Annotated in this window: 48 protein-coding genes, 3 tRNA genes and 1 pseudogene (2 of these 52 only partly in view); 26 read left to right on the top strand and 26 right to left on the bottom strand. The window is 62.4% G+C overall.

Features of this window, described 5'->3' with window-relative positions:
* Positions 1-135, top strand: the 3' portion of a protein-coding gene (locus tag AFIC_RS08880; protein WP_275245888.1) for an OmpW/AlkL family protein. The gene continues 408 nt to the left of window position 1, outside the view; the window shows 135 of its 543 coding nt (coding positions 409-543); its start codon lies beyond the left edge, outside the window; its stop codon occupies positions 133-135.
* A 127-nt stretch (positions 136-262) separates the two neighbouring features.
* Here AFIC_RS08880 and AFIC_RS08875 read toward each other — a convergent pair whose 3' ends face one another.
* Complete coding sequence (locus tag AFIC_RS08875; protein ID WP_275245887.1) at positions 263-1,300, bottom strand: cysteine synthase A; 1,038 nt, start codon at positions 1,298-1,300, stop codon at positions 263-265.
* Positions 1,301-1,404: 104 nt separating this feature from the next.
* On the bottom strand, positions 1,405-2,631 hold the full coding sequence (locus AFIC_RS08870; protein ID WP_275245886.1) for an SAM-dependent methyltransferase: 1,227 nt from the start codon (positions 2,629-2,631) through the stop codon (positions 1,405-1,407).
* Between the two features lie 454 nt (positions 2,632-3,085).
* Between AFIC_RS08870 and AFIC_RS08865 the strand changes: the two genes are divergently transcribed.
* The 5 genes from AFIC_RS08865 to AFIC_RS08845 are packed head-to-tail and all read left to right on the top strand — an operon-like array spanning position 3,086 to position 12,894.
* Complete coding sequence (locus AFIC_RS08865; RefSeq protein ID WP_275245885.1) at positions 3,086-4,582, top strand: efflux transporter outer membrane subunit; 1,497 nt, start codon at positions 3,086-3,088, stop codon at positions 4,580-4,582.
* Complete coding sequence (locus AFIC_RS08860) at positions 4,572-5,834, top strand: efflux RND transporter periplasmic adaptor subunit (protein ID WP_275245884.1); 1,263 nt, start codon at positions 4,572-4,574, stop codon at positions 5,832-5,834. Before AFIC_RS08865 ends, AFIC_RS08860 begins: the two co-directional genes overlap by 11 nt.
* A gap of 9 nt (positions 5,835-5,843) precedes the next feature.
* Positions 5,844-8,993 (top strand): efflux RND transporter permease subunit, encoded by a 3,150-nt coding sequence (locus AFIC_RS08855; protein ID WP_275245883.1) that lies wholly within the window; start codon positions 5,844-5,846, stop codon positions 8,991-8,993.
* On the top strand, positions 8,994-12,101 hold the full coding sequence (locus AFIC_RS08850; RefSeq protein WP_275245882.1) for an efflux RND transporter permease subunit: 3,108 nt from the start codon (positions 8,994-8,996) through the stop codon (positions 12,099-12,101). It abuts the gene before it with no gap.
* Positions 12,102-12,153: 52 nt separating this feature from the next.
* Complete coding sequence (locus tag AFIC_RS08845; protein WP_275245881.1) at positions 12,154-12,894, top strand: tRNA-uridine aminocarboxypropyltransferase; 741 nt, start codon at positions 12,154-12,156, stop codon at positions 12,892-12,894.
* Between the two features lie 49 nt (positions 12,895-12,943).
* On the opposite strand, the gene AFIC_RS08840 is transcribed toward AFIC_RS08845, so the two are convergent.
* The 3 genes from AFIC_RS08840 to AFIC_RS08830 form a co-directional block, all read right to left on the bottom strand.
* Positions 12,944-13,018: transfer RNA gene (locus tag AFIC_RS08840), tRNA-Asn, on the bottom strand.
* Positions 13,019-13,175: 157 nt separating this feature from the next.
* Positions 13,176-13,249: transfer RNA gene (locus AFIC_RS08835), tRNA-Cys, on the bottom strand.
* Between the two features lie 62 nt (positions 13,250-13,311).
* Positions 13,312-13,560, bottom strand: a complete 249-nt coding sequence (locus AFIC_RS08830; protein WP_275245880.1) for a chemotaxis protein — start codon at positions 13,558-13,560, stop codon at positions 13,312-13,314.
* Between the two features lie 173 nt (positions 13,561-13,733).
* Between AFIC_RS08830 and AFIC_RS08825 the strand changes: the two genes are divergently transcribed.
* The 4 genes from AFIC_RS08825 (at position 13,734) to AFIC_RS08810 (ending at position 19,830) form a co-directional block, all read left to right on the top strand.
* Complete coding sequence (locus tag AFIC_RS08825; protein ID WP_275245879.1) at positions 13,734-14,396, top strand: protein-L-isoaspartate O-methyltransferase family protein; 663 nt, start codon at positions 13,734-13,736, stop codon at positions 14,394-14,396.
* Between the two features lie 206 nt (positions 14,397-14,602).
* On the top strand, positions 14,603-16,012 hold the full coding sequence (locus AFIC_RS08820) for a TolC family outer membrane protein (RefSeq protein WP_275245878.1): 1,410 nt from the start codon (positions 14,603-14,605) through the stop codon (positions 16,010-16,012).
* A 155-nt stretch (positions 16,013-16,167) separates the two neighbouring features.
* Positions 16,168-16,818 carry a PopZ family protein gene (locus AFIC_RS08815; protein ID WP_275245877.1) on the top strand — a complete coding sequence of 217 codons (651 nt, stop codon included), beginning with the start codon at positions 16,168-16,170 and terminating at the stop codon, positions 16,816-16,818.
* A 141-nt stretch (positions 16,819-16,959) separates the two neighbouring features.
* Positions 16,960-19,830, top strand: coding sequence for a valine--tRNA ligase (locus AFIC_RS08810; protein ID WP_275245876.1), 2,871 nt, complete (start codon positions 16,960-16,962; stop codon positions 19,828-19,830).
* Here AFIC_RS08810 and AFIC_RS08805 read toward each other — a convergent pair.
* Positions 19,827-20,426: a DNA-3-methyladenine glycosylase gene (locus AFIC_RS08805; protein WP_275248675.1), complete on the bottom strand. Its 600-nt coding sequence runs from the start codon at positions 20,424-20,426 to the stop codon at positions 19,827-19,829. The two genes, AFIC_RS08810 and AFIC_RS08805, sit on opposite strands and share 4 nt — an antisense overlap.
* Before the next feature lie 158 nt (positions 20,427-20,584).
* On the opposite strand from AFIC_RS08805, the gene lipA reads away from it, so the two are divergent.
* On the top strand, positions 20,585-21,553 hold the full coding sequence (gene lipA, locus AFIC_RS08800) for a lipoyl synthase (protein ID WP_275245875.1): 969 nt from the start codon (positions 20,585-20,587) through the stop codon (positions 21,551-21,553).
* On the top strand, positions 21,553-22,020 hold the full coding sequence (locus tag AFIC_RS08795; RefSeq protein ID WP_420833316.1) for a type II toxin-antitoxin system RatA family toxin: 468 nt from the start codon (positions 21,553-21,555) through the stop codon (positions 22,018-22,020). Before lipA ends, AFIC_RS08795 begins: the two co-directional genes overlap by 1 nt.
* Positions 22,021-22,102: 82 nt before the next feature.
* Here the strand turns inward: AFIC_RS08795 and AFIC_RS15830 are convergent.
* Together AFIC_RS15830 and AFIC_RS08785 are read right to left on the bottom strand one after the other, a co-directional pair.
* Positions 22,103-22,471: pseudogene (locus tag AFIC_RS15830) on the bottom strand (CinA family protein); the annotation flags it as partial.
* 55 nt (positions 22,472-22,526) lie between these two features.
* Positions 22,527-23,726, bottom strand: coding sequence for a bifunctional 2-C-methyl-D-erythritol 4-phosphate cytidylyltransferase/2-C-methyl-D-erythritol 2,4-cyclodiphosphate synthase (locus AFIC_RS08785; RefSeq protein ID WP_275245873.1), 1,200 nt, complete (start codon positions 23,724-23,726; stop codon positions 22,527-22,529).
* A 302-nt stretch (positions 23,727-24,028) separates the two neighbouring features.
* Between AFIC_RS08785 and dusB the strand changes: the two genes are divergently transcribed.
* The 8 genes from dusB (at position 24,029) to hflX (ending at position 34,064) form a co-directional block, all read left to right on the top strand.
* A complete protein-coding gene (dusB, locus tag AFIC_RS08780) occupies positions 24,029-24,982 on the top strand; it encodes a tRNA dihydrouridine synthase DusB (protein WP_338063157.1) in 954 nt (317 codons plus the stop codon).
* Entirely contained in the window at positions 24,979-26,136 is a 1,158-nt protein-coding gene (locus tag AFIC_RS08775) for a two-component system sensor histidine kinase NtrB (RefSeq protein WP_275245871.1), read from the top strand. Before dusB ends, AFIC_RS08775 begins: the two co-directional genes overlap by 4 nt.
* A 9-nt stretch (positions 26,137-26,145) precedes the next feature.
* Positions 26,146-27,591 carry a nitrogen regulation protein NR(I) gene (ntrC, locus tag AFIC_RS08770; RefSeq protein WP_275245870.1) on the top strand — a complete coding sequence of 482 codons (1,446 nt, stop codon included), beginning with the start codon at positions 26,146-26,148 and terminating at the stop codon, positions 27,589-27,591.
* Between the two features lie 151 nt (positions 27,592-27,742).
* Entirely contained in the window at positions 27,743-30,022 is a 2,280-nt protein-coding gene (locus AFIC_RS08765) for a sensor histidine kinase NtrY-like (RefSeq protein ID WP_275245869.1), read from the top strand.
* Entirely contained in the window at positions 30,012-31,382 is a 1,371-nt protein-coding gene (gene ntrX / locus AFIC_RS08760) for a nitrogen assimilation response regulator NtrX (RefSeq protein ID WP_275245868.1), read from the top strand. Before AFIC_RS08765 ends, ntrX begins: the two co-directional genes overlap by 11 nt.
* A 3-nt stretch (positions 31,383-31,385) precedes the next feature.
* Positions 31,386-32,243 (top strand): D-amino-acid transaminase, encoded by an 858-nt coding sequence (locus tag AFIC_RS08755; protein ID WP_275245867.1) that lies wholly within the window; start codon positions 31,386-31,388, stop codon positions 32,241-32,243.
* Positions 32,244-32,414: 171 nt separating this feature from the next.
* Positions 32,415-32,663 carry an RNA chaperone Hfq gene (gene hfq, locus AFIC_RS08750; RefSeq protein ID WP_009339450.1) on the top strand — a complete coding sequence of 83 codons (249 nt, stop codon included), beginning with the start codon at positions 32,415-32,417 and terminating at the stop codon, positions 32,661-32,663.
* Between the two features lie 9 nt (positions 32,664-32,672).
* Entirely contained in the window at positions 32,673-34,064 is a 1,392-nt protein-coding gene (hflX, locus tag AFIC_RS08745; protein WP_275245866.1) for a GTPase HflX, read from the top strand.
* Positions 34,065-34,066: 2 nt separating this feature from the next.
* On the opposite strand, the gene mazG is transcribed toward hflX, so the two are convergent.
* Positions 34,067-34,906: a nucleoside triphosphate pyrophosphohydrolase gene (mazG, locus tag AFIC_RS08740; RefSeq protein ID WP_275245865.1), complete on the bottom strand. Its 840-nt coding sequence runs from the start codon at positions 34,904-34,906 to the stop codon at positions 34,067-34,069.
* A gap of 111 nt (positions 34,907-35,017) precedes the next feature.
* Here mazG and queC point away from each other — a divergent pair, with 111 nt between their 5' ends.
* Complete coding sequence (gene queC, locus AFIC_RS08735; RefSeq protein ID WP_275245864.1) at positions 35,018-35,749, top strand: 7-cyano-7-deazaguanine synthase QueC; 732 nt, start codon at positions 35,018-35,020, stop codon at positions 35,747-35,749.
* A gap of 38 nt (positions 35,750-35,787) precedes the next feature.
* Entirely contained in the window at positions 35,788-36,267 is a 480-nt protein-coding gene (locus AFIC_RS08730) for a cupredoxin domain-containing protein (protein WP_420833388.1), read from the top strand.
* Positions 36,268-36,414: 147 nt separating this feature from the next.
* On the opposite strand, the gene AFIC_RS08725 is transcribed toward AFIC_RS08730, so the two are convergent.
* The 7 genes from AFIC_RS08725 to AFIC_RS08695 all read right to left on the bottom strand — a co-directional run bounded on the left by AFIC_RS08725 (position 36,415) and on the right by AFIC_RS08695 (position 43,536).
* Positions 36,415-37,215 carry an MBL fold metallo-hydrolase gene (locus AFIC_RS08725; RefSeq protein ID WP_275245863.1) on the bottom strand — a complete coding sequence of 267 codons (801 nt, stop codon included), beginning with the start codon at positions 37,213-37,215 and terminating at the stop codon, positions 36,415-36,417.
* Positions 37,212-38,006, bottom strand: coding sequence for a TatD family hydrolase (locus AFIC_RS08720; protein ID WP_275245862.1), 795 nt, complete (start codon positions 38,004-38,006; stop codon positions 37,212-37,214). Before AFIC_RS08720 ends, AFIC_RS08725 begins: the two co-directional genes overlap by 4 nt.
* Entirely contained in the window at positions 38,006-39,577 is a 1,572-nt protein-coding gene (gene metG / locus AFIC_RS08715) for a methionine--tRNA ligase (protein WP_275245861.1), read from the bottom strand. The genes AFIC_RS08720 and metG overlap by 1 nt, the downstream gene beginning before the upstream one ends.
* A 46-nt stretch (positions 39,578-39,623) precedes the next feature.
* A complete protein-coding gene (locus tag AFIC_RS08710) occupies positions 39,624-40,667 on the bottom strand; it encodes a DNA polymerase III subunit delta' (RefSeq protein WP_275245860.1) in 1,044 nt (347 codons plus the stop codon).
* Positions 40,664-41,362 (bottom strand): dTMP kinase, encoded by a 699-nt coding sequence (tmk, locus tag AFIC_RS08705; RefSeq protein WP_275245859.1) that lies wholly within the window; start codon positions 41,360-41,362, stop codon positions 40,664-40,666. The genes AFIC_RS08710 and tmk overlap by 4 nt, the downstream gene beginning before the upstream one ends.
* Positions 41,363-41,365: 3 nt before the next feature.
* Positions 41,366-42,592: a D-alanyl-D-alanine carboxypeptidase family protein gene (locus AFIC_RS08700; protein ID WP_275245858.1), complete on the bottom strand. Its 1,227-nt coding sequence runs from the start codon at positions 42,590-42,592 to the stop codon at positions 41,366-41,368.
* Positions 42,593-42,711: 119 nt separating this feature from the next.
* A complete protein-coding gene (locus AFIC_RS08695) occupies positions 42,712-43,536 on the bottom strand; it encodes a septal ring lytic transglycosylase RlpA family protein (protein ID WP_275245857.1) in 825 nt (274 codons plus the stop codon).
* Between the two features lie 217 nt (positions 43,537-43,753).
* On the opposite strand from AFIC_RS08695, the gene AFIC_RS08690 reads away from it, so the two are divergent.
* The 3 genes from AFIC_RS08690 to AFIC_RS08680 all read left to right on the top strand — a co-directional run bounded on the left by AFIC_RS08690 (position 43,754) and on the right by AFIC_RS08680 (position 45,264).
* Positions 43,754-44,284, top strand: a complete 531-nt coding sequence (locus AFIC_RS08690) for a DUF2478 domain-containing protein (RefSeq protein WP_275245856.1) — start codon at positions 43,754-43,756, stop codon at positions 44,282-44,284.
* A 65-nt stretch (positions 44,285-44,349) separates the two neighbouring features.
* Positions 44,350-44,439 (top strand) — tRNA-Ser (locus AFIC_RS08685).
* A gap of 153 nt (positions 44,440-44,592) precedes the next feature.
* Positions 44,593-45,264, top strand: coding sequence for a CPBP family intramembrane glutamic endopeptidase (locus AFIC_RS08680; RefSeq protein WP_275245855.1), 672 nt, complete (start codon positions 44,593-44,595; stop codon positions 45,262-45,264).
* Positions 45,265-45,300: 36 nt separating this feature from the next.
* Here AFIC_RS08680 and AFIC_RS08675 read toward each other — a convergent pair whose 3' ends face one another.
* From AFIC_RS08675 to AFIC_RS08650, 6 genes are all read right to left on the bottom strand, one after another.
* Complete coding sequence (locus AFIC_RS08675; protein ID WP_275245854.1) at positions 45,301-46,395, bottom strand: ABC transporter ATP-binding protein; 1,095 nt, start codon at positions 46,393-46,395, stop codon at positions 45,301-45,303.
* A gap of 9 nt (positions 46,396-46,404) precedes the next feature.
* A complete protein-coding gene (locus AFIC_RS08670; protein ID WP_275245853.1) occupies positions 46,405-48,147 on the bottom strand; it encodes an ABC transporter permease in 1,743 nt (580 codons plus the stop codon).
* A gap of 13 nt (positions 48,148-48,160) precedes the next feature.
* Complete coding sequence (locus tag AFIC_RS08665; RefSeq protein WP_275245852.1) at positions 48,161-49,498, bottom strand: ABC transporter substrate-binding protein; 1,338 nt, start codon at positions 49,496-49,498, stop codon at positions 48,161-48,163.
* 170 nt (positions 49,499-49,668) lie between these two features.
* The gene (locus AFIC_RS08660) at positions 49,669-52,830 is read right to left on the bottom strand and encodes a multidrug efflux RND transporter permease subunit (protein WP_275245851.1); all 3,162 of its coding nucleotides are present in this window, start codon (positions 52,828-52,830) and stop codon (positions 49,669-49,671) included.
* Between the two features lie 6 nt (positions 52,831-52,836).
* Positions 52,837-54,009: an efflux RND transporter periplasmic adaptor subunit gene (locus AFIC_RS08655; RefSeq protein ID WP_275245850.1), complete on the bottom strand. Its 1,173-nt coding sequence runs from the start codon at positions 54,007-54,009 to the stop codon at positions 52,837-52,839.
* Positions 53,999-54,283, bottom strand: coding sequence for a hypothetical protein (locus AFIC_RS08650; RefSeq protein WP_275245849.1), 285 nt, complete (start codon positions 54,281-54,283; stop codon positions 53,999-54,001). The genes AFIC_RS08655 and AFIC_RS08650 overlap by 11 nt, the downstream gene beginning before the upstream one ends.
* Before the next feature lie 121 nt (positions 54,284-54,404).
* Between AFIC_RS08650 and AFIC_RS08645 the strand changes: the two genes are divergently transcribed.
* Positions 54,405-55,298 (top strand): cation diffusion facilitator family transporter, encoded by an 894-nt coding sequence (locus tag AFIC_RS08645; protein ID WP_275245848.1) that lies wholly within the window; start codon positions 54,405-54,407, stop codon positions 55,296-55,298.
* 11 nt (positions 55,299-55,309) lie between these two features.
* On the opposite strand, the gene AFIC_RS08640 is transcribed toward AFIC_RS08645, so the two are convergent.
* The 4 genes from AFIC_RS08640 to AFIC_RS08625 form a co-directional block, all read right to left on the bottom strand.
* Positions 55,310-55,795 carry a hypothetical protein gene (locus tag AFIC_RS08640; protein WP_420833387.1) on the bottom strand — a complete coding sequence of 162 codons (486 nt, stop codon included), beginning with the start codon at positions 55,793-55,795 and terminating at the stop codon, positions 55,310-55,312.
* Positions 55,796-55,826: 31 nt separating this feature from the next.
* Positions 55,827-56,693 (bottom strand): DUF6537 domain-containing protein, encoded by an 867-nt coding sequence (locus AFIC_RS08635; protein WP_275245846.1) that lies wholly within the window; start codon positions 56,691-56,693, stop codon positions 55,827-55,829.
* Positions 56,690-57,355 carry a Crp/Fnr family transcriptional regulator gene (locus tag AFIC_RS08630; RefSeq protein ID WP_275245845.1) on the bottom strand — a complete coding sequence of 222 codons (666 nt, stop codon included), beginning with the start codon at positions 57,353-57,355 and terminating at the stop codon, positions 56,690-56,692. Before AFIC_RS08630 ends, AFIC_RS08635 begins: the two co-directional genes overlap by 4 nt.
* Before the next feature lie 94 nt (positions 57,356-57,449).
* A protein-coding gene (locus tag AFIC_RS08625) for an MBL fold metallo-hydrolase (RefSeq protein WP_275245844.1) crosses the window boundary here: on the bottom strand, positions 57,450-57,671 show its 3' end. Its footprint extends 603 nt past the window's final position; the window shows 222 of its 825 coding nt (coding positions 604-825); its start codon lies beyond the right edge, outside the window; it ends in the stop codon at positions 57,450-57,452.

Raw genomic sequence — 57,671 nt, 5'->3', positions numbered from 1 at the left:
CGCCACTGGGGTCTCAATCTCGATCTCAAATACGTCGATATGCAGCCGAACGTGAGCTTCAACAATGGCGCCATCACCGGAAAGGTGAAGATCAATCCGTGGATCGTCGGCACGGGCGTGACTTACAAGTTCTGAGCGTTGCTGCGATCGGTGCGTGCTGCCCGGGCGGGCGAGCGTGCCGGAAGCCGCAAACGGATGGCCGGACTTGTGCCGGCCATCCTATTCTAACCGCGCCTTGCGAAAATCGTCGCGCGGAAGGAGCTTAAACCTTCTCGTAGGGGACGCTAATGCTGGTTTTGCGCTCCAGCCATTCCGGCACCGGCAGATGCTTCGCGCGCATGAAGTCCGGATTGAACAGCTTGGACTGATAGCGCGTGCCGTAGTCGCACAGCACCGTCACGATCGTGTGGCCCGGCCCCATTTCCTTCGCCATGCGGATCGCGCCGGCGACGTTGATGCCTGAAGATCCGCCAAGGCACAGACCCTCATGCTCCAGCAGATCGAACACGACCGGCACGGCTTCCTCGTCGGGGATCTGATAGGCACGATCGACCGGCGCACCTTCGAGGTTCGCGGTGATGCGGCTTTGTCCGATGCCCTCGGTGATCGAGGAGCCTTCGGCCTTGAGCACGCCCGTGGTGTAATAGCTGTAGAGCGACGCGCCCATCGGATCGGCGATACCGATCTGTATCTTTGAATTCTTCGCCTTCAGCCCGATGCCAACGCCCGCGAGCGTGCCGCCGCTGCCGACAGAGCAGACGAAGCCATCGACCTTGCCGCCCGTCTGTTCCCAGATTTCCGGAGCGGTGGTGTCGATGTGCGCCTGCCGGTTGGCGACATTGTCGAACTGGTTGGCCCACACAGCGCCGTTCGGCTCGGACTTCGCGACCTGCTCGGCAAGGCGGCCGGACAGGCGGACGTAATTGTTCGGATTGGAATAGGGCGCGGCCGGCACCTCGACGAGCTGTGCGCCGCACAGCCGCAGCATGTCCTTCTTTTCCTGACTCTGCGTCTCGGGGATCACGATGATGGTGCGAAAGCCGAGCGCGTTGGCGACGAGTGCTATTCCGATGCCGGTGTTGCCCGCGGTGCCTTCGACGATCACGCCGCCGGGCTTCAGCGTGCCGCGCGCGATGGCGTCCCGGATAATGAAAAGCGCCGCGCGATCCTTGACCGACTGGCCGGGATTCATGAATTCGGCCTTGCCGAGAATGTTGCACCCGGTCTCTTCCGAGGCGTGCTTGAGCTTGATGAGCGGCGTGTTGCCGATGGCCTCGATAACGTCTTGACGAATTTGCATGGGACCGCAACGGGAGGAATGAGGATGCGGTCAACCTAGTCGCCGCCATGCGGCTCGACAAGCCTGCGGATGGACAGGCTGCGTTGCGCGGTTAATGTTTGCCGCTACTCCTTCGCAAGGACAACCTGCCGCACGTCGATGTTGCCCGACAGAAAGCCAGCCTCGCAGTAGGCGAGATAATATTCCCACAGCCGCCGGAATCGCTCGTCGAAACCGAGCGGAATCAGCTTCGGCCACGCGGCGCGAAAATTGTCGCGCCAGGTCGCAAGCGTCCGGGCATAGTCCTCGCCAAAAATCCGCTCGCGGATCACGGGTACCCCGAACTTCTCGCCGAACCGTTTCAGAACGCCGGGCGAGGGCAGCATGCCGCCCGGAAACACGTATCGCTGGATGAAATCGACCTCTGTACGGTAAGTCTGGAAGAACTGGTCCTGTATCGTGATCGCCTGAATGCCGATCAGGCCACCCGGCTTCAGCCGGTCGCGCAATTGCGAGAAATACTGCGGCCAGAACTGCTCGCCGACCGCCTCGATCATTTCGATCGAGACGATACGGTCGTACGATCCGCGCTCGTCGCGGTAATCCTGAAAACGGATATCCACTCTATCGCCAAGTCCGGCTCTGGCGATCCGCGCCCGGGCGAAATCGCGCTGTTCGGCACTGATCGTCAGGCCGACGACTTTCGCACCGCAATGCGCGGCGGCATATTCGGCGAAACCGCCCCAGCCGCAGCCGATTTCAAGCAACTCGTGGCCGGGTTGCAGGTCGATAGCTTCGGCCAACCGCCGGTATTTGTTCTGCTGCGCGGCGGTGAGGTCCCTTGTGTCCGGCTCGAACAGCGCGGACGAGTAGGTCATGGTCGGATCGAGCCATGCCGAATAGAACTCATTGCCGATATCGTAGTGAGCGAAGATGTTGCGCTTCGCCTGCCGCCTTGTGTTGCGGTTGAGCCAGTGGCGGACGTGCTGGAGGAAGCGGGTCACGGGGCGGTCGGATAACATCGCGCCGCTCAGATCGTGGTTGACGCAGAACACGTAGAGAAACTGCGTCAGGTTCGGCGTGTCCCATTCCCGCCGTAAATAGCTTTCGGCGATGCCGATGTCTCCGGCGCGCAGGAAGCGCCAGCCGAACCTGTAGTCGTTGATCGTCATGGCGGCCGACGGACCGTCCTCGATTCCGCCGCAGCGCAAAATACGTCCGTCGGGCAGGGTGATGTCGAGGGAGCCACGTCTGAGCCGGGCTGCGAAGCCGAGCGCGAGGCGTGCCATGCGGGGGATGCCTTGAAGAAGCGTGTCGATATTGGCGGGTGTGAGAGCCGTCGGTTCAGACACTGCATGGTTCATTTTATCCCGCGTCCTCCATCTCGAAACATGGATGTCGTGGCGGGAACCACTGCGGTCAGGAGCGAAGCATCTGAACACGCAGACGATCCCGGCGATCAATTCATCGCGAAATCAGCCTCGCTCCTTTGGGCGGCGGACGCAAGAGGCTCCCGGCGATTCGGGCGGACCTCGGCGGTAGGAGCGTAGTTGCAGCCCTGCGTTTTGCGGGCCGTTCACGAGGATGAACAGAGGCAAGATTTCCGGCCTGTAATCTTCGGCGGCACAAAGGGCTGAATCGCGTGGGCTATCAGTCACAATCCAATGAAATCTTGCGAGAATCTACAAATTCCAGGGTCCCTGTAAGAGACCTCCACGCCGTTTCCGGGCATAACGTGAATCGAACCAATGGCCGTCCCACAATCTGGATTTGGCATCGGTTCGGCCACGATGGCCATGGCAGAGGATGCGACAACTGGCGCCGGGTTTCAGAGTTCTGGGTTGGGGCGATGCGCTGTCGGCGCACGCGCTGCGGGCCTGCGCGATTTTCACGGCGGCGCTGCTTCTGCCCGGCTGCATCCTGAAGCAGGACCTGCCGGACCCCGCGTTCGATATTCCCGCCGCGTATCAGAAGGACACGACGCCCCGGAAACAGGATGCGCCGCCAGCGCTCGACTGGTGGCGCGGCTTCCGCTCACCGGAACTGACCGCGCTGATGGAGGAGACCCAGCGGGTCAACCTCGACATCGCGGCCGCGACCGCGCGCATCCTTCAGGCCGACGCACTGGCACGGACAGCGGGTGCTGCGTTGCTGCCGACGCTCGACGCCAACGCATCCGCCACGCGCTCCAAATCTTCGTCAGGCTTTCTCAACAACGGCACCGCCGCCTCGCGCGGCACGATCAACACCTATTCGACCTCGCTCAGCGCGAGCTACGAAGTCGATTTGTGGGCCAAGAACCGCGACGCGCTGCTCGCAGCCGAAAAAACAGCCGACGCCAACCGTTTCGATCGCGACACCGTGGCGCTCACATCGATGGTGAGCGTGGCCAACGCCTATTTCCAGGTGCTCGCCGCGCAGGGCCGGATCGCCACCGCGCAGCGCAATATCGCCAGCGCCCAGCGCATCTACGATGCGATCAAGGCCCGTGTCGATGCGGGCACGGGTTCCGACCTCGATCTTGCGCAGCAGGAAAGCCTGCTCGCCAACCAGCGAGCGTCCGTGCCGCCGCTGCGCCAGACGCTGACGCAGAACATCAACATTCTGGCGACGCTGGTGGCGCGGCCGCCCGAACGTGTTCACATCAGTGGCGGCTCGCTCGCCCGCATTTCGGCGCCGCGCGTCACGCCCGGATTACCATCGGAACTTCTCACCCAGCGCCCCGACATCCGCCGTCAGGAAGCGCAGCTTGCCTCCGCGACCGCCAATGTCGGCAGCGCGCGGGCGCAGTTCTTTCCGAGCATCCAGTTGACCGGGCAGGGCGGCTACCAAAGCTCCGCGCTCTCGGCCCTGTTCATGCCGCAATCGGCCTTCTTCAGTCTTGCGGCGGGCCTGACGCAGCCGATCTTCGATGCGGGCCGCATCCAGGCCAATTTCGATCTGACCAAGGCACAGCAGGACGAGTTGTTGCAGACCTATCGCAAGACGGTGATCTCGGCGTTCTCCGATGTCGACACCGCGCTCGACGCCATCAAGCAGACCGCTAACCGCCTGCGGCTACAGCGTATCGTCGTAAAATCGTCCCGGCGGGCGTTTGAACTGTCGGAAAAACAATTGCAGGCGGGCACCGCCGATATCGTCACCGTGTTAAACACGCAGCAGACTCTGTTCACCGCGGAGGACACCTTGCAGCAGGCGCAACTGGCGTGGCTGCAAGCCTATGTCAGCCTGTTTTCAGCCCTCGGGGGCGGATGGGAGCCAAAGACAGTGTTGAGCACAATGGAGCCCGCGCATGCTCTTTAAGCCAGGCGAGGACGGCAAGGTGGGCGAAGGCGTGGCGCGGATCGCCGCCGGTGCACGGCGGCGCACGGTATCGCTGTTCATCGGCCTCGTGATCGTGGCCGGACTCGGCTGGCTCGCCTGGTCGTATTTTTTCAGCGGAAGCAATGTAGCGCGCACGCGGCCGGATATGGCCGTGCCGGTGTTGGCCGCGACACCGAAGGTCGAGGACGTGCCGGTCTATCTCGATGGCGTCGGCCAGGTGCGGGCGCTCAACACCGTGACGGTACGCGCACAGGTGGACGGCAAGCTGCTGAAGGTGAATTTCGTCGAAGGTCAGGACGTCAAGGCGGGCGACGTGCTCGCCGAGATCGATCCCGTGATCTATCAGGCGCAATACGATCAGGCCGTCGCCAAAAAGGCGCAGGACGAAGCGCAGCTTGCCAATGCGCGGATCGATTTGAAGCGTTACGAGCAACTCGCTGCTTCAAAGGCCGGTTCCGCGCAGCAGGCCGATACGCAAAAGGCGACGGTCGCCCAACTCGAGGCGGTGGTGCGCTCCGATCAGGCCGCCATCGACAACGCGCAGGCGACGCTTGGCTATACCAAGATCGTCGCGCCGCTGTCGGGCCGCACAGGTCTGCGTCAGGTCGATCCGGGCAACATCGTCCATGCCTCCGACACCACGGGCGTCGTGGTGCTGACGCAGTTGCAGCCGATCGCGGTGCAGTTCAGCCTGCCGCAGCAGGAGATCAACCGCGTCAACGCGGCGTCCGCGAAGGGCACGCTCGCCGTCGATGTGTTCGGCAATGACGGGCGCACCGTCGCCGATACCGGCACGATGCGCACCATCGACAATCAGGTCGATCCGGCCACCGGCACGGTGAAAGTGAAGGCCGAATTCCCGAACCCGAACCACCAGCTCTGGCCGGGACAGTTCGTCAACGTCCGCCTCAAGGTCGAGGTCCTGCCGAAGGCGCTGACGGTGCCGACAGCGGCCGTGCAGCGCGGACCGTCGGGCACGTTCAGCTATGTGATCGGTGAGAACAACATCGTCACCGCCAAGGCTGTCACCGTGACCCAGCAGGACGAAACCACGGCCGTCATCGCCAGCGGCCTGACGCCGGCCGACAAGGTGGTCACGACCGGCTTCGCCAACCTCTCGGACGGCTCGAAGGTGGCGATCGGCACCAACGACAACACGCCGACGCAGGATCTTGCGCCGCGTAAACGGGAACAAAAGGGCGGGCAGGGCGGCGGACGGCGTTCGCGATAAAGGGTGGAAATGAGCGTTTCCGAACCATTCATCCGCAGGCCGATTGCAACCTCGCTGCTCGGGCTCGCGCTCCTGATCGGCGGCGCGCTCGGCTACTGGTCGCTTCCGGTGTCCTCGCTGCCGCAGGTCGATTTTCCGACCGTGCAGGTGACGACGCAACTGCCGGGCGCGAGCCCCGATGTCGCCGCCTCGCTGATTACCGCGCCGCTTGAACGCCAGCTCGGGCAAATTCCCTCGCTGTCGTCGATGACCTCGACGAGTTCGTTCGGCGTCAGCCAGATCTCGCTGCAATTCGATCTCAACCGCGACATCGACGGCGCGACGCAGGACGTTCAGGCCGCGATCAATGCCGCCAACGGCGTGCTGCCGAAAAACCTGCCGTATCCGCCGACCTACGCCAAGGTCAATCCGGCGGACGCGCCGGTGATGACGCTGGCGCTGACTTCCGACACCATTTCGGTGCGCGCGATGAGCGACCTTGCGGATTCGCTGATGGCGCAACGGCTCGCGCAGATCAGCGGCGTCGGGCGCGTCTCCGTGCTTGGGGGGCTGAAGCCCGCCGTGCGGGTGCAGGCCGATCTTGCGCGCCTCGCCGCCTACGGTCTCGGCATGGAGGATTTGCGCACCGCCATCGTGGGCGCGAACGTCTCAGGCCCGAAAGGCTCGCTCGACGGCAAGCAGCAATCCTACACCATCGCCGCCAACGATCAGTTGAGTACCGCGGATCAGTACCGCGACGTTGTTATCGCCTATCGCAACAATGCGCCGGTGACCGTCGGCGACGTGTCACAGCTCATCGACGGGCTGGAGAACGACAAGACCGGCGGCTGGTACAAGAACAAGCCCGCCGTCATCATCGAAATCCAGCGCCAGCCCGGCGCCAACGTCATCGACGTGGTGCAGCAGATCCGCGCGGAGATTCCGAAACTCCAGCAAGCGATCCCCGCTGGCGTGAACCTCACCATCGTCAGCGATCGCACCGTGACCATTCGCGCCTCGGTCCATGACGTGCAGTTCACGCTCATCCTCAGCGTCATTCTGGTGACGCTGGTAGTGTTGCTGTTCCTGCGCTCGATCCGCGCGACCATCATCGCGGGCGTGGCGCTGCCGCTGTCGCTGATCACCAGTTTCGGCATCATGTGGTTCGCGGGCTTCAGCCTCGATAATTTATCCTTGATGGCGCTGACGATCGGCACGGGGTTCGTGGTCGACGACGCTATCGTGATGATCGAGAACATCGTCCGACACATGGAAGGCGGCGAGACCGCGATGGAAGCGGCGCTGCGCGGCGCGCGCGAGATCGGATTCACCGTGATCTCGCTCACCGTGTCGCTGATCGCGGTGTTCATACCGCTCCTGTTCATGTCGGGCCTTGTGGGACGCATGTTCCGCGAGTTCGCGCTGACGCTGACGATCGCGGTCGTCACCTCCGCCATCGTCTCGCTGACGCTGACGCCGATGATGTGTTCGCGGCTATTGAAGCGCCACGGCGAGGAATGGGAAATTCCTGGACTGCGCGCCATCAGCGACTTCATTGACCGCACGGTGGAATTCTATCACCGCACCTTGCTGGTCGTGCTGCGGCACCAGCGGCTGACGCTGGTCGTAACGCTGCTGACCGTGGTGGCGACGACGGTGCTCTACATGATCGCGCCGAAGGGCTTTCTGCCGCTTCAGGACACCGCGTCCATCGTCGCGGTGACCGAGGCTGGGCAGGACGTCTCCTTTGCCGAGATGCAGAACCGGCAGACGGCGGTCGCCAAGATTATTGAGGCAGATGCCGATGTAACCGGGCTCGTTTCCACCATCGGCGCGGGATCGGTGAATCCGACGCCCAATGTCGGGCGCATCACCATCAACCTGAAGCCGCGCGACGAGCGCAAGGCCGATGTCTCGGGCGTTATCGAGCGGCTGAAACAGCGTGTCGCCTCGATCCCCGGCATTTCCGTCTATTTCCAGCCGGTGCAGGACATCCAGATCAGCACCAAATCGAGCCGGTCACAGTATCAGTACACGCTGACCGGCACCGACCGCGACGAAGTCGTGAAATGGTCGAATGCGCTGGTGCAGGAGATGCGCCGGAATTCGCTGTTCCGTGATGTGTCGTCGGAGGCGCAGGAGGGCGGCCTGCGCGCGGCGCTCAGCGTGGACCGCCAGCGCGCGGGGCAGCTCGGCGTCTCGTTGCAGGCTGTCAACGATACGCTGAACGACGCTTTCAGCCAGCGGCAGATTTCAACCATCTACGGCCAGGCCAACCAATATCGCGTGGTGCTGGAGGCGATGCCGGAGGATCAGCGCGATCCGAATATCCTGTCGAAGCTGTATGTGCCGGGGGCTGCGAGCACGACCGGCGCGGGCACCTCGCAGGTGCCGATCTCGGCGGTCGCGACCCTGACGCGAACCACAGCACCGCTGTCGATCTCGCATCAGGCGCAGTTCCCCGCCGTGTCGCTGAGTTTCAACCTCGCCCCCGGCGAGGCGCTCGGCGATGCCGTCAACGCCCTGCACAAAATCGAGAAGCAGATCGGCATGCCGGGCAACATCACCGGCCTCTATTCGGGAGACGCGGCGGAATTCTCGCGTTCGCTCTCGGGCCAGCCCTGGCTGATCCTCGCCGCCATCGTCACGATCTATATCGTGCTCGGCGTTTTGTACGAGAGCTACATCCACCCGATCACCATTCTCTCGACGCTGCCGTCGGCCGGCGTCGGCGCCATCCTTGCGTTGATTCTCACCGGACAGGATCTGTCCGTGATCGGCCTGATCGGCATCATCCTGCTGATGGGCATCGTCAAGAAGAATGCGATCATGATGATCGACTTCGCGCTGGAGGCGGAGCGGCATGAAGGGCGCACGCCATATGACGCCATCGTTCAGGCCTGCCTGCTGCGTTTCCGCCCGATCATGATGACCACGCTGGCCGCCTTGTTCGGCGCGTTGCCGCTGGCGCTCGAAACCGGCACCGGCTCGGAACTGCGCTTTCCGCTCGGCGTGTCGATCATCGGCGGTCTGATCGTCAGCCAGATCCTTACGCTCTATACGACGCCGGTGATCTATCTCGCGCTCGACCGCATCAACCGGCGTCTCGAAAGCGCCGTGCCGCCTGCGGACAATTATCCGTCGCCTCCGGTTGCCGGCGCGACGGAAGGCATGCAGTAAATGTCGATCTCGGAACCCTTCATCCGCAGGCCGGTCGGCACCACGCTGCTGGCAATCGGGTTGTTCCTTGTCGGCGCGGTCGCCTATGTGAACCTCCCGGTCGCGAGCATTCCCAACGTGGACTTTCCGATGATCCGCGTGTCGGCCTCGCGGCCCGGCGCCGATCCCTCGGTGATGGCCGCAACCGTTGCCGCACCTCTGGAGCGCAAGCTCGGCGAAATCGCGGGCGTCGATCAGATTACCTCGTCGAGTTCGCTCGGCTCGACCAGCATCCAGATGCAGTTCGCCATTGGACGCAGCATCGACAAGGCCGCGCGTGACGTGCAGGCGGCGATCAACGCTTCGCTGGCGGATCTGCCGACCGACTTGCCTTCGCTGCCGAATTTCCGCAAGGCGAACACGGCGGGGATGCCGGTCTTCATTATCGCGCTGACATCCAAGACAATGTCGTCAAGCGCGATCTATGACATCGCAGACACGGTCGTGGCGCAAAGGATTGCACAGGTCCAGGGCGTGGGCGAGGTGACCGTGAGCGGCGCCGACCAGCCCGCGGTCCGGGTGCAGATGAATCCCGTGCTGCTCGCCAATGCCGGGATCTCCACCGACAGCGTGCGCACCGCCATCGTCAACGCCAACGCCTTCGGCCCGATCGGGATGTTCAACGGTCATCGGCAGGGCGAAACGCTCGGCCTCAATCCGCAGATGCGCACCGCGGCGGAACTGAAGAACATCGTTATCAAATCCTCGAACGGAAATTTCATCCGTCTGTCGGATGTCGCCAACGTCGTCGATGCGACGCGCTCCAGCCGCTCGATCGCATGGTTTAACAAGCAGCCCGCGGTGCTGTTGCAGATCACCAAGCAGAGCGACGCCAACGTGATCGAGACGGTGGACCGGATCAGGGCGCTGCTACCGCAACTCAAGCAATGGATTCCGGCGGGCGTCGAAATCTCGACGCTGACCGACCGCACCGGCACCATCCGCGCCAGCGTCGATGACATGCAATGGACGCTGGGCGCGACCGCGATCCTGGTGATGGCGGTGGTCTTCATCTTCCTGCGCCGCATGGTGCCGACGATAGCGGCCGGCATCTCGGTGCCGCTGGCGCTGGCAGGCACCTGCGCCGGAATGTGGGCGGCAGGATTTTCGATCGACAACCTGTCGCTGATGGCGCTCGCGATTTCGATCGGCTTCGTCGTCGACGACGCCATCGTCATGATCGAGAACATGTACCGCAATCTGGAGCAGGGCATGTCGCCCCCGCGCGCGGCGCTGGAAGGCGCCAAGCAGATCGGGTTCACGGTGCTGTCGATCAGCCTGTCGCTGGTCGCCGCCTTCACGCCATTGATCTTCATGGACGGCATCGTCGGGCGGCTGTTGCGTGAATTCTCATTGACGCTGGTGTTCGCCATCGCCGTCTCGACCGTGGTGTCGCTGACGGTGACGCCGATGATCTGCGCGCAGTACATCAAACACGCGCACTCCGAAAAGGAAACCCGCTTCGACAGGATCGTCGAGGGCTTCCTGTCGCGGATATTGGTGTTCTACGAGCGCACCCTGAAGGTCGTGCTGCGGGTACCGGTCGTGACGATCGTGGTGTTCTTCGCCACCATCGCGCTGACCGTCGTGCTGTTCGCAAAACTGCCGAAGGGTTATTTCCCGACCGACGACAGCGGTTTCATTTTCGGATCGACGCGGGCGTCCGCCGACATCTCGTTCCAGGCGATGCTCGGCCTGCAACAGCGCGTCGCCGATACCGTGATGGCCGATCCGGCCGTCGCCAGCATCGGCTCGACGCTCGGAGGCAGCTCGTTCGCGGGCGGCTCGAACCGCGGCACGATGTTCATCTCATTAAAATCACCGGAGGAGCGGGGCGGCCTCAGCACCTCGCTGGTGATCGACAGGCTGCGCCGCGAACTCGGGAAAATTCCGGGAATCCGGCTGTTCATGGTCGCCGCGCAGGATATCCGCGCGGGCGGGCGGCAGAGCGATTCCAACTACCAGTACACACTCTCCAGTGCCGATCTCGATCTGCTGCAAAAATGGGGACCGCTGATCGCCAAGCGAATGGAGACGGTGGAGGGCATCACCGACATCTCCAGCGATTCCGATCCGGGCGGGCTACAACTCAACCTCAAGATCGACCGCAAGATGGCGGCGAGCGTCGGCGCGGACATTCAGGACATCGACAACGCGCTGAACAACGCTTTCGCCCAACGGCAGATTTCCTATATCTACACCCAGCGCAACCAGTACCAGATCGTACTGGAGGTCGATCCGCATTTTCAGGATGACCCGGCCGACCTCGCGCATATCTATGTCGCGGGCGCCAACAACACGCAGATTCCGCTATCGGCGCTTGTTCATTACAGCCGCGGCCTCGCACCGCTCGCCGTGCGCCATACGGGTTCGTTCCCCTCGACCACGGTCTCGTTCAATACGCTGCCCAATGTGCCGCTGGAAACCGCAACGGCAAACATTCGTCAGGCTATCGCGGAACTGCATATGCCGGAGGGCATTCGCGGCACCTTCGAGGGCAACGCCGCCGATAGCCAGAAGACCGCCAGCCATCAGCCGCTTTTGATTCTCGGCGCGCTGGTTGCGGTCTATATCGTGCTCGGCGTGCTGTATGAGAGCCTTGCGCACCCGCTCACGATTATCTCGACGCTGCCGCCCGCGGGGCTGGGCGCGCTGCTGGCGCTGCTTATCACCGGGCTGCCGCTTACCGTGATCGCCTTTGTCGGCATCATTCTCCTGATCGGCATCGTCAAGAAGAACGGCATCATGATCGTGGATTTCGCGCTGGAAGGCGAACGGCAGCACGGCATGAATTCGCATGACGCGATTTTTGCAGCAAGCCTCGCGCGATTCCGTCCCATCATCATGACGACGATGGCGGCCTTGCTCGCCGCCGTGCCGCTCGTGGTCGCGACCGGCCCCGGCACCGAACTGCGGCGGCCGCTCGGCGTCACCATCATCGGCGGCCTGATCGTATCGCAGATCCTCACGCTCTATACGACGCCCGTGATCTATCTTCTGATCGACCGCGCGCGCCTGTGGGTGCGCGGCAAATTCTCTCCCGGCCCAAGCGCGGTGCCGGCGGAATAGGGCCTCTGCCGGGGCAAGTTGCTGCATGGAAGCAGGGCGCGTATAGCGAGGCATGTCCGAGATCATCACGACACCGCCCACCGAAGACATTCCCGAATGCCCCGAGTGCGGCAAGCCGCAGCCGCTGTGCATTTGCGACAGCCTCGCGCCTGTCGAGAACACCGTTGAAGTCCTGATCCTGCAACACCCGCAGGAACAGGACCGCCTGCTCGGGACCGCGCGCCTGACGGCGCTCCAGTTGACCAACGCAACGCTGAAGATCGGCCTGTCGTGGTCGAGCCTGTCGAAAGCGCTCGGCCGCGAGGTCGATCCGGCAGGGTGGGCGATCCTGTATCTCGGCTCGGCCAAGGTGGCTGATCTGGAAACTGACCGCGACGTTGTCGCCATCGACCGCAAGGGCGGTCTGGAGCACGCCCAGAATGCGATCCTCAACAACATCGAGGGCGTGGTAGTGCTCGACGGCACCTGGAGTCAGGCCAAGGCGCTGTGGTGGCGAAATCCGTGGATGCTCAAATGCCAACGCGTGATCCTCGGACCGAAAAGCCTGTCGCTTTACGGCAAGCTGCGGCGCGAACCGCGCAGCGACGGGTTATCGACCATCGAGGCCGTGTCGTTATTGCTGGCGCGGCTGGAGAAGCGTCCACAGATCGCGGACGCGCTTTTGGGCGCATTCGAGCGGATGCTGGCGAAATATCGTGAGGGCGTGAAGGCTCATCCCGAACTATTGCCGAAGCCCAAGCCGAAGCGCGACTGGCGCAGGGGGCGCAAGCCCGCGCGGCGGCGACAGGGTTAAATCCGGAAAGCGGGAGTTTGACTGGACGCACAAGCCATCGCGAAAGCGCTGGCTCCCCGGGCTGGATTCGAACCAGCGACCATTCGATTAACAGTCGAATGCTCTACCGCTGAGCTACCGAGGAATGCTGCCATGCAGTCGGGGGCCGATATAACAAAGGCCGCAGCTTCTGCAAGCTAAAAGTCGTGCAGACTTAATGTCTTGCACGATCAAATCCTTCCAACACCATCATTGGGAACGATTTTGTTCCGTGAAGAGCCCGAAAGACCTGAAAGAAGGCTTGGAGGCCACGACCAGAATTGAACTGGTGTACACGGTTTTGCAGACCGTTGCGTAACCACTCCGCCACGTGGCCCCAAGGGCTGCGACTGTTACAGCCATTCGCGCGCCCGGGCAACCTTCGGATTTGTCGCGTGTTCAGACGCCTTTGGCGGCTTTTTCGATCCGGTCGGCGGCGTCGATCAGGGCCTGTCCGAATTCGCGTACGTCGGCGGCATTGCTGATGATGAGTTGCAACGAACCGCTCGGGTTCGTCTGTTTGTCGCCCTGAACCATGAACGGCAGCCGCAGCGCGAGCGCCTGATTCTCCACCACCATCGTCTCGTACCCGGCCAGCGGGAACACCACGATGTTGCCTTTCTCGTCCTTGGTCCAAGCCTCGTTCATGGTCTTTTCCTCTTGTTCCTGTCCCCACCCGGGCCGGGCGCGGTTGTTGAAGATTTTTGCCGGTTTCGCAAGCCTCCGGGCGATGACGGAGGCGCTTGCGTTTCCGTTTTCCTTGCCTCAAAGATGCGCGAAAGCGGCCTTGTTCGCGGCTGCCGTGACTTTTGAGGATGCCGATGCCCGATGCTCTGACCAGCCGTTTCAACATGGTCGATTCCCAGGTCCGCACCGCCGACGTGACGGATTTGCGCCTGATCGATGCCATGCGGGCAACCCCGCGCGAGGCATTCCTGCCCGCGAGCCAGAAGGCACTGGCCTATCTCGACCGCGACATCGCGCTCGATGGCGAAGACAACGTCTATCTCATCAAGCCGGTGGTGCTGGCGCGGCTCCTGCAAGCCGCCGAAATCGGCCTGACAGACCGGGTGCTCGTGACCGGCGGGGCTGCGGGTTATGCCGCCGCGATCGCGGGCCATCTCGCGGCCGAAGTCGTCGCGGTGTGCACCACCGACAAGGTTGCCGCGGCGAGCCGGACGGCACTGTCCTCGGCCTGCGGCCTGTCCAACGTCACCGTGACGGCGGGCGCGGCGGGCAAGGGGGACGCGGCGGCGGGCCCTTACGATGTCATCGTACTGGATGGCGCCACCGAGGTGGTCCCGCAGGCCCTCTATGAACAGCTCAAGCCCGGCGGCCGCCTGGTGGGTATCTTCGCGCACTCGGTCCCGTCGCGCGCGACCATCGTGACGCGCTCGGCGGCGGATTATGGTGCCCGGACGCTGTTCGATGCGACCGCACCGATCCTGCCGGACCTTAAGCGATTACCAGCCTTCACATTTTGAGGCTCTGGCGCATCTGACGGGGATTAGCCTTTCGGGTGTGGCCGAGAAGACCCATCCGGCGAGCTAATTGTTAGTAAACACTTACAAGTCCTTACGCCGGGCCCGCGAGGCGAATATGTTGCGGGTCAAGCTGGAGTCGGCGTGAGTCGATATTCCGGTTTTCTTGCGTGAATCCAAACGCGTAAGACGAAGTTGGAAGGAACGTAATGCCGTTTTCAGGGAAAGCCCGGCGCTTCGCGTTGGTCGCAAGTTCGGCCTCGTTGCTGTTTTTGGCCGTCACGCCGGTCCTTGCGGAAACCATCGAGTCCGCTCTGGTGCGGGCTTATCAGGACAACCCGCAGCTCAACGCCCAGCGCGCCTCCGTGCGTTCGACCGACGAAAATGTGCCGCAGGCCCTGTCTGGCTATCGTCCCCAGATCTCCGTGACCGCGAGCGGCGGGTCGCAATATACCGACGTCGTCGCCAAGCAATCGACTCCGCCCGGAGTGTCGCGAACCGAACTGCATGGCGTCAACGGGCCGTGGAGCGCGGGGGCCAACATCTCGCAAACCCTCTACAACGGCGGGCGGACCGCGAACCGGACCCGCGCGGCGGAAAGCCAGGTCTCTGCGGCGCGCGAAGGGTTGCGCGTGCTGGAGCAGAGCGTGCTGCTGGCAGCCGCCACGATCTACATGGATTATCTGCGCGACTCCGCGATCGTCGAAGTCCAGCGCAGCAACGTCAACGTGCTCGAGCAGACGCTCAAGCAGACGCAGGACCGCTTCAATGTCGGCGAGGTGACACGCACCGACGTTGCCCAATCGCAGGCGCAGCTCGCCGCCGGCCGGACTCAGTTACTGTCTGCCGACTCCACACTCACGACCACCCGTGCGAATTTCCGCCGCATTATCGGCAGCGATCCGCAAAACCCGCAGCCTGGCTCGCCGGTCGATCGCTATCTGCCGAGATCGCTGGCCCAGGCCGTCGATATGGGAATGGTGGAAAATCCGAACGTCACGGCCGCCATGTACGGCATCGACGTGAGCTTCCTTCAGGTCAAGGTCAACGAGGGCGCGCTGTTCCCGACGGTCACGTTGCAGGGCAACGTGCAGCAGGCCAACGAGCAGACCCTGACCGCCTTCAAGGGATTTAGCGCTTCGGCGACCGCGAACATCTCCATCCCGATCTATCAGGGTGGAGCGGAATACGCGTTGATCCGCCAGTCGAAGGAATCGCTGGCGCAGCAGCGTCTGAACCTCGATCAGGTCCGCGACCAGACACGCGCCACCGTAGCCCAGAGCTGGGGGCAGTTGACCGCCACTAAATCTCAGGTGGCATCGGCTCAGGCGCAGGTGACGGCTTCGGAAATCGCGCTCAATGGCGTGCGTGAGGAAGCCCGCGTCGGTCAGCGCACCACGCTCGACGTCCTAAACGCGCAGCAGGCGCTTGTGAATGCCCGCATCGCGCTTGTCACGGCGCAGCATGACCGGGTCGTGGCCTCCTATACCGTGCTCAACGCGGTGGGGCGGCTGTCGCCGGTGACGCTGAAGCTCAAGACTTCGGTCTATGACCCGTCGGTTCATTACCATCAGGTCCGCGATAGCTGGTTCGGCGTCCGCACGCCTGACGGTCGCTGAGGCCACACTCCGCTGTGGAAGCACCGGAAGGTACCGGGCCCTTTGCTTGCAATCATTTGCGGCCATGACGTACCTTTTTCGGAGGCTGCGTAACGATTCGCGGCAGTGGAGTGCGGCTTTTCGGGGACTGAAAAGCCGATGACGTGGAGTCGGAGATGAACCAACCGGCAAAGGCGCAAGAGCCCTCAATGGAGGAGATTCTTGCGTCTATCAGGCGCATCATTTCCGATGACGACGCCAAACCGGCTGCGGCTCCAGCAGAGGCTGCTCCTGCTCCTGCACCGGTTCCGCCCCCGAAGGTGACGGCTCCCGCGATGAAGGCGGCTGCGGCGCCTGTGGCGACCCCCATTCCTCCCGTCGTTCCAACTCCCGCGCCGGCTGCCAAGAACAGCCAGGACGACATCGACGCAATGCTGGCAAGTTTCGATGCGCCGGCACCGGCTGCTCCGCCTGTTGAGGAGGCCGAGGACGTCTTTGAGTTGACCGAGCAGATGGCTGTGCCTGCGGCCGCGGCCGAAGGCTTCCAGAAGGTCGAGCCGCACGACGATCTCGAAATCACCGACTCCCCGCCGCCTGCGTCAAAGGCCGAGGAGGCGCCGGTTCTGAGCGCCACGACGGCAAAAGCGGTGGAATCGGCTTTCAACTCGCTCGCCACCACCGTCCTGTCCAACAACGCCCGCACGCTGGAGGATCTCGTCAAGGAGATGCTGCGGCCGATGCTGAAGTCGTGGCTCGACGACAACCTGCCGACGCTGGTCGAGCGCATCGTCAAGGCGGAAATCGAGCGTGTGGCGCGCGGCCGCTGATTTCGGCTAAAATCCCGATATCATTGCAGACTTGACGCGCCCGGACAGGCCGCTAAAGCCTCATCTGCGCTATAATCGCACTTCACCCTTCTTCCGACAGGCGGGCTGCATCCGCGCCCGCGTCCCTGTGATTGCATTGTGATGATCGAGAAAAATTACCAGCCCGCCGAAATCGAACCGCGCATCCGCGCCGCATGGGACGAGGCGGGGGCCTTCAAGGCCGGGCGGCCGGAGCGGCGCGATGCCGAGCCTTTCACGATCGTCATTCCGCCGCCGAACGTCACCGGCTCGCTGCACATGGGCCACGCGCTCAACAACACCTTGCAGGACATTCTGTGCCGCTTCGAGCGCATGCGCGGCCGCGATGTGCTGTGGCAGCCCGGCACCGACCACGCTGGCATCGCCACGCAGATGGTGGTCGAGCGCCAGTTGGCCGAGCGCAAGGAACCATCGCGCCGCGACATGGGCCGCGAGAAATTCCTCGAGCGCGTCTGGCAGTGGAAGGCGGAATCCGGCGGCATCATCGTCAACCAGTTGAAGCGGCTCGGCGCATCCTGCGACTGGTCGCGCGAGCGCTTCACCATGGACGAGGGGCTGTCGCGCGCCGTCGCAAAAGTGTTCGTCGCGTTGCATCGCGACGGGCTGATCTACAAGGACAAGCGGCTCGTCAACTGGGACCCGAAGCTGCTGACCGCGATCTCCGATCTCGAAGTGCAGCAGGTCGAGGTCAAGGGCAATCTCTGGCACCTGCGCTATCCGTATGAGGGCAAGACCTTCAACCCGGAAGACCCGTCCACCTTCATCGTGGTGGCGACGACGCGGCCCGAGACGATGCTGGGCGACAGCGCGGTCGCGGTGAATCCGGCGGACGACCGCTATCGCGGCGTCGTCGGCAAGAACGTCGTGCTGCCGCTGGTCGGCCGCAAGATTCCGGTCGTCGCCGACGATTACTCCGATCCGGAGAAGGGTTCGGGCGCGGTGAAGATCACGCCCGCGCACGACTTCAACGACTTCGAGGTCGGCAAGCGTCACAAGCTGCCGCAGATCAACATTCTCGACATCGAGGGCCGCCTTGCGCTCGCGGACAATGACGATTACCGCAAGGGCATCGCGCAAAGCGGTCTCGACCTGATCGCCGAGATGCACGGCATGGAGCGCTTCGCCGCGCGGCGCGAGATCGTCGCGCGTCTGGAGCAGCAGGGCTATCTGGAGAAGATCGAACCCAACACGCACATGGTGCCGCACGGCGATCGTTCCGGCGTGGTGATCGAACCGTTCCTCACCGATCAATGGTACGTTGACGCCAAGACGCTGGCCGCGCCCGCGATCGCCGCCGTGCGCAGCGGCGCGACATCGTTCGTGCCGAAGAACTGGGAAAAGACCTATTTCGAATGGATGGAGAACATCCAGCCATGGTGCATCTCGCGCCAGCTCTGGTGGGGACACCAGATTCCGGCGTGGTACGGTCCCGACGGCAAGGTGTTTGTCGCCGAAACGGAAGAAGAAGCCGTTGGCAAGGCACTCGGCTATTACACCGAGCAGGGCGTCATCACCGACGAGCAGGCCCATGAGATGGCGGTCGATCCCGCCAAACGTGAGGAATTCATCACCCGCGACGAGGACGTGCTCGATACATGGTTTTCTTCGGCGCTGTGGCCGTTCTCGACGCTCGGCTGGCCTGACGACGAGACGGATGTACGCCGTTACTATCCAACCAGCGTGCTCGTCACCGGCTTCGACATCATCTTCTTCTGGGTCGCCCGCATGATGATGATGGGCCTGCACTTCATGAACGATGTGCCGTTTCCGACCGTCTACATCCATGCGCTAGTCCGCGACGAGAAGGGCGCGAAGATGTCGAAGTCGAAAGGCAACGTCATCGATCCGCTCCATCTCATCGACGACTACGGCGCGGATGCGCTGCGCTTCACGCTGGCTGCGATGGCGGCGCAGGGCCGCGACATCAAGCTCTCGACCCAGCGCGTCGAAGGCTACCGCAACTTCGCGACCAAGCTGTGGAACGCATCGCGCTTTGCCGAAATGAATGGCTGTGAGCTTGCGAAGGGCTTCGACGCCACGCAATGCAGGGAGACGCTGAACCGCTGGATCGCGCACGAAACCTCGCGCGCGACGCACGAAGTGACGGAGGCGATCCGCGCCTACCGCTTCAACGACGCGGCCGGCGCGATCTATCGTTTCGTCTGGAACGTGTATTGCGACTGGTATCTCGAACTCGCCAAGCCGGTGCTGACTGGCCCCGACAGCGAGGCGAAGCGCGAGACGCAGGCTGCGGTCGCGTGTGCGCGCGACGAAATCCTTAAATTACTGCATCCGTTCATGCCCTATATCACCGAGGAATTGTGGGCGGTGACGGCGAAACGCGACAACGTGCTGGCGCTCGCGGAATGGCCGATCCGCTCCGACGACGAAGTCGCGCTGGAGGCCTCGATGCAAACGGCGCTGGCGGGCGATCCGCTCGCCATTCCGGTCATGCCGGCATCCGCCGGGCAGGCCGAGACCTTCTCCGATCCGAAGGCGGAAGCCGAGATCGGCTGGCTGATCGATCTCGTCACCACGATCCGCTCCGTTCGCGCGGAAATGAACATCGCCCCCGCAACGCTGTTCCCGCTGATCCTGGTCGGCGCGTCCAAAGAGCTTCAGGAGCGCGCCTCGCGCTGGAGCGACGTCATCAAGCGGATGGCGCGTGTGGCCGAAATCTCGTTCGATGCCGCGGCACCGCAGGGCTCGCTGCAATTGCTGGTGCGTGGCGAGACGGCTGCAATCCCGCTCAAGGGCGTGATCGATCTGGGTGCGGAAAAGACGCGGCTCGAAAAAGAATTGGCCAAGGCCGATGCCGACATCGCGCGCGTCGATGCCAAGCTCGGAAACGAAAAATTCGTCACCAATGCGCCGGAAGAGGTGATCGACGAGCAGCGCGAGAAGCGCGAGGAAGCGGTCGGCCGCCGCTCTAAAATCACGGATGCGCTGGAGCGGCTGAAGGCGGCGGGCTAATCCTTCGGAAACGGCTTGCTCAAAAACCGCGAGCCTTTCACGCCATAGCGCCACGGCAGTTCGGCGGCCTTGGTGATCCCGATGCGCACGCCGGAGGCGATCTCCGGCACTTGCGTGCGGGCATGAATGGCGATCGGCGAAGAGTCGAGCGCGCAGCCGTTGTGCTTGATGGTCACCGCGAGAGCCGCGCAAACCTTCCCTGGTCCCGAACACAATGCGCGCTCGTCATGCAACCCGCGACGGCGGCGCATGGCAGCCAACCCGCGCATGGGCTCCACCGCGCGGATCAGAACCGCAGCCGCCGAGCCTTCCGCCTCGCAGACGAAATTCATGCACCAGTGAATGCCGTAGGAGCGATAGACGTAGAGATAGCCGGGCGGGCCAAACATCACCTGTGTGCGGGGCGTCACGCCGCGATAGGAATGCGCGGCCGGCTCGGTCTGGTGATAAGCCTCGACCTCGACAATGGTACCGCCAACGCCATCGACGAGCAGGGTGGCCCCGATCAGCTCCGGCGCAATTTCATGAACGCTGCGGGCGAAGAAACTGCGCTTTAATTGCTTGCCCAGCGCGGGGCGGCGGTCGGTGGCGGGCATTTCGGTCTGGAAAACCTGAATCGGCGGGTCTGCGCGCGGCATGGAAATATGGTAGGAGTGAATCCTACCTCCAGTCGCCCGGTTGTCGCAATCGGCGCGTGCGCATACTTTGGGGCCGGAGCATGTCGCTCCGAAATGGATTTGCGGACGGGTTTTTGATGGTCACCTTGATCGACACGATTTCGGAGCGGCAGGTCAGGCCGCGCCACCCGGAAAAGGCCAATCGCCCCGACTCGGTTTCGCCGCCCAAACCCGACTGGATCCGCGTCCGCGCGCCGACCTCGCGCGGTTACGCCAACACCCGCAACATCGTGAAGGAGAACGGCCTCGTCACCGTTTGCGAGGAGGCGGGCTGCCCGAACATCGGCGAGTGTTGGGACAAGAAGCACGCCACCTTCATGATCATGGGCGACACCTGCACGCGCGCCTGTGCGTTCTGCAACGTGCGCACCGGCATGCCCGAGGCGCTCAATGCCGATGAGCCCGCGCACATCGCGCTCGCGGTGAAGAAATTGGGTCTCGCGCATGTCGTCATCACCTCGGTGGACCGCGACGATCTCGCAGACGGGGGTGCCGAGCATTTCGCGCGCACTATCCGCGCGATCCGTGAGGATTGCCCCACCACGACCATCGAGATTCTGACGCCGGATTTCCTGCGCAAAGACGGCGCGCTCGAGGTTGTCGTGGCGGCGAAGCCCGACGTGTTCAACCACAATCTCGAAACCGTGCCGTCGTGCTATCAAAGCGTGCGGCCCGGCGCGCGCTATTTCCACTCGGTGCGGCTGTTGCAGCGGGTGAAGGAAATCGATCCCACGATCTTCACCAAGTCGGGAATCATGGTCGGGCTTGGCGAGGAGCGGCACGAAGTGTTGCAGGTGATGGACGATCTGCGTTCCGCCGATGTCGATTTCCTCACCATCGGACAGTACTTGCAGCCGACGCTGAAACATCACGCGGTGATGCGTTACGTCACGCCCGAGGAATTCAAGGGCTACGAACAGATCGCCTTTACCAAGGGCTTCCTGATGGTGTCGGCAAGCCCGCTGACGCGCTCGTCTCACCACGCCGGCGAGGATTTCGAGAGGCTCCGGGCCGCGCGCGAAGCCAAGCTGCAATCCGCAGGCTGATGCCGCAATTCTCCAACAAGCGCCGCGTCCGCCACAGCGCCTCGCAGATGTTCGATCTCGTCGCCGATGTCGAGCGCTATCCGCAGTTCGTGCCGCTGTGCCAGTCGCTGAAAGTGCGCCAGCGAACGCAGAACCCCGACGGCACGGAAACCATCGTCGCGGACATGGGCGTGTCGTTTCAGCTCGTGCGCGAGAATTTCACCAGCCGCGTCACGCTCGACCGGGCCAATCTGAAGATCATGGTCGAATATCTGAAAGGGCCGTTCAGCAGATTGCAAAACCGCTGGACGTTCGAGCCCAAAAGCGAGGACGCCTGCGACGTGAATTTCTTCATCGCCTACGAGTTCAGGAGTCGGATGCTCGCGGTGTTGATGGGCGCGATGTTCGACGCCGCTTTCCAGAAGTTCGCGTCGGCGTTCGAGAAGCGCGCGGACGCAGTCTATGGGATGCCGCGCGCGAGCGTTTGACCGGCGCCTTCGGCCCGCGTGCCATCTCGATCAGCATTTTCAGCGCTTCGATCACCGACTGCTGCCGGACGCTGCTGCGCCCGACCGCGCCGAACCGCTGCTCGCGATGGGTGATGCGGCCGTCGCGCGCGGCCACCGCGAAATGCACGAGGCCCACGGGCTTGCCCGGCGTCGCGCCGCCGGGTCCCGCGATGCCGGTAATGGCGACCGCGAGATCGACATCGGCATGTTCGAGCGCGCCGAAGGCCATCGCGATGGCGACTTCCTTGCTGACCGCGCCGAAGGTCTCCAGCTTCGCGGTCTCGACGCCGATCATGGCGTGCTTGGCTTCATTGGAATAGGTGACGAAGCCGCGATCGAGCACATCGGAGGAGCCGGGCACCTCGGTCAGCGCAGCGGCAACGAGACCGCCGGTACAGGACTCGGCGGTCGCGATCTTCAGCTTGCGCATCCGGCAGAGATCGAGGAGGGAGCGGGACAACGCCCGTGTGGCGCTGTCGCTCATCTCAGTTGCTCCCGGCCATATCGTCCGCCCAGGGCAGACGAATGGTTGCAGCGGCGGTTGCCGCGATGCCTTCCTGACGGCCGGTGAAGCCGAGCCGCTCGCTGGTCGTCGCCTTCACGGCGATACGCGACACCGGCAGGCCGGTGATCTCGGCGATCTTCGCGCGCATGGTCTCGCGCAAGGGGCCGACCTTCGGCGCTTCGCAGATAAGCGTTACTTCAAGATGCGCGATGCGGCCGCCGCGCTGTTTCACCAGATCGACCGCGTGGATCAGGAATTGGTCTGAGGCGGCACCCTTCCACTTCGGATCGCTCGGCGGGAAGTGCGAACCGATGTCGCCGTCCGACAGCGCACCCAGAATCGCATCGACAATGGCATGCAGCCCGACATCGCCATCGGAATGGGCAAGGAAGCCGCGATGGAACGGCACCTTCAGGCCGCACAGCCACAAATGGTCGCCGTCGCCGAAGGCATGCACGTCATAACCCGTCCCGGTGCGGACATCGCCGAGCGCGGCGGCAAGGCGAATTTCCTCGCGGGAGAAATCTTCGGGTGTCGTCAGTTTCATGTTGGCAGCATCGCCTTGAAAGGTTGCGACCGTCAATCCTGCCCATTCGGCAAGCGCGGAATCATCGGTGAAATCGTCACGGCCCTCGCGAGCAGCCCGGCGGTGCGCGTCGAGGATCGTTTTAAACGCGAATGCCTGTGGCGTCTGCGCGATGCGCAATGCCGCGCGGTTTGGCGTGTCTTCCACAAGCCCGGTGTCGCCGACGCGCTTCACGGTGTCGTTGACAGGGATCACAGGAATGGCCGCGCCGGTCGCCAGCGCTGCGTCGATCGCCCGCGAGATCACGTCCTGCGTCACGAATGCGCGCGCGGCGTCATGGATCAGCACGATGTCAGGCGCATCGTTTGCCAGCGCCTCGAGTCCGGCGCACACCGATTGCTGCCGTGTCGCGCCGCCGGGAACGGCGGGGCGATAGGCCAGCCCCTGCGTTGCCGCCGTGAACAGCGCCGCGTCATCGGCGTGACGCACCGGCTGGACCGCCGAAATGCCGGGATGGGTGCAGAAAGGGGACATGGCGCGGGCCAGGACGCTCTGGCCGGCCAGCGTCCGGTATTGCTTGGGGCCACCGGCCCCGGCGCGGAGGCCACGGCCGCCTGCAACGATAATGGCGGCTGCTCGTTTGGAAGAGGGCATTGAACTCACAACGGAAAATGAGGGTTGGGCCGCTCCTTAGCACAGGCCGGTCCGGATTCGGAGGCTTTGTTCCCTTTCTGAGCCTTCGCCTTGCAACCGCCTGCTAAAATGTTGCGCCGCACTTGTGTTTTGAATGGTTTTGTCTAATATCTAGGCAGTAGGGTGATTTGCTTATTTAATATGCGGATCATTACCGGCCCTTTGCCAACGGAAAGACCGCGTTGCCTGTCGAACCGACTCCCATCGTCAAAGGCCTTCGAATTGGCGATATCGACATCGCCAATCGCGTGTTGCTGGCGCCTATGTCCGGCATCACCGATGCGCCGTTGCGGCGTATCGCGGCCCGGCTCGGAGCGGGCCTTGTCGTGTCGGAGATGACGGCGAGCGACGATCTCGCGCGCGGGCGGGCGATGTCGGTTCTGCGCTGCGAGGCGAGCGGTATCGGGCCTCATGTCGTTCAGCTTGCGGGCTGCGAGGCCAAATGGATGGCGGAAGGCGCACGCATTGCCGAGAGCGGCGGCGCCGACATCATCGACATCAACATGGGCTGCCCCGCGCGGCACGTCACCGGCGGACAGTCCGGCTCGGCGCTGATGCGCGATCTCGATCATGCCATGACGCTGATCGAGGCGACCATCGCGGCAGTGAAAATCCCGGTGACGCTGAAGATGCGGCTCGGCTGGGATCACGCTTCGCTCAATGCGCCTGAACTCGCACGGCGTGCCGAAGCGGCCGGCATCCGGATGGTGACGGTGCATGGCCGCACCCGCTGCCAGTTCTACAAGGGCGAGGCCGACTGGAACGCGGTGCGTGCCGTGCGCGATGCGATCAGCATTCCGCTCGTCGTCAACGGCGATATCGCCAGTTACGAAGATGCCGTGGCGGCGCTTGCGGAATCCGGCGCGGACGCGGTGATGATCGGCCGTGGCGCGCAGGGCCGCCCGTGGCTTCCCGGACAGATCGCGCGGCAGTTGGCGGGCGGTGCGGCGGAAACCGATCCGGCGCTCGACGTGCAGCTCGGCTATCTGCGCACGCTTTACGACGACATTCTTTCCCATTACGGCGCGCGCATCGGGCTGCGTCATGCCCGCAAGCATCTCGGCTGGGGCCTTGATGTCGCCGAGGAGGGAGCGGGCGCGGGCGCCGATGCATTGAAGGCATGGCGCGGGAAGATTCTCACCAGCGAGCGGCCCGATGACGTTCACGCCATGCTCGACCGGGCCTTCAATGCATTTGCACGGAGCGCGGCAGCATGAGCGTCGCGGCGGGCGAGCATACGGTCAATGGCATCAGCGAAGCGATGCTGAACGCGCTGCCTAATCCGGTGATGCTGGTCGCGCCCGACGGGCGGGTGGCCGACGCCAACATGGCGGCGGAAGCCTTCTTCGAAACCTCGATCCAGCACCTCAAGCGCCTGTCGCTGAAAGATTTCATCCCCTTCGGCAGTCCGCTGCTCGGGCTGATCGAACAGGTCCGCCGCGACGGCAACGCCGTCAACGAATACAAGGTCGATCTCTCGACGCCGCGCATCGGCGCCGACCGGCAGGTCGATATTCACGTGGCGCCCCTGCCGGAGCGGCCGGGGCATATCGTCGTCATGCTTCAGGGCCGCACCATCGCCGACAAGATGGACCGGCAGTTGACCCATCGCAGCGCTGCCCGATCGGTCACCGCGCTCGCCGCGATGCTGGCGCACGAGATCAAAAACCCTCTGTCAGGCATTCGCGGCGCGGCGCAGCTTCTGGAGCAGGCGGCGACGCCCGAGGATCGGTCGCTGACGCGGCTGATCTGCGACGAAGCCGACCGTATCGTCACGCTCGTGGATCGCATGGAAGTGTTCGGTGACGAGCGCCCCGTCGCGCGCGGGCCGGTCAACATCCACTCGGTGCTCGATCATGTGAAGCGGCTCGCGCAGTCCGGCTTCGCACGCAACATCCGTTTCATCGAGGATTACGATCCCTCGCTGCCGCCGGTCCTCGCCAATCAGGACCAGTTGATTCAGGTCTTCCTCAATCTGGTGAAGAACGCCGCCGAGGCGGTTGCCGATGTCGATGAGCCGGAAATCGCGCTCACCACGGCCTTCCGCCCCGGCGTGCGCCTGTCGATCCCCGGCAAGGCGACCCGCGTATCGTTGCCGCTGGAGTTCTGCGTGCGCGACAACGGCCACGGCGTACCGGACGATCTGTTGCCGAACCTGTTCGATCCGTTCGTGACGACCAAGCCGACCGGCAGCGGGCTTGGCCTCGCACTGGTCGCCAAGATCGTCGGCGACCATGGCGGCATTATCGAATGTGAATCTCAGCCGAGGAAGACGATCTTCCGCGTGCTGCTGCCGATGTTCAACTCAACCCAACCCCATAGCGACGGGGAAGCCGCGGGAACGGCCTCCAGACGCGATAGCGCCACATGAGGAAGACCCATGCCAGCAGGTAGCATTCTAGTCGCCGACGACGATACCGCGATCCGCACCGTGCTCAATCAGGCGCTGATCCGCGCCGGATACGAAGTGCGGCTCACCAGCAACGCCGCCACACTGTGGCGCTGGGTCAATCAGGGCGAGGGCGACCTCGTCATCACCGACGTGGTGATGCCGGACGAAAACGCCTTCGACCTGTTGCCGCGGATCAAGAAGCTGCGGCCGAACCTGCCCGTCATCGTCATGAGCGCGCAGAACACCTTCATGACCGCGATCCGCGCGTCCGAGCGCGGCGCTTACGAATATCTGCCGAAGCCCTTCGACCTGAAGGAACTGATCGCGATCGTCGGCCGCGCGCTGGCGGAGCCCAAGGAGCGTCCGTCGGGCGCCCCAGACGAGGGCGAGTTCGATTCCATCCCGCTGGTCGGCCGCTCCGCCGCGATGCAGGAAATCTACCGCGTGCTGGCGCGGCTGATGCAGACCGATCTCACCGTGATGATCACCGGCGAGTCCGGCACCGGCAAGGAACTGGTGGCGCGGGCGCTGCACGATTACGGCAAGCGCAGGAACGGGCCGTTCGTTGCCATCAACATGGCGGCGATCCCGCGCGATCTCATTGAGTCGGAGCTGTTCGGGCATGAGCGTGGCGCATTCACCGGCGCCAACACCCGCGCGACCGGCCGCTTCGAGCAGGCGGAAGGCGGCACGCTGTTCCTCGACGAGATCGGCGACATGCCGATGGAGGCGCAGACGCGACTGCTGCGCGTGTTGCAGCAGGGCGAATACACCACAGTCGGCGGCCGCACCGCGATCAAGACCGACGTGCGGATCGTCGCGGCCTCCAACAAGGACCTGCGCATCCTGATCCAGCAGGGTTTGTTCCGCGAGGATTTGTTCTTCCGTCTCAATGTCGTGCCGCTGAGACTTCCTCCTCTGCGCGAACGCATCGAGGACCTTCCCGATCTGGTCCGGCACTTCTTCGCGCTGGCGGAGAAGGACGGCCTGCCGCTGAAGAAGCTCGATAGTCAGGCGATGGAGCGGATGAAGCAGCACCGCTGGCCGGGCAATGTGCGTGAGCTTGAAAACCTCGCGCGCCGCCTCGCGGCGCTGTACCCGCAGGACGTCATCACCGCCTCCGTGATCGAGGGTGAGCTTGCCCCGGCCGCCGGCACGGGGGCGGCTTCAAACGGTGGGCCGCAGAAGGTCGAGAATCTCGGCAACGCGGTCGAGAGCTATCTCGCGGCACACTTCGCGGGTTTCCCGAACGCGCTGCCTCCGCCCGGCCTGTACCATCGGGTTTTGCGCGAAATGGAGGTTCCGCTACTGACCGCCGCCCTGGTGGCAACGCGGGGCAATCAGATCCGGGCCGCCGATCTTCTCGGGCTGAACCGCAACACATTGCGCAAGAAAATCCGCGACCTCGATATTCAGGTCTACCGCACCGGCTAGGCGTCTCTCACCCGGGGCATTTTGCCATTGGATAGGGCAAAATCGCCTACGGGCACGCCTAGGAATTGTCGCAATTCGGCAACATTGTGATATGAATGCATCACTGATGCGGTAATGCCGCATCGATTTATCTCCTCTTGCATCATCGGGCATGACCGCGTCGGAGACCTCGGCCTCGATCGAACCCCGCTTTGCCGAGCCGCAGGGCAGGCGGCTGCGCTGGCTGCTGATGCCGGTCGCGGTCGCGCTGGCGTTGATCTCCGCGTTTCTCACTTTCGTGGTGCTGACCGGCCTCACGCCGATCACGCCGACCCATGAGGTCGTGATCGGTTTCCTTCTGATCAACGCAGCGACCATCCTGCTGCTGCTGCTGATCATCGGGCGGGAAATCTGGCTGGTGATCCAGGCACGGCGGCGGGGACGGGCGGCGGCGCGCCTCCACGTTCAGATCGTGGCGCTGTTTTCGGTCATCGCGGTTCTTCCGGCCGTGCTGGTCTCGATCGTCGCCAACGTCACGCTCGACCGCGGCCTCGACCGATTGTTTTCCGGCCCGACCAAGGCCGTGATCCAGAATTCGCTGACGATTGCCAACGCCTATCTGTACGAGCACGCCCAGTTGATCCGTGGCGACGTGCTCGGCATGGCCAACGACCTCAACAACGCGCGGCCGTTGTGGGATCAGGACCGCCAGAGCTTCCGCAACGTGCTGACACAAAACGCGAGAGCACGCGATTTGCCGGGCGCGATGATCATCGACAAGGACAGCAATGTTCTCGAGACCGCCGCCAACGGCATTACCCAGACCTTTACCACGCCAGCGCCGGATTTTCTCACGAACGTCACCGAGGACGACCCGCAGATCGGTGTTTTCATCCAGCAGAACTATGTCGCGGCGGTGATCCGGCTACGCGCGTTTCAGGATACGTTCCTGTATGTGGCGCGGCTGCTCGATCCGCGCGTTGTCGCGCAGTTGCGGCAAACGCAGGCGAGCGTCGCCGAATATAGCGAGCTTGAATCGCGCAAGCTCGGCATTCAGGTCGCCTTCGCGCTGATGTTCACCGTGATCGCCCTGACGGTGCTGATGTCGGCCGTGGTGATCGGCCTGAATTTCTCGAACCGTCTGGTGGCGCCGATCCGGCGGCTGATGAGCGCCGCCAATCTGGTTTCGACCGGCGACCTGCACGTTCAGGTGCCGGTGATCAAGTCCGAGGGCGATCTCGCCAACCTCGGCGAAACCTTCAACAAGATGACGCAGGAGCTGCGCACCCAGCGCGACGAGCTTGTGAGCGCCAGCAACATGATCGACAGTCGCCGCCGCTTCATCGAAGCCGTGCTGTCGTCAGCGAGCGCGGGCATCATCGGCGTCGATAGCGAAGGCAGGATCGGCATTCTCAACCGGTCGGCGGAAAAACTGATTGGCCTTGTTGAGACCGAAGCGGTCAACCATCCACTGTCCGAGGTTGTGCCCGAACTGAACGAATTGATGGCGAACGCCAGGAGCGGCTCGCATCGCCTGTTGCAAGGCGAGATCGAGATCAACCGCGCGGGTGTCGCGCGCAATCTCTCCGTCCGTATCACCGCCGAGCAATCGGGGCAGGCGCAGGAAGGCTACATCATCACGCTCGACGACATCACCGAGCTGGTGTCGGCGCAGCGCACTTCCGCATGGGCGGACGTGGCACGGCGCATCGCGCACGAAATCAAGAATCCATTGACGCCGATCCAGTTGTCGGCGGAACGCATCCGCCGCAAGTTCGGCAAGACCATCGTCGAGGATCGCGCGGTGTTCGACCAGTGCACCGACACCATCGTGCGGCAGGTCGATGACATCCGCCGCATGGTGGACGAGTTCTCCAAGTTCGCGCGAATGCCGAAGCCCGTGATCGAGGGCGAGGACGTCGCCGACACCGTGCGGCAGGCCGTGTTCCTGATGCGGGTCGGCCATCCCGATATCGATATCGAGGCCGACATCAAGCAAGACCCGATGCGGGCTCATTTCGACCGGCGGCTGATCTCGCAGGCCCTGACCAACATCATCAAGAACGCCACTGAGGCGATCGGCGCGGTGCCACAGGAAGAACTCGGCAAGGGACGGATCGATGTCACGGCCGCGCAGGAGGATGACGACATCATCATCGACGTCATCGACAACGGCGTCGGCCTGCCCAAGGAAAGCCGCGCCCGGCTGCTCGAGCCTTACGTGACCACACGCGAGAAGGGCACCGGCCTCGGCCTCGCTATCGTCGGGCGCGTACTTGAGGATCATGGCGGCAAGATCGAATTGAACGATGCCTCCAACATCAGGCCGGGGCAGAGGGGCGCGTGGGTAAGGCTGCGCTTTGCCGTCTCAGGTCGCGCGAAAGACACCGACGTAAAGACCAGCGATACGCCACAAAAGACAGAAACAGCGGAAGCAACCCATGGCGAATGACATTCTGATCGTTGACGACGAAGCCGACATCCGCGACCTCGTCGCCGGCATTCTCGACGACGAGGGATACAAGACGCGAACCGCGCGCGACAGCGACACCGCGCTGGCGGAAATATCCACTCGTCGGCCAAACCTGATCTTCCTCGACATCTGGATGCAGGGCAGCAAGCTTGACGGATTGCAACTGCTCGAACAGATCAAGAAAGATCATACCGATGTGCCGATCGTGATGATCTCCGGTCACGGCAACATCGAAACCGCTGTCGCGGCGATCAAGCGCGGCGCCTACGACTTCATCGAAAAGCCCTTCAAGGCCGACCGGCTGGTACTGGTCGCGACCCGCGCACTGGAGAATTCGCGGCTCAAGCGCGAAGTCCGCGAATTGAAACAGCTCGCGCCATCCTCCGGCTCGCTGGTCGGCAAGTCGCCCTGCATGAACCAGTTGCGCCAGACCATCGATCGCGCGGGCAAGGCCAACAGCCGTATCATGATCGTGGGACCGTCTGGCGCAGGCAAGGAACTGGTCGCGCGCACGCTGCACAATCTGTCGAGCCGCGCATCGGGCCCGTTCGTCGTCATCAACGCGGCCGCGATCACGCCGGAGCGGATGGAAGTCGAGCTGTTCGGCGTCGAACTCGCCGATGGCGAGACCGGCCGCAAGGCGGGCGCGCTCGAGGAGGCGCATGGCGGGACGCTGTTCATCGACGAAATCGCCGACATGCCGCGCGAGACGCAGAACAAGATTCTGCGCGTGCTGGTGGATCAGACCTTCCAGCGCGCGGGCGGCACGACCAAGGTGAATGTCGATGTCCGCATCATCTCGTCCACCTCGCGCAATCTGGAAGCGGAGATCGCGGAAGGACGTTTCCGCGAAGACCTCTATCACCGCCTTTCGGTGGTGCCTATCCGGGTGCCACCGCTGGCCGAGCGTCGCGAGGACATTCCCGAACTCGTCGATTATTTCATGGACCAGATTTCGAGCACCACGGGCCTGCCGAAACGCAAGATCGGCGAGGACGCGATGGCGGTGCTGCAATCGCATGTCTGGCCGGGCAACGTGCGCCAGTTGCGCAACAACATCGAGCGCGTGATGATTTTGGCCGGCGGCGAGCCGGAGGCGACGATCACCGCCGACATGCTGCCGCAGGATGTAGGCTCGATGATTCCGGCGATGCCGACCGGCGTGAACGGCGAACACATCATGGGACTGCCGCTGCGCGAGGCCCGCGAAGTGTTCGAGCGCGACTATCTGATCGCCCAGATCAGCCGCTTCTCCGGCAACATTTCGCGCACGGCGGAATTCGTCGGCATGGAGCGGTCGGCACTTCATCGCAAGCTCAAGGCGCTGGGAGTCGGCTGACCGATGGCGCGCATTGCTTACGTCAACGGCCGCTATTGCGATCTGCGCGATGCAGCCGTCAATATCGAGGACCGCGGCTACCAGTTTTCCGACGGCGTCTATGAGGTCTGCGAAATCCGCAACGGATCGCTGGTCGATCTGCCCCGGCACATGGCGCGGCTGAAGCGTTCGCTCAGCGAAATCCGCATTGCAATGCCGATGGGGGAGGCAGCGCTTGCGGCCGTGATGCATGAAGTCGTTCGTCGCAACCGCGTCCATTACGGCCTGATCTATCTTCAGATCACGCGCGGCGTCGCCCACCGCGATCACGCCTTCCCGTCTCCCGCAGTCAAGCCGAGCCTGACGATCACCGCGAAAAGCCTGAACTTCGAGAAGAATCAGGCCATGGCGGCCAAGGGCATCGCTGTCATCACCGTGCCGGAAAACCGCTGGCCGCGCGTCGATATCAAATCGGTGTCGCTGCTGCCGAACGTGCTCGCCAAGCAGCAGGCCAAGGAGCAGGGCGCCTATGAAGCGTGGTTCGTTGGTTCCGATGGTTGTGTCACCGAGGGCTCGTCCAGCAACGCATGGATTGTTACCAAAGCGGGCACCGTGGTTACGCGCTCGGCCGAAAGCGGCATCCTGCCCGGCATTACCCGCGCGGTGCTGATGGAGGTGCTGGCCGCCCTTCAAATCCGGCTGGAGGAACGCCCCTTCACAGCGGCAGAGGCCCATGAAGCGGCCGAGGCGTTCGTCACCGCGTCCACCCAGATCGTGATGCCGGTGGTGAAGATCGACGGGAAGCCGGTCGGAACCGGCGCTCCGGGGCCGATTGCCCTGAAGCTGCGCGACCATTTCCATGGTTTTTCGTCGTTTTCTTGAGATTTTTGGCTGATTTAGGCCGTTATGCCTACGATGTGGCCTTGCCTAACCTTTGGGCCTGCCCTTTAATCGCGGTGCAACACCCGGAGGGGGATCTCAGGGGGTGCGTCCGTCCGCAAGAATGCGGGCGGGAGACAACAAGAAACAGCTACGACTGCGGAAAAAATAACAATGGCAGCCGATCGCGCACAGAATCTGCAAGACACTTTTCTCAATCACGTTCGCAAATCGAAGATCCCGCTGACGATATTCCTCGTCAACGGCGTCAAATTGCAGGGCATTGTCACCTGGTTCGACAATTTCTGCCTGCTGCTGCGGCGCGACGGTCATTCGCAGCTTGTCTACAAGCATGCGATTTCGACCATCATGCCGGGTGCTCCGATCTCGCTGTTCGAGGGCGGCGAGGACGCTCCAGCTTGAGGACCTTGATTGGACCCGCATAGTTTCGGCGGGGCAGCCGATCGGCCGGGGGGGCAACCGGCACAGGGACGCGCGACGGGCCGGGTGCTCGTTGTCGGCCCATACCGGCGCGCGCGGCGTGGCGGCGCCGACCTTTCCTCCCAGACAGACGCCGTGCGCGATCCGCAGGCCCGCCTCGATGAGGCGGCCGGCCTTGCACGCGCCATCGACCTCGTTGTCGTCGAAGCCCTGATCGCGCCGCTGTCCGAGATTCGGCCCGCGACCTATCTCGGCACCGGCAAGGTCGAGGAAATCCTCGGTCTCATCAAGGCGCATGAGGTCGAGCTTGTGGTGATGGATTGCGCGCTATCGCCGATCCAGCAGCGCAATCTCGAGAAGGAATGGAACGTCAAGGTGCTGGACCGCACCGGGCTTATCCTCGAAATCTTCGGCCGCCGCGCCAAGACGCGCGAGGGCACGCTCCAGGTCGAACTCGCGCATCTGATCTACCAGCGCAGCCGCCTGGTGCGATCATGGACGCATCTGGAGCGCCAGCGCGGCGGCTTCGGATTCATGGGCGGCCCCGGCGAGACCCAGATCGAGGCCGACCGCCGCATGATCGGCGAGCGCATCACCCGCATTGAGAACGACCTGAGGAAGGTGCAGGCAACGCGGCGGCTGCATCGCGCCGGACGCCAGCGCGTGCCGTATCGTGTCGTCGCTCTCGTCGGTTACACCAATGCCGGAAAATCGACGCTGTTCAACCGCCTGACGCGCGCGGACGTGCAGGCCGCCGACATGCTGTTCGCCACCCTCGATCCGACCTTGCGCGCGCTCAAGCTGCCGCATGGCGGCAAGGCGATGATCTCGGACACCGTGGGATTCATCTCCGACCTGCCGACCATGCTGGTGGCGGCATTCCGCGCCACGCTGGAGGAGGTCATCGAGGCCGATGTGATCCTGCATGTCCGCGACATTTCACATGAAGACGCCGAGGCACAGGAACGCGATGTCGATCAGGTGCTGCGGCAGTTGAACGTCGAGACCGATTCAAGCCATCGCCTGATCGAGGTCTGGAACAAGATCGACAGGTTTTCGCCGGAGGAGCGCGAAAATCTCGCGCGCATCGCCGCGCGGCGGCCGCCGGAACGGCCATGTTTTCTCGTCTCGGCGGAAACGGGCGAGGGCATCGACGCATTGCTGGCCGCGATCGAGGAGCGGCTTGCAGCCACCCGGTTCACGCTCGATCTTCGCGTCGATGCGACAGATGGCGCAGGCATCAGCTGGATTCACCGCAATGCCGAGGTGCTCGACAAGCATCTCGATGAAAATCATTTCAACATGGTGATCCGCGTGGATGAGACCAAGCGCGATATCGCCATTGCGCGTTTCGGCGCGGTGCCGCGTGAGCAGGGCGACTGAAACTAGCCGCCACTCCCGTTTTCACGCGACTTCGCCTCGCGCCACAGAGCTTCCATGTCGTCGAGCGTCGCCTGCCCAAGCGGCACGCCTTTTTTCGCCAGTTCCTGCTCGATATGACCAAAGCGCCGCTCGAACTTCGCACTGGCCGCACGCAGGGCCATGTCCGGATCGACTGCGGCGTGGCGCGCGAGGTTGACCACGGCGAATAGAAGATCACCGGTTTCCGCCGCGATTTCCCTTGCATCGCCGCCATCGAGCGCTGCTTCGATCTCGTCGGCCTCCTCACGGATCTTGGCGAGCACCGCGCGCGGATCGTTCCAGTCGAATCCAACCGTGCCGGCTTTCTCCTGAAGCGCGAGGGCATGCGCCAGCGCAGGCTGTCCGGATTTCACCGAAGCGAGCAGAGAGAGCGCCTGCGCAGGCTCCTCGCCACGGCGTAGAGCGCGTTCGGCTTTTTCCTCGGCCTTGATCCGGCTCCAGCTTTCTTTCACCTCGACGGGCGACATGCGTCCGGCCTTGTCACCGAATACATGCGGATGACGGCGCACCATCTTGGTGACGACCGCTGCAACCACATCAGGGAACGCAAAGGCGCCTTGTTCCTCGGCCATGCGCGCGTGATAGACGACCTGAAGCAGAAGATCGCCCAGTTCCTCGCGCAGATCATCGAGGTCACCGCGCGCGATCGCATCCGCCACTTCGTAGGCTTCCTCGATGGTGTAGGGCGCGATCGTCGCGAAGGTCTGCTCCAGATCCCACGGACAGCCGGTGACGGGCGTTCGTAACGCGGCCATGACCTCAAGGATGGCGGCAATGTCGGTCGGGTTCGACGGGGATTTCATGGAGCACCGGAATGATGGCGGATGCCTTTCTATGCCGCATCGGTCAGCATTCGCCCAGCCTCAATCCTGGGTTCAATCCCGATATTCCACGGTTGGCGCGGCCCATCCCGAATGATAGATCGGGCCATGGACAAAACACCCGAAAACGCCGCGCTGGTGCTGTTTTCCGGCGGGCAGGATTCCGCGACCTGTCTCGCATGGGCGCTGTCGCGCTTCGAGCGTGTCGAGACGCTCGGCTTCGACTACGGCCAACGACACGCCATCGAACTGGAATGTCGCGCGGCGCTGATCGAGGGCCTCAAACAGATTCGTCCCGACTGGGAGGCGCGACTCGGCGAAGCACACACGCTCGCCATTCCGACGCTCGCGGAAATTTCAGACACCGCGCTGACACGCGATATCGCCATTGAAATGGAAGAGGGTGGCCTGCCCAACACGTTCGTGCCCGGCCGCAACCTGCTGTTCCTCACCTTCGCCGCCGCGCTCGGCTACCGGCGCGGGATTCGTCATATCGTCGGCGGCATGTGCGAGACGGATTATTCCGGCTACCCGGACTGCCGCGACGAGACGATCAAATCGCTCAACGTCGCGCTCAATCAGGGCATGGGCCACGCGTTTGAGTTGCACACGCCGCTGATGTGGCGCGACAAGGCGCAGACATGGGAGCTGGCGCATGAACTCGGCGGCAAGCCCTTGGTCGATCTGATCGTGCAGCATTCGCACACATGCTATCTCGGCGAACGCGGCGCGCTGCATGATTGGGGCTATGGCTGCGGACGATGCCCGGCCTGCGAACTTCGAGCGTCCGGCTGGAAGCGCTACGCCGCGACGGCAGAAGGATGAGACCAGAAGTCACCCGAGCCATCCTGGGGAGAAAGGACATGAATACATTTCATCGCGCCGGCGCCGCATGTTTTGTTGCAATGATCTCGCCGTCCGCATGGGCAGCAGGCGCGGGCGGCCACCACCACCACGCCGAATATTCGGCAGGCGAACCGGGCGACGCCAGGAAAGCCGCGCGGGTTGTTCACGTCACAATGACCGAGGCCAACGGCAAGATGATTTACGCGCCGGACAGGATCGAGGTCCGCAAGGGCGAGCAGATCAAGTTTGTCCTGCGCAACAATGGTGATCTCGATCACGAGTTTCTGCTGGCGAGCACGTCCGACAATCTCAAACATGCCGATGCCATGGCAAAGAATCCGGACATGACGCACGACGATCCGAACGGCAAACGTTTGCCGCCGCGAAAGGCCGCCGAGATCGTCTGGAAATTCACCAGGCGCGGGACGTTTGAATATTCCTGTCTGATCCCGGGTCACCGCGAAGCGGGAATGGTCGGGACCGTCATCGTCAAATGACCGCCAAACACCGGCTCAAGGCCAAACGGCCAGCTTCGTCTGGATCAACTCATAATTCGCATAAGGTATATTATGGAATATATTTATATGGTTAGATTTGCAGATAATTCAAAGGATTGGGCGAGATAGCTGCCATAGGTTGAAAGCCTACGGCTCCAGTTCGAGCCGCATCCCGTCATAGCCCGGGACCACGCCGGCAGGCAGTTTTCCGCGCAGTTCCTCGTAATCGAGGTCGGCGTGCATGTTGGTGATGACGGCGCGGCGCGGCTTGAAACGGTCGATCCAATGCAACGCATGGGCCACGGAGAAATGGCTCGGATGCGGCGTGTAGCGCAGCCCGTCGACCACCCACAGGCCGAGGTTCTCGAGTGCCGGAAAACTTTCCGGCGGAATGTCGTTCAAGTCGGGGGTGTAGGCGGCATCGCCGATACGATAGCCGAGCGCCGGAATGCTGCCGTGCTGGACCCAGAAAGCGGTCAGGGTGATTGGACCGCCCTTCCCGTCGATCGTATGACTTTCACCGGCCTCGATCGAGCAGCGATCCAGAATCGGCGGATAGTCGCTGCCGGGTGGCGAGCGGAAGCAATAGGAGAACCGCTGGTCGATATCGCGGGCAGTGGACTGATTCAGATAGGTCGGAATCCGCCGTTTCTGGTGCAGCACCACGGAGCGAAGATCATCAATGCCGTGGGTCTGGTCGGCGTGCTCATGGGTCAGGAACACCGCGTCGATGTGATCGACATCGGCGTCGATAAGCTGTTCGCGCAGATCAGGCGACGTGTCGATCAGCACGCGCGTGATACCGGCGTCGCTTGTGCGCTCGACCATGGCCGAACAGCGGCGGCGGCGGTTCTTCGGATTTGCCGGATCGCATGCACCCCAACCCAACGCCGGGCGCGGCACACCAGCCGACGATCCGCTGCCGAGAATGGTAAAGACGAGACTCATGTGGCGTCGCTGTCCGGGCGCGGAACCTTGTCGAAGAACCGGAAGAAATTCTCCGTGGTCTGGCGGGAGATTTCCTCGAACGAGACGCCGCGCAGTTCGGCCAGCGCCTTTGCAGTCTCGGTCACAAAAGACGGCTCGTTGCGCTTGCCGCGATATTTGCCGGGAGCAAGGAAGGGCGCGTCGGTCTCCACCATCATGCGGTCGAGTGGAATCTCGGCCGCGACATCGCGTACGTTCTGAGAATTCCTGAAGGTCAGAATGCCGGTGAACGACACATAGAGACCGTGCGCGACGGCCTTCTTCGCAAGCTCAAGTCCGCCCGTGTAGCAATGCAGAACCGCGCGAAAAGGCCCCTTCTCCATTTCCTCGTCGAGAATGCGGCCGCAATCCTCGTCCGCCTCGCGGGTGTGGATCACCAGCGGCAGGCCGGTTTCACGCGCCGCCGCAATGTGGGTGCGGAAACCGCGTGCCTGTGCCTCGGGCGACGAATTCTTGTAGAAATAATCGAGCCCAGCTTCGCCGAACGCCACGGCCTTGGGATGGCGCGACAGCGCAATCAGTTCGCTTGCCGGAATCCCGTCTTCCTCGTCGGCCTGATGCGGATGGGTGCCGACCGAGAAATAGACGCTCGGGAAACGCTCGGCGATCGCACGCAGTCCATCGACGCGCTTCACCCGCGTCGATATCGTGACGATGCGCCCAACCCCCGCCGCTTCGGCACGCGCGACGATGCCGTCGAGATCGTCGGCGAAATCCGGAAAATCGAGATGGCAATGGCTGTCGACGAGCATCAGCTTTTGGCCGCAGGATCGGTTGGTTCGATGTAACGCGGGAAAACCGGCGCGGGCGGCGGAAGTTGCGTTCCGGGTTTGATGCGGTTCGCGAGCGCCGCGAAATCGCGCGCATCCGCCGGAACGGCCAGGATATCGAGCATCTTCGCCATCGCATCCGGCATGACCGATTGCGCGAGGATAGCGATCTGACGAACCACTTCGGCGGTGACGTAAAGCACGGTCTTCTGGCGTGCGGGATCGGTCTTGGCCAGAGCCCATGGCGCCTCGCCCGCGAAGTAACGGTTGGCCTCGGCCACCACGGCCCAGATCGCGTTCAGCGCCATATGAATCTGTTGCGTCGCCATCGCCTCGCGGGCCTGCGCCAGCATGGCGTCGGCCTGCGCCAAAATCGCCTTGTCGTTGTCGCTGAAAGCGCCCGGCTCCGGCACGATGCCGCCATGCTGCTTGCCGATCATCGACAATGAGCGTTGCGCGAGATTGCCGAGGTCGTTGGCAAGATCGGCGTTGGTGCGCGCGACGATGGCCTCGTGATTGTAGTTGCCGTCCTGTCCGAACGGCACCTCGCGAAGCAGGAAATAGCGCAACTGATCGACGCCGTATTGATCCGCGAGCGCGAACGGATCGACCACGTTGCCGACCGACTTCGACATCTTCTCGCCGCGGTTGAACAGAAAGCCGTGGGCATAGACGCGCTTCGGCACCGGAATGCCTGCCGCCATCAGGAACGCAGGCCAGTACACCGCATGGAAACGGATGATGTCCTTGCCGATGATGTGCACATCGGCGGGCCAATACTTCCAGTTGGCATCCTTCTCGTCGGGAAAGCCGATGCCGGTGATGTAATTGGTCAGCGCATCGACCCACACATACATCACGTGCTCTGGATCGTTCGGCACCTTCACGCCCCAGTCGAATGTGGTGCGCGAAACCGACAGATCCTTGAGGCCGCCTTTCACGAAACTGACGATCTCGTTGCGCCGCGAATCCGGCCCGATGAAATCGGGCTGGCTTTCGTAGAGCTTCAGCAACTTGTCCTGATAGGCGGAGAGCTTGAAGAAATAGCTTTTCTCCTCCACCCACTCCACCGGTGTCCCTTGCGGGCCACGGCGCACCTTGTCCTCGCCGACGGTGGTTTCATCCTCGGCGTAATAAGCTTCGTCGCGCACCGAGTACCAGCCCGCATAGCTGTCGAGATAAATGTCGCCGCTCGCCGCCATCCGACGCCAGATTTCCTGCGTCGAAGCATGATGCGCGGGCTCAGACGTGCGAATGAATCGATCGAAGGAAATGTTGAGCCGCTGATCCATCTCCCTGAACCGCCCCGCATTGCGGGTCGCCAGTTCGTGCGGCGTCATACCCTCCTTCTGCGCGGTCTGGATCATCTTCAGCCCGTGCTCGTCGGTTCCGGTCAGGAAGAACACATCCTTGCCATCGAGCCGCTGGAAGCGCGCAAGCGCGTCGGTCGCAATCGCCTCATAAGCATGACCGATGTGCGGAGCGCCGTTCGGATAGGCAATCGCGGTCGTGATGTAGAAGCGAGAGCGGGATGAAGTCTCTGCATTCGCCATGCGTGCGAAGGCCTTTCATTGATATCGGTCGGGTGATCCGTCGGGCTCAGGCGGACGCTTCGGCGAGCCATCCAAATACCGAAAACACCAGCGGTTTTCGTTCCAGATTGAATGATTCCGTTTCGCGGGCGGCCTTGCCGATCTTTTCCCATACCTCGGCAAACCGTGCAAGACGCGGCAAATTCGACTGCAATTCGTCGGCGCGGAGCCGCGCGGACAGCCAGCGCTCCACCGTTTCCACGAAAGTTCGCAAGGCCACGCGATCATTGAGCGACAGCGCATCTCCCAGAGTGTGCAGCGCGCGTTGGTCGAGCCGTGGCAGAATGTCGAGCAGGGCCGCCGTACGCTGTTGCAGGCCGAGCGCCTCGCCGCCCATCAGTGTCAACGCATGAGCCACGCTGCCATCGGCCGCTGCCGCCGCCTCGCGCAATTGCGGATCGGCCGCATCGGACTGCATGGCCTCGGCAGCGGCAGCAACAACCTCCTCCGCCGGCAATGGCCGCAGCGACAGCTTGCGGCAGCGCGACTGAATCGTCGCCAGCACCCGCGAGGGCATGTTGCTGACGAGCAGAAACAGCGAGCGCGATGGCGGCTCCTCCAGAATCTTGAGAAGCGCATTGGAGGCGTTGGCGTTCAGTTCGTCGACCGTATCGACGATGCAGACCCGCCACCCCGCCACCGCCGCCGTGGAGCCGAAGAAGGAAATCGTCTCGCGCGATTCATCGACCGTGATGACGCTGCGCATCACGCCTTTGTCGTTGGCGGTGCGCTCCAGCGTCAGCAATCCACCATGGCTTCCGGCTGCGACCTGCCGCGCCACCGGATGCGGCGCATCGACCTGCAAGGATGATGCTTGCTGCACATCCACCGAAGAAGGATCGGGATGCGCCAGCACAAAGCGCGCCATCCGATAGGCCAGCGTCGCCTTGCCGATGCCCTGCCCGCCGCCAATCAGCCAGGCATGCGGAATCTGCCCGCTCTTGTAGGCGGTCAGCAGCGCGGCTTCCGCCGCCGTGTGGCCATAGAGGGAAGTCGTCTCGCGCGGATGCGGGACGGAAGGCATATCCGTCTGCGTACTTCGTGCGCTCATGCGCCTGCTCCCACTGATGATGGGGCAGGCAGGCGGCTTTGCAATGCTTCACGAATACGCTCCGCCACCTTGACCGGTTCAGCATTGGCATCGATCACGACGCAGCGCGCGGGATTATCCGCCGCGATCTTGCGGTAGGCTTCGCGAAGGCTCTCATGGAAGGAGAGACTTTCTCCTTCAAACCTGTCCGCTGTCGCCAGCCCGCGCCGCTTGATCGCCCGCATCAGGCCGACAGCAACGGGCACGTCGAGGATAAATGTCAGGTCCGGCTCCAGTCTGCCGATGGTCGCATGCGTCAGCGCCCGGATGAACGCCGGATCGACCTTCCCCGCAGCGCCCTGATAGGCGGCGGTGGAGTCGGTGAAGCGATCGCACAGCACCCATGTGCCCTTGTCCAGCGCGGGCCTGATGACCTGATGCACATGATCGTCGCGCGCGGCCGCGAACAGCAAGGTTTCGGCATCCGCTCCCAGCAGCTTGCCGACGCCCGACAACAACAAGTGCCGGACGATTTCCGCGCCGGGCGATCCGCCCGGCTCGCGCGTCACCAAAGTCTCGATGCCCCGGGACTTCAGGGAATCCGCCAGCATCTGGATCTGCGTGGACTTGCCCGACCCCTCACCGCCTTCAAAAGTGATGAAGCGGCCGATGGCGTGACCTTGGCGAGGCATGGATTTTGCGGCGCGTTTCGCCATGCATCACAGCTTCTGGATGCCGGTACGGAACGCACCGATGACCAGCTCGCTCGCACCATCAAGCGCGCGACTTGTCATCGAGCCGATGCCGATCGATTGACCGGCATGCACCGGCACCTCCAATGCGAGATTTCCGTTGCGCCAAAGCCTGAGCATGCCGACCCGCTGGCCGCTTTGCACCGGCGCATGAATTGGACCAGTATAGATGATACGCGCGAGCAGCTTGTCGTTACCGTTCTTCTGCACCATCACGCTCACGGGCTCGTCGGCGTGAAGCTCGACCGAACCGCGATCGCCGCCGAACACCTTGCCATAAGCAATCGTCTGTCCGGCATCGAACAGCGTACGGGATTCAAAATTCTTGAAGCCCCATTCCAGCAGCCGCTTGGCCGCAGAGGCACGATCGCCGGAATCTTCAAGACCATTGACGACGACAATCAGCCGGGTGCCGTTCTGAACGGCGGAGCCGACCATGCCGTAGCCACCCTCCTTGGTGTAGCCAGTCTTCAATCCATCCGCACCGTCGAGCGCGCCCAGGAGCGGATTGCGGTTCATCTGACGAATCTTGTTCCAGGTGAATTCGCGCTCGCCAAACAGCTTGTAGAAATCCGGATAGGTCAAAATGATATGGCGCGCGAGGTGGGACAGTTCTCGCACGGACATCTTGTTGTCAGGGTTCGGCAGCCCGTTGGTGTTGCCGAAAGTTGAGCGCGTGAGGCCGAGCTCTTTCGCGCGCGCCTGCATCCTGTTGATGAAAGCATCCTCGCTGCCGGCATAACCTTCCGCGAGCGCGATGCATGAATCATTGCCGCTCTGGATCACAAGGCCGTGCAGAAGGTCGTCGATGCTGACCTGACTGTGAATCGCGGCGAACATGGTCGATGAGCCCGACGGCGCGCCGCCCTTGCGCCACGCATTCTCACTGATGCGATATTCATCGGTCAGCTTGATCTCGCCCTTGGCCAGCGCATGGAAGATGACCTCGGCGGTCATCAGCTTCATCATGCTCGACGGCGCCCGCAGTTCGTCGGCATTCTTCTCGAACAGCACGCTGCCGGTCTTGGCATCGATCAGGATCGCGGTCGGCGCATCGGTGTCGATGCCGCCCTCCTCCTTTTTCACCGCGCCCTGAACGCTGTGATTGGCTGCGTGAACCGGGGCCAGCACGAGTCCGGCAACCAGCAGAAGCGCACCAAAAACGCGCACGCCCGAGGCCGCAAAACGGCTCATTTGTCCTGTGATTCCCGCAATTTCGGATCGAGAAGCCATGGCCCGGCTTGTATCAGGAGAGACCCGGCCAAACAACGGAGGTTCGGGAACCGCCCCCAGCCAGCGACCTCAAAAGACGATCAATAAAGGCCGCGGCCTGCCCCGGGATCGCTGTTCGGAGTTGCGTAGCCCGCCGCCTGGTAGCTTGACCGCAACTCGGCGCTGTCGGCCACTTCCGTAGCCCCGAGGGTATATGGCCGCTCGGCCGGTAGCGGCACGTCCGCCCGGACGACGCCTTGCGGGGCGGACATCTGAGGCACGAACGCCGCCGCCGAGGCCAGCCGAATGCTGGATGGCGCAGGGGCCGGTTCGTTGGTCCGCAGCGTCGCGACCAGCATCGCGTCATCGGACCCCTCCAGCGGGGCCCGGCCGACATATTCCACCCTCACCCGCGCCACGCCATTGCTCTTGAAATCGAGCAGGGTCGCGGCCCGGTGCGAAACGTCGATAATGCGATTGCCGTGATAGGGGCCGCGGTCGTTGACGCGGACGATCAGGGACTTGCCGTTGGCGGTATTGGTGACGCGGACGTAGCATGGCATCGGCAGGGTCGGATGGGCGGCGGTGATCGAGGTCATGTCGAACACTTCGCCATTGGCGGTGAGACGCCCGTGGAAGTCATCGCCATACCAGGAGGCCAGCCCCTCGGCGCGATAATGGGTGTTTTCTTCGGGCACGTAGGTGCGGCCCGCGACCTGATAGGGCTTGCCGATGCGGTAGGTTCCGCCGCCCTTCGGCACCGGCTTGTCGAAATCGACCACGCGCGGGCTGGATGAGACGCCGTATTTGGGATCGAATCGGTTGACGAATTTGCCGGGCGCGCAATTGGCGAGCAGCAGGCATGCACCGGCACCCAGCAAAAGCTGGCAGGCACGGCGTGCCGCGTGTTGATTGATCATCCCCATAGACGTCCGTAACTTTGTGGCGCCCCCGCCCGGCACCATCGGCTGCAACGCAGCATAAACCATAGCGGGCGCAAGCGAAACGGGGGCTATTGCGTGTGGTAAATTGATCGTTGCCGCCCTTGACTTCGCGAGCGCCGAATCCGCGCCCTTTCCGCCGGTACTTGAGCTATCTCAAACCCGGGCGCATGGTGGGATACTAGCCTTTCGAGCCATGACCATGTCCCCTCTCTCCGCATCCATCGCCACCGTGATCGGGCCCGACAGCCAGGCGATCCAGTCGTTGTTTGAGGCGCAGGTTCAGGAGTGGCGCAGCTCGGGCGTGAAGGTCGTCGGTCTTGTCGCCGAGACACATTCCCTGCCCGACCGGAGCTGCGCGGCGGGTTTTCTGCGCGACCTCGCAAGCGAGGCGCGGTTTGCGATGTATCTGGAGAGCCCGCCCATCAACACCTCGTGCCATCTCGACGGCAGCGGCGTCGATGCCGCCTGCATGGCGCTGCTCGGCCAGATCGAGACGAGCGATGTCGTGGTGTTGAGCAAATTCGGAAAGCTCGAAGGAATGGGCGGTGGATTGCGCCCTGCTTTTGAAGCCGCGGCCGCCGCGGGCAAGCCGATTCTGACCACGGTGTCGGAGAAGCATCGCGACGCATGGGCGGAATTCACCGGCGGCACGACCATGATCCCCGACAACCTTGCGGCCATCCGCAAATGGTGGGCGGGCCTGAAGGCTGGTCAATCCATCACGGTGTGAGTTGCCCGCGTTGACGCCGCCTTGGAAGGTGCCCTAAACAGGCGTCACCCTGATAGGGGTCCTGTGGAAGGGTGTCCGAGTGGTTTAAGGAACCGGTCTTGAAAACCGGCGTGCCCGCAAGGGTACCGTGGGTTCGAATCCCACCCCTTCCGCCAGAACGCCAATTGCATCCATGACATGAAATCAGGTCTATGCCGTGGATCGCACGATCCGGCCCACTTATGATGTCGGCTCGATAGCAAGGCGAGGAAGAGGATGATGATGGCACAGCCTTTTCGGAAAGCCGCTCAATCATTGCCTCGAATTTGATGTCCAATAACGAAGCGCGTCGTCAGCCGGGCTGGCCCGAAGCCGCGGCCGCATTGATGACCTATCTGGTCCTGATCGCAGCGCTCGGCCTGTGGATGGTGCAGACACCTTCCGAACAGGCTGCCTTACGCGGCATCGTTGGAATGGGGGTAAATGGCATCGCTGGCGTCGCCGCATTGCTTGCGGCATTCGCCTTGCGTCTCCGTGACTTTCACGCCTTCGGATTTCGGATGACAAAACCGAAGTGGTTGGCTGCGGGAGCAGCACTCGGCATTTTCGCCTTCGGTCTCAGCTTCCTTATCGAGGCGGCCTACTTCCGCTTCATCACCGAACCGAACACACAGGCTGATTTTCAGGCCGCCGCATCAGGAGGCACGTTATCGCTGCTCGCCCTTCTTCTCGCCGGCGCTGTCTTCACACCTTTCGGCGAGGAAGTCGTTTTCAGGGGCGTTATCGCCAGTGCACTCAACCGATATGGACCATGGGCCGGGGTGGTTGGGAGTGCCTCAATATTCGCCGTGGTTCATGGCCCGAGCGTGATCCTGCTGGATGCATTCATGGTCGGCATCCTGACAGGTCTGCTGTTTCGAAAAACCGGCTCCCTGTGGCCTCCTTTTGCTATCCATGCCGTATATAACGCACTTCACCTTCTATACTACGCAACGCTTTAGAACCTGCGAGTCACTCTGCGGTTTGATTGACAGCAATCACGCAAGCCACAACAGCCGATCAACCGGCACCGTCACCTCGACGGCATCGCCGATCTCCATGAGCGAAGAGCCGGAGCGGAACGGCGCATCGATCCAGATATGACTCGATCCCGCCTTCACGCCATAGCGGATCGTGCTGCCGAGAAATTCCCGCTCGACGATCTCGCCCGGCATTGATGGCTGGCTCTCACCGGATTGCCCCTTGTGCACCAGTTGAGTGTCCTGCGGACGGAAAACCGGCTTGGCGTTCGGCTCCACCTCGACGTCTTTCGGCAATGGCAACTCGATGCCGAGGTCCGACTGGAATCCCGTATTGGTCACTTTGCCTTCGACGACATTCGCCGTGCCGAGAAACTGCGCGACGAACAGATTGACCGGATGCTCGTACAATTCGGTCGGCGTGCCGACCTGCTGGACCTTGCCTGCATTCATGACCGCAACACGATCGCAGATCGTGTTGGCCTCCTCCTGATCGTGGGTCACGATCACGGTGGTCAGGCCCAGCGACTTCTGCAACGCGCGCAATTCGCGGCGCACCTGCACGCGCAGCTTGGCATCGAGATTCGATAGCGGTTCGTCGAGCAGAAGAATTTTCGGCTCGATGGCGATGGTGCGCGCCAGCGCCACGCGCTGTTGCTGGCCGCCGGAGAGTTGCGACGGCCGACGATCGATCTGGCTCGTCAAGCCCACGAAACTCAGCGCCGCTTCCACGCGCCGCTTGATCTCGGCGCGCGGCAGACGGCGCTCGCGAAGGCCGAACGCGACGTTGTCGCCAACAGTCATATGCGGCCACAGCGCATAGGACTGGAATACCATGCCGACATCGCGCTTCCATGGCGGCAGCGCCGAAATCTCCTTGCCGCCGACCACGATCCGGCCATGCCGTGCGTCGGCAAAGCCTGCGATCAGCCGCAACAGCGTGGTCTTGCCGCAACCGGAGGGGCCGAGAAGCGCGAACAGTTCTCCCGGTTGAATATCGAGATTGATGCCGTCGAGAACGACATTATCGCCATAGGCCGCGCTGATGTCGTCGATCTTGAGATCGAGAGCTTTCACCTCAAGTCCGGGGTGCTGGGTGTTCGTATCCGTCAAAGGTGCCCCCTATTCATTCGGCGTGCTGCCGGCCTTGGTGCGTCGCTCGCGCTCAATCACATACTGGGACGCGACGGTGCTCAGCGCGACAATCACCACGGCGATGACGCCAAGCGCCGCACCGGGCCCGCGACCGGCGGCCGATTGCATGAAAACGTAAAGCCCATAGGCGAGAGGCGCATCCTGATTGGCCTGAACCAGCATCAGCGTGGCGGACAATTCGACCGCCGCGGTCGCAAAGCTCGTGATGAAGCCCGCGACAAGGCCACCCGTCATCAGCGGCACGACGATCCGCCGCACGGTGCTCGCCTTGGTGGCTCCGAGATTTTCCGCAGCCTCCTCGAGCGAGGCCGAAATCTGCTGGAGCGCTGCGTAGCAAGCACGCAGCGCATAAGGCAGACGCCGGATCGCCAAGGCCAGGACGATGACAACCCAGAGCGACGCCAGCGGTGTTCCGTCCCATAGCGGGATGCCATAGAACGCCCGCAGATAACCGATACCGAGCACGACGCCGGGAATCGCCAGCGCCGCAGTCGCCAGAAGGTCGAGACCACGCGCTCCGAACAGTTTCGTACGCAACACGAGGTACGAGATCGCCGTTCCGATCACGATGTCGATGATGCCTGCCAGCGAGGCATAGAGCAGCGTGTTCTTGATGTAGATCGAGCTTTCGCCGAACACGCGCACATAGTGCGCCACGGTGTAGCCGTCCGGCAGCGGCGAGAACGACCAGATCGTCGCAAACGACAGCAACAACAGCCCGAAATGCGGCGCGAGCACCAGCAGGATGATGAGCGTGAGCACGACATAAACCAGCGCCATTTCCCACGGCCGCAATTTCCGCTTGGCGATGCCGCCGCCGCCGCGCTGGGTCGTGGCATAGTCGATGTTGCGCGTGGCGAGAGAGGAGACCCACATCGAGGCGACCGAGGCCACGATCAGGACCACGGAAATCACATACCCCATCGGATCAGCAATGCCGATCGAGGTCACGCGCAGGTAAGCCTGCGGCGCGAGCATGTCCTTGACGTTCAGGAGGAGCGGCGTCGCCAGATCGTCGAACACCTTGACGAAGACGAGAGAAGCGCCCGCGACATAGCCCGGCAGCGCGAGCGGAAACACGATACGCCGGAAGAGCCGGAATCCGTGCGATCCCAGATTCTGCGCCGCCTCTTCCATCGAGCGATCGACGTTGCGCAACGCCGCCGACAGATTGATGAGGATAAAAGGAAAATAATGGATCGACTGAACGAAGATGATCCCGTTCAGCCCTTCCATGAACCCAAGCTTGAATCCGAACCAGTCGTCGAGCAGCAGATTAACCGTGCCGTTACGGCCGAAAAACAGTTGCAGCGCCACCGCGCCGACGAACGGCGGCATGATGAGCGGAAGAAATCCCAATATCTGAATCAGCCCCGTGCCGCGAAACGCAAACCGCGATGTGAAATAAGCCAGCGGCATCGCCAGAATCGAGGCGCCGGCCACGGCCATTGCCGAGACGTAGAGCGAGTTCCAGAACGACCGAATGAACAGATCGGTTTTGAAGAAATCGATGAAGTTCGCGAAGGTGAAAAGGCCGCTGCCTTTTTCGGTGAAAGCCACCCAGACAACGGTCGCGACCGGCCAGACCAGGAAAACAAGCAGAAAGGCCAGAATCAGCAAGGCAACACTGACCTGGCCCCATGTCGCACCATTGAGGACGCGGGACACGAATGTCCCGCGCCGGTTGTTATGAAGGCCAATCGCCGTCATGCGTGTGCGACGATTACTTGGCGAGTTTCAGCGCTTCGTCGGCCTTGGCGCGAGCCTGTGCATTGTGGTCCTTCGCGAAAGACGCCCACTGCTGCTCGAGTTCGGCCTGACGCGCTCCCTTCTCCTTTTTCTTGCCGCCGGAGAACGCACCGGTGATCTCGGGTGACGACGCCTGCTCCTCCGTGAGAGGCACCGCACCCATCAGGTCACGTGCCTCCTTCAGGAGCGCCTCGGCCTTGGGGTTCGGCTTTTTCGCGACAGCCTCGGCCGCCATATCGATCGCCTTCTTGGTCTGCTTCAAATCCGCCAGTTGGAAGGTCACGGTCTGGTCGTACAACGCATCGACCACATCGTTGCGTCCTTCCGACTTCTTGACGTCGAACTTCACCATCGAGTTCAGACGCGGATCGGTGAACGGGTTTGGGTAACCCTTTGGCGCCTTGTCGTACACCGCAGGATTGACCGGCAGTCGGCGAATGCCCGGATCGAACAGGAGGTTCTGTCCGGCCGGTGACAGAAGGAATTCGATGAAAGCCTGGGCACCTGCCTTGTTCGGTGCATTTGCCACGATGGCGATGTTCGCCGGCACGATCGCGGTCACGCTCGGATAGACGAACTTCACGGGAAAGCCGGTCGCCTGCGAGGAGAAGGCAAAGAAATCGATGACGATGCCGTAGCCGACCTGACCGGAGTTGACCGCATCCGGCACCCCGAACGAGCGCTCGGTGACCTCGCGGAAATTACCCGAAACGTCACGCAGGGTCGCCCAGCCCTTGGCCCAGCCTTCACCTTGCAGAATGGTTTCGATGGTCAGATGCGTGGTGCCGGAGCGCGAGGGCGCCGCCATGGATACGTGATCGTAATAGGCTGGCGCTGCGAGATCCTGCCACTCCTTCGGCTCGGGCAGCTTGTTGGCCTTCACGTAGCGCTCGTTCCACATGATGCCGTAGCCGGAGGCCGCGAAACCGAAGTAATAGCCATCCGGATCGTTGATCGGAAACTGCCCTATCTTTTCCGGAATGCCGGTGGCTTTCGGCTTGTAGGCCTGCAACAGCGATTTGACCTTCAGTGCCTCGAAGGCGTCCGGCGCTGACGCCCAGAACAGATCGACCTGGTTGTTGGACTTGGTTTCTTCCAGGAATTTGACGCCGGCATGCGTGTTGCGATTCTGCACATCGAGCGTGACGCCGGGGTTGGCTGCCTCGAACGCCTTTTTGATCGGGTCGGTCAGATCCTTTGCATAGGATGTGACGACGCTCACTTTTCCCGAAATCGCCTGTGCGCTGGAGGCCGCAGGCCATCCAAACACCAGAGCGATCGCAAAAGCCTTAGCTAGCCGGATTCGATTCATTCTCATTCCCCCTGAAAACGTTGGCCTTCCAGCGCCTTGTCATAAAACAGTAATATTAGGTGGAGCGAATGAACAGTAGAGCTTCCTATTATTGCACTGCAATGAACAGCCTGTCGCTCCCGTCCTGGATCGACAGTTTTATATCGTCTCACTGAGAAGGATTTTAACGCCTACTGATGGGGCTGCGGTGGTGACATCGCAGCAGGCTCCGACGCCTTCGCTTCATCCTTCACCTCATCCGCGGACTTTGAAAACAATCCCTGAATGAAGACGAAGAAGACCGGCACCATCAACAGCGCAAGAATGGCCACGGCAATCATGCCACCCATCACGCCGGTTCCCAACGCCTGCTGGCTGAGACTGCCCGCTCCCTGCGCCACCACCATCGGCAGCACACCGCACACAAAGGCGAATCCGGTCATCAGGATCGGGCGGAACCGCAGAGTGCACGCTTCCATTGTCGCGGCGAGCAGCGATTTGCCCTGCTCGCGAAGATCCTTGGCAAACTCGATGATCAGGATTGCGTCCTTCGCCGCGAGGCCGATGATGGTGATGAGCCCGACAGTAAAGTACACGCCGTTCGGCAGCCCCCGCATCGACGAGGCCAGCACCGATCCGAGCACGCCGAGCGGAATGGTGAGAAGAACCGCAACCGGAATGGTCCAGCTCTCATAAAGCGCCGCAAGGCACAGGAAGACCACCAAAATCGATAACGCCAGCAGCAGCGGCGCCTGCGAGCCGGAGAGCTTTTCCTGTAGCGACTGGCCGCTCCACTCGTAACCGAAGCCGCGTGGAAGAAGTCCGGCCAACCGCTCCATCTCGGCAATGGCGTCGCCGCTCGTGTAGCCCGCGCGCGCCTCGCCGCTGATGCGGACTGACGGGTAGTAATTAAAGCCGACAATCTGCGAAGGCCCCTTGCCCCATTCGATGCTCGCGAATGACGACAGCGGCACCAGATCGCCCCGGTTGTTCTTCACATTGTATTTGAGGATATCGTCGGGATTCATGCGATCCATCGCATCCGCCTGCACGATCACGCGCTGCATCCTTCCCTTGTTCGGGAAGTTATTGATGTAGGCGGAACCGAGATTGGTGGAGATCGTGCTGTTCACCTCCGCGAAGGAAATCCCGAAGGCGCTCGCCTTCTGACGATCGACCATCAGATTGACGACAGGCCCCTCGGGTAAACCTTCGATATAAACCTTCTGCAAAATCGGACTTGCATTGGCGTCAGCGACGAGCTTACGCGCCGACGCCAGCAATTCGCCATATCCCTTTTGTCCGCGATCCTGAAGGCGGAAACTAAAACCGCTGGAATTACCGAGATTGTCGATCGGCGGAGGTTGCTGTGCCGTGATCTTGGCGTCACGGACACTCGCCATGGCGGCGTTAATGTCGTTGACGATCGCCGCCGCGGAGTCCTTCGATCCGCGCTCCGACCAATCCTTCAGCGTAATGAAGGCCTGCGCGGTGTTGATGCCCTGCCCCAGGAAGCTGAACCCCGTCAGGAATGTGACGTCCTGAATGCCCGAACGGGTCTCGAGATATTTCTCGACGCGCTCAACGGCAGCCCTCGTGCGAGCGAATGACGAGTCGGAGGGTGTCTGCACATCGACGGTGATGAAGCCCTGATCGTCGATGGGCAGAAAACCGCCCGGCATTCGCGAGAACGCGAACGCCACGCCACCCACAAGAGCGAGATAGACGAGCATGACGCGACCCTTGCGCGCGAGCGACCAGCTCACGGTCTTGACGTAACGGTCGCGCGAAGCATCGAGCGTGTTGTTGAACCAGCGGAAGATGCCTTTCTTGGCCGCGCCATGACCGCCCTTCGCGGGTTTCAGCAGCGTCGCGCACAGTGCGGGCGTCAACGTCAGCGCCATCAGGGCCGAGAACCCGATCGCCGCCACCATCGTGATCGAGAACTGCCGGTAGATGATACCGACCGATCCGGGGAAGAACGCCATCGGCACGAACACCGCCATCAGCACCAGCGTGATGCCGACGATGGCGCCGGTGATCTGGGTCATCGCCTTGCGGGTCGCCTCCTTCGGCGGCAGCCCCTCCTCGGTCATGATGCGCTCGACGTTCTCGACGACGACGATGGCGTCGTCCACGAGAATGCCGATCGCCATCACCATGGCGAACAGCGTCAGCATGTTGATCGAATAGCCCGCCAGCAGAAGCGTGGCGCTGGCCCCCAGCAGCGCGACGGGTACGACGATGGTCGGAATGAGCGTGTAGCGGATGTTTTGCAGGAACAGGAACATCACGAGGAACACCAGCACCACCGCTTCAATCAGCGTATGCAGCACCTTCTCGATAGCCGCCTTGACCACGGGCGTGATGTCGTAGGGAATGTCGTAGGCGATATTGACCGGGAAGAATTTCGAGAGTTCTTCCATCTTGGACTTCACCGCCGCCGCGGTCGCCAGAGCATTGCCGCTCGGCGCCAGCATCACGGACAGACCCGCCGTCGGCTTGCCGTTCAGCCGGGTGGTGAACTGATAGCCCATGCCGCCGATCTCGATGCGGGCGACGTCGCGCAGCCGCACCACCGAGCCATCGGCATTGGCGTGAAGAACGATGGATCCGAACTCGTCCGGCGTGCTGAGCTGTCCCTTGACCAGAACGAGCGCCGATACTTTCTGGCCCGGCAGGCTCGGCTCGGCGCCAAGACTGCCGGAAGCCACCTGTGCATTTTGCGCGGTGATGGCTCTGGTGACGTCTTCCGTCGTGAGATTGAAGCCGATCAGCTTTTCCGGATCGACCCAGATGCGCAGCGACTGCTCGGTCGAATACAAGGTCGCGCGGCCGACGCCGGAAATGCGGCGGATTTCACCGACGATATTGCGCACCATGAAGTCGCCGAGCCCGACCTCGTCGAGGCTGCCGTCGGTCGAACGCAGAGTAATGATCTGAAGCACCGCACTCGAGGCTTCCTCAACGAGGATGCCTTGCTGGATCACGGCCGGCGGCAAGCGCGCCTCGACGCGCTTGATGCGGTTCTGAACGTCTACCGAGGCCGTCGTGGTATCCGTGCCCGGCTGGAAATTCGCGATGATCTCCACCTGCCCCAGCGAGTCGCTGGTGGATTCGAAATTCAGAATGCCGGATGCGCCGTTGAGTTCTTCCTCAATCGGCCGCGTGACGCTGTTGTAAAGTTCCTCCGGCGAAGCGCCCGGATAGCTCGTGCTGATCGAAATGGATGGCGGCGCGATGATCGGATATTGCGCGACCGCAAGGAAGGGAATGGAGATCGCGCCCACCAGGCAGATGAACAGCGCCACCACCCATGCGAAGATCGGGCGTTCTATGAAAAAAGCTGGCATCGAGCGTTAATTGAAGGCGGGCTGTGCAGCCGCATCCGCGCTGAGCTTCGTGCCGTCGACCGAAACCGGCGAGACGAGATCGCCCGCGACGAACTTCTGGAAGCCCTCGACCACCACATGGTCGCCCGGTTTCAGACCTTCGCTCACCAGCCACTTGCCATCCTGAAAATCGCTGGTGCGAATGGACTGCTTCGCAACATGGCCGTCGGGTTTCACGATATAGACTTCGCTGCTGCCGTTCGGGCCGCGCTGAACGGCCTGCTCGGGAATAGCGATGGCGTCCGTATCGATGCCCTGTTCGATCATGACGCGCACATACATGCCCGGCAGCAGTTCGCCGTTCGGGTTCGGAAATTCGCCGCGCAGCGTGACCTGCCCGGTGCTGGCGTCAACCTTGGCTTCGGAGAACAGCAGCCGGCCATCGAGCGGATACTTCCGCCCTTCGACGATCAGCCTGACCTTGGCAGGCCCCTTGCCCACGTCTTCAAGATCGCCGCGATCGAACGCCTCACGCAACTTGATCAGATCGGCGGCCGACTGGGTGAAGTCCGCGTAGATCGGGTCGAGCTGACGGATGGTCGCGAGATTGGTGGTGTCGTTCGCGGTGACGAGCGAACCTTCACTCACCAGCGCGGCACCGATCCTGCCCTTGATCGGCGCGCGGATCGTTGCGTAATCGAGATTGAGTCTGGCGCGCGCAACCTCGGCCTTGCGTGCAGCAAGATCTGCTTCCGCCTGACGCTTGGCAGCGATTGTCTTTTCGTTCTCGGCTTCGGACGCCACATGCTGCGACGCCAGCGTCGCGATGCGATGCGCCTGCTTGGTGGCCTGATCCAGCACCGCCTCGGCCTTGGCCTGGGCGGCCTCCTGCGCCATGACCTCTACCTCGAACGGACGGGGATCAATCTTGTAGAGCACGTCTCCCGCTTCGACATCGCTGCCCTGCTGGAACCATCGCTCCATGATGATTCCGGACACGCGCGAACGCACCTCGGCGACACGCACCGAGGCGACACGCCCCGGCAACTCGCGAACGAGCGTAAACGGCTCCGATTTCACGCGCAGAACAGAAACTTCCGGAGGGGCCACCTTGGCCACGGCGGGCACTGGATCATCGCAACCGCTCAAGAAGACGCTTCCAATGATCAGGCACGCGATTGCGACGATTCTATTCGTCATGGCTTCGGCAAATGTCCCCGGTTTCAGACTCACAGATGATGCGGTCAGGGGTGAAATCGCAATGCAGCATCTTTGTGGCAATGCGATAAAACGCCGCTTTTTCCGCTGCGACATATGGAATCAGCCGCAGGTTAAGCGACGATAAAATGCGGACGCGATCACCGATTAAATATGAGTCAGGTTCCAGCATTCCTCGCAGCGGCTTTGCCGATCCTGGAAGCAATCTAAAAAAGCAAAGCCGGTCTGGATGCGGAAAAATCAGATGATTGCGCATAAACCGGTTCTGCTTGCCGAATATTGTGTCCAAGCCTGCGAATGATTGGCGTCAGCAAACATCCGCGTTGATCGGTCGCAGTTGTTCCCGTAAGCACGCAAGAACAAATCCGCGTGGTTCCATGGGCACACCCCTCAAATTAGCAGCCGGCAGCATCGCAGTCGGCTGCCTCGTGCTGGCGTTGAAATACGTTGCCTATCTCCTCACCGGCAGCGTGGCGCTTTATTCCGATGCGTTGGAGAGCGTCATCAATGTGGCGACCGCGGTCGCCGCTTTCATCGCAGTGCGAGTCAGCGCGACCCCGCCCGACGCAAATCATCCCTACGGCCACCAGAAGGCCGAGTATCTTTCCGCAATTGTTGAGGGCGTGCTGATTCTCATCGCGGCTCTGGCGATTTTCTACGCCGCCTATCATGGAATTCTGAAGCCACGCCCGCTCGAAGCGCCCGCCAAGGGCCTGCTTATCAATGCGGCTGCGAGCGCCATCAACGCCGCATGGTATTTCGTCCTGCTCAAATTCGGACAGCGGCATCGCTCTCCGGCCCTGATCGCCGACGCCGAGCATCTGTGGACCGACGTCGTCACCTCGATCGGCGTCCTGATCGGCGTCGCGCTGGTGTGGCTGACCGATCAGCCGATTCTCGATCCGGTTATCGCCGCATTGGTCGCGGTCAACATCCTATGGACCGGCTGGAAGCTGATGCGCTCCTCGATCGGAGGATTGATGGATGAGGTCGTGCCGGAGGAAACGCTCGCCAAAATCCGCGAGATCATTTCCTCGCATGCCGAAGGCGCACTGGAAGCGCACGATCTCCGCACGCGTCAGGCCGGCCGGGCGATCTTCATCGATTTCCATCTCGTCGTGCCCGGCAACATGACGGTGTCGGAGTCGCATGAACTGTGCGACCGGATCGAAGCCGCGCTGCGGAAAGAGATTTCCGACATCATGATTTCGATTCACGTCGAGCCCGAGGAGAAAGCCAAGCACCCGGGCGGCGTGCCGGTCGTCGGATAGGCACGCGCCCGTTATTCGAAATTCATGTCCATGCATTTGAGAACCGGCGAGGAAATGCCGGTCGCAAGCTCGATACAGCCCCTGACCTTGCGCGTCGAAACATCTGCCGCCCAGATAGCCGTGCCGCCGCTGCCGAAGAACGCGTTGGTGTTTGGCGGCTCGGTTTCGACCGCATCGAAATCATAATTGGAATTTTCGGAAAACACCTTCGTCCTGAGCCGGCAAGTCCCGCTTCCTTCGGTTCCGAGAATCTTCGAGATATCGCGCGTCACCGATACTTGGGCCTCGCAACGGTAGAATTCCGAGGTCGTTGTGTTGAACAGATACGCGTAGGACTTGCATGCAATCACCTGCCGTTTTCCCGGCATCAAAATCTTGCTGCATGAAATGCGTTGATTGTGGCTTAGCCTGAATGTGGCGTCCGCATGTGCCGGTGCTGGCAATGCCAGCGCGCATGCCATGACGGCTGCTGCGAATATCCTTCCTCCATACGGCATCGTCGGTGCTCCGGAATAATATGACATGGCATTATACCGTTTGGGGTTGCAAGGACTGGGGAGCGATCAAGCGATCGATCTGGCGTTCCAGCACCACAGGTTCAGGACGGCCAGCCGCAGCGTGTAAAACGACTCGCAACGCCGCCGCAAGATCGATCGGCGCAATGGCCCCGTCGCAGACCGGCTTGACGAGACGATCCACGATCAGATTCCAGTTTGCGATACCATGATGATAGCCCGCTCCCGATCCGCCGACGATATCCGCGGTCTCCACCACCCCCATCACGGCTTCCGGCTGGGAGGCACGGACGCGGTCAATCATGTGCAGCCATCGTTCGACCCATGCGTTTTCGGTCTTTGCGCGCCGCGAATAGGTTCGCGCATATCGAAGCAACGCCCACGCCTCGGTCCAGCGCCGTTTCCATCCGGCCCTCGATGAGAACTTCAATACGATTGCCCGCTGCGAAAGACGCAGATAGCCCATCACCTGGAGCGCCGTGTCGGCGGCAGACGGCGGCAGCATTCCGGCAAGATCGCAAAGGCAGAATGACATGCGGCGAGTCGGGGATACCCCTTCATCCGTCAAGGCTGCCTGCGCGATAGCGGGTGGATCGGCATAGCGCATCCGTGCCTCCATGCGGGAAGCAATCGATGCGAGAAATGCGCACGGCGCCTTGTTTGGGCCCGCATATCGGCCAATGCGGTTGAGATACACAAGCGCGTAGTCGGGATCCTGATAGGCCATCAGCGAGATGACTGCGCGCCGGACGATCTCCTCCGCGTCCGGCGGCAAAAATGGAGCAAGCTCGGCCAGTCGCTTTTCCGCAACCCATGGCTTGCGGGACGCTTCGCCGAGATAGCGTTCTTTCAGCAGCCTGAAATCGACAGGCAGTTTCATGATGCCGGTTTTCCGCTCAATGCCGCGACCTGCGCCTCGAGCCTGCCGACATTCTGGAATAGCCGCGCGCTCACCAGCCGCAGAAAATAAAATCCGAATTCAGGATTTTGCACGTAGAGTTCTTCCACCTTTTGATAGGTGACGCCGAGAACGAGTCCTTTCTCCACGCATTCCAGCGTCTGGGTGCGCGCATTGTCCGGCGACAGCATCCCGAATTCGCCGACGATGGAGCCGACCGGCAATTCGATGCCGGATTCCACGAGCCTGAAACGGCCGCTGACGATGTAGAACATCTCCGTCGCCCGCTCGTGCTTGTAGAACAGCACCTCGCCCGGCTGGCAGTGCCGCTCGGTCATGAACGGCTTCAGCCAATTCATCGACAGGTTGCCGCTCACCGAACGCTTCACGTTGCGAACAAGCACCAGCATTTCGCGCAAGCGATAGACATTCAGCGGCAGCAGGATCATGTGCAGCGCCACGATCGGATAATTCCGGTGCGACAAGGCGTAGATAATGAACACCACGTTGGTGATGATCCCGACGATGCGCAGCGGAATCATCGTGCGCATGGTGTAACCGGCAACGACGAATGCCGATGCGATCAGGCCACCGGCGCCGGAGGCCAGTCCTGACATGTCCGAAGCGACGCCTGATATATCCATGAGCCACCCAGCCCTTTGTCTTCGACAATGCGCGACCGGTTCAAAACCGATCCATCTAAATTAAGATCAACTGCAATCCAGGGCCGATCAGACCTCACAGTCCGATCGACTGGCCTTCCCGCACCACCACCGTGCCCGGCCGCGCACGCACGGCCTCCGACGCGATCCGGTCGAGGGTATCGTCATCATGCTCGGGGGCGTGGTGAAACAGGCACAGCGTCTTCACCCCGGCGGCATCGGCAAAGGTGGCGTTCTGCTGCCAGCTTGCATGACCCCAACCCTCATATTTTACGAGTTCGCTGTCGGTATAGGTAGC

Origin of the sequence: [Pseudomonas] carboxydohydrogena (assembly GCF_029030725.1) — a bacterium.
In the GTDB taxonomy this organism is placed as follows: Bacteria; Pseudomonadota; Alphaproteobacteria; order Rhizobiales; family Xanthobacteraceae; genus Afipia; species Afipia carboxydohydrogena.
Note: the sequence above shows the minus strand (reverse complement) of the source record. Positions and strands in the feature narration are given on the sequence as shown.

Bases quoted from the DNA above. Each gene is read 5' to 3' on its own strand.
- AFIC_RS08875 (WP_275245887.1), bottom strand. From the start codon at position 1,300: ATGCAAATTCGTCAAGACGTTATCGAGGCCATCGGCAACACGCCGCTC.
- AFIC_RS08865 (WP_275245885.1), top strand. From the start codon at position 3,086: ATGCGACAACTGGCGCCGGGTTTCAGAGTTCTGGGTTGGGGCGATGCG.
- AFIC_RS08860 (WP_275245884.1), top strand. From the start codon at position 4,572: ATGCTCTTTAAGCCAGGCGAGGACGGCAAGGTGGGCGAAGGCGTGGCG.
- AFIC_RS08855 (WP_275245883.1), top strand. From the start codon at position 5,844: ATGAGCGTTTCCGAACCATTCATCCGCAGGCCGATTGCAACCTCGCTG.
- AFIC_RS08850 (WP_275245882.1), top strand. From the start codon at position 8,994: ATGTCGATCTCGGAACCCTTCATCCGCAGGCCGGTCGGCACCACGCTG.
- AFIC_RS08845 (WP_275245881.1), top strand. From the start codon at position 12,154: ATGTCCGAGATCATCACGACACCGCCCACCGAAGACATTCCCGAATGC.
- AFIC_RS08830 (WP_275245880.1), bottom strand. From the start codon at position 13,560: ATGAACGAGGCTTGGACCAAGGACGAGAAAGGCAACATCGTGGTGTTC.
- AFIC_RS08825 (WP_275245879.1), top strand. From the start codon at position 13,734: ATGCCCGATGCTCTGACCAGCCGTTTCAACATGGTCGATTCCCAGGTC.
- AFIC_RS08820 (WP_275245878.1), top strand. From the start codon at position 14,603: ATGCCGTTTTCAGGGAAAGCCCGGCGCTTCGCGTTGGTCGCAAGTTCG.
- AFIC_RS08815 (WP_275245877.1), top strand. From the start codon at position 16,168: ATGAACCAACCGGCAAAGGCGCAAGAGCCCTCAATGGAGGAGATTCTT.
- AFIC_RS08810 (WP_275245876.1), top strand. From the start codon at position 16,960: ATGATCGAGAAAAATTACCAGCCCGCCGAAATCGAACCGCGCATCCGC.
- AFIC_RS08805 (WP_275248675.1), bottom strand. From the start codon at position 20,426: ATGCCCGCCACCGACCGCCGCCCCGCGCTGGGCAAGCAATTAAAGCGC.
- lipA (WP_275245875.1), top strand. From the start codon at position 20,585: ATGGTCACCTTGATCGACACGATTTCGGAGCGGCAGGTCAGGCCGCGC.
- AFIC_RS08795 (WP_420833316.1), top strand. From the start codon at position 21,553: ATGCCGCAATTCTCCAACAAGCGCCGCGTCCGCCACAGCGCCTCGCAG.
- AFIC_RS08785 (WP_275245873.1), bottom strand. From the start codon at position 23,726: ATGCCCTCTTCCAAACGAGCAGCCGCCATTATCGTTGCAGGCGGCCGT.
- dusB (WP_338063157.1), top strand. From the start codon at position 24,029: ATGTCCGGCATCACCGATGCGCCGTTGCGGCGTATCGCGGCCCGGCTC.
- AFIC_RS08775 (WP_275245871.1), top strand. From the start codon at position 24,979: ATGAGCGTCGCGGCGGGCGAGCATACGGTCAATGGCATCAGCGAAGCG.
- ntrC (WP_275245870.1), top strand. From the start codon at position 26,146: ATGCCAGCAGGTAGCATTCTAGTCGCCGACGACGATACCGCGATCCGC.
- AFIC_RS08765 (WP_275245869.1), top strand. From the start codon at position 27,743: ATGACCGCGTCGGAGACCTCGGCCTCGATCGAACCCCGCTTTGCCGAG.
- ntrX (WP_275245868.1), top strand. From the start codon at position 30,012: ATGGCGAATGACATTCTGATCGTTGACGACGAAGCCGACATCCGCGAC.
- AFIC_RS08755 (WP_275245867.1), top strand. From the start codon at position 31,386: ATGGCGCGCATTGCTTACGTCAACGGCCGCTATTGCGATCTGCGCGAT.
- hfq (WP_009339450.1), top strand. From the start codon at position 32,415: ATGGCAGCCGATCGCGCACAGAATCTGCAAGACACTTTTCTCAATCAC.
- mazG (WP_275245865.1), bottom strand. From the start codon at position 34,906: ATGAAATCCCCGTCGAACCCGACCGACATTGCCGCCATCCTTGAGGTC.
- queC (WP_275245864.1), top strand. From the start codon at position 35,018: ATGATAGATCGGGCCATGGACAAAACACCCGAAAACGCCGCGCTGGTG.
- AFIC_RS08730 (WP_420833388.1), top strand. From the start codon at position 35,788: ATGAATACATTTCATCGCGCCGGCGCCGCATGTTTTGTTGCAATGATC.
- AFIC_RS08725 (WP_275245863.1), bottom strand. From the start codon at position 37,215: ATGAGTCTCGTCTTTACCATTCTCGGCAGCGGATCGTCGGCTGGTGTG.
- AFIC_RS08720 (WP_275245862.1), bottom strand. From the start codon at position 38,006: ATGCTCGTCGACAGCCATTGCCATCTCGATTTTCCGGATTTCGCCGAC.
- metG (WP_275245861.1), bottom strand. From the start codon at position 39,577: ATGGCGAATGCAGAGACTTCATCCCGCTCTCGCTTCTACATCACGACC.
- AFIC_RS08710 (WP_275245860.1), bottom strand. From the start codon at position 40,667: ATGAGCGCACGAAGTACGCAGACGGATATGCCTTCCGTCCCGCATCCG.
- tmk (WP_275245859.1), bottom strand. From the start codon at position 41,362: ATGGCGAAACGCGCCGCAAAATCCATGCCTCGCCAAGGTCACGCCATC.
- AFIC_RS08700 (WP_275245858.1), bottom strand. From the start codon at position 42,592: ATGAGCCGTTTTGCGGCCTCGGGCGTGCGCGTTTTTGGTGCGCTTCTG.
- AFIC_RS08695 (WP_275245857.1), bottom strand. From the start codon at position 43,536: ATGGGGATGATCAATCAACACGCGGCACGCCGTGCCTGCCAGCTTTTG.
- AFIC_RS08690 (WP_275245856.1), top strand. From the start codon at position 43,754: ATGTCCCCTCTCTCCGCATCCATCGCCACCGTGATCGGGCCCGACAGC.
- AFIC_RS08680 (WP_275245855.1), top strand. From the start codon at position 44,593: ATGTCCAATAACGAAGCGCGTCGTCAGCCGGGCTGGCCCGAAGCCGCG.
- AFIC_RS08670 (WP_275245853.1), bottom strand. From the start codon at position 48,147: ATGACGGCGATTGGCCTTCATAACAACCGGCGCGGGACATTCGTGTCC.
- AFIC_RS08665 (WP_275245852.1), bottom strand. From the start codon at position 49,498: ATGAATCGAATCCGGCTAGCTAAGGCTTTTGCGATCGCTCTGGTGTTT.
- AFIC_RS08660 (WP_275245851.1), bottom strand. From the start codon at position 52,830: ATGCCAGCTTTTTTCATAGAACGCCCGATCTTCGCATGGGTGGTGGCG.
- AFIC_RS08655 (WP_275245850.1), bottom strand. From the start codon at position 54,009: ATGACGAATAGAATCGTCGCAATCGCGTGCCTGATCATTGGAAGCGTC.
- AFIC_RS08650 (WP_275245849.1), bottom strand. From the start codon at position 54,283: ATGCGCAATCATCTGATTTTTCCGCATCCAGACCGGCTTTGCTTTTTT.
- AFIC_RS08645 (WP_275245848.1), top strand. From the start codon at position 54,405: ATGGGCACACCCCTCAAATTAGCAGCCGGCAGCATCGCAGTCGGCTGC.
- AFIC_RS08640 (WP_420833387.1), bottom strand. From the start codon at position 55,795: ATGCCGTATGGAGGAAGGATATTCGCAGCAGCCGTCATGGCATGCGCG.
- AFIC_RS08635 (WP_275245846.1), bottom strand. From the start codon at position 56,693: ATGAAACTGCCTGTCGATTTCAGGCTGCTGAAAGAACGCTATCTCGGC.
- AFIC_RS08630 (WP_275245845.1), bottom strand. From the start codon at position 57,355: ATGGATATATCAGGCGTCGCTTCGGACATGTCAGGACTGGCCTCCGGC.